Below are 48,338 nucleotides of genomic sequence, written 5' to 3' on the forward strand. Positions count from 1 at the left end.
TCCACCACATACTGAATCGCCGGCTTGTCCACCACCGGCAACATCTCCTTCGGAGTCGCCTTGGTCGCCGGAAGGAACCGCGTGCCGAGCCCGGCGGCAGGAATGACAGCCTTGCTGATCCGGGGGTGTTCCTGAGTCATGCGCAGAACGATATCCGCTGCACACGAGTGGACGATTATGCTCCGGTCAATTGGCTGCCAGGTGGGTGTGATGGATGTGAAGTCGTACGACGTCGGCAGTACCGACAAGGCCGTACTGCGCAGGGAACTGCTGGCGGCGCGGGGTGCGTTGACCGCCGCGCAGGCGGAGGAGGCGGCCGTCGCGCTGGCGCGCGGGGCGCTGGAACTGCCCGAGCTGGGGCAGGCCCGGACGGTCGCCGCCTATGTGTCCGTGGGGCGCGAACCAGGGACCCGAGCACTGCTGGACGCGCTGCGCGGCCGGGGCGTACGTGTCCTGCTGCCGGTCCTGATGGCCGACAACGATCTCGACTGGGGTCTCTACCGGGGGCCCGAGGGCCTGGAGCACGCCGGGCGCGGGCTGCTGGAACCGGACGGGCCGCGGCTCGGCGTGGACGCGGTCCTGGAGGCCGGGGCGGTGCTGCTGCCGGGTCTGGCCGTGGACGAGCGGGGGCTGCGGCTCGGCCGGGGCGGCGGCTCGTACGACAGGGTGCTCGCCCGGATCGAGCGGGCGGGCACGGGCGGGCACGGCACGACCGTCTCCGAGGCGGGCGCGACGAGCGGCGGACCCGCGCTCGTGGTGCTGCTCTACGACCACGAGGTGGTCGCGCGGGTCCCGGAGGAACCGCACGACCACCCCGTTCAGGCGGTGGTGACCCCGTCCGGGGTCACGCGTTTCACGGCTTGAGGACCAGTGTGTCCACCGTGCTGCGGTTGACGCCCTGCTCCTCGTAGGGCCAGCCGAGCAGCTCGCCCTTGGTCCACTTCTCCGTCTGGTCGGTGTAGTGCGCGCTGTAGGCGTGCCCGGACGCACCGGAGAGGTTGATCCACTGGGACTTGTCCCAGTCGCCCACGTTGACGACCATGCGCATCGAGGGGACCCAGGTGACGTCGTAGCCGGCGGCCGCGTTCCATCCGGTGGCGTTGACGGTGGCCTCGCCGCCGCCGACGTTCCACGGACCGCGGTTCAGCATCCACTGCATGAAGCCGGGGCCCTCGGTGCCGAGGGTCTGGTTCTTCAGCGTCAGCTGGTGCAGCCGGCCCCAGCTCCAGGTCGAGGCGTCCTTGCCGAGCTTGGCGGTCAGCTCCCAGCGCGCGTCCTCCATGGCTCGGGCGAACAGCTCGTCGCGGGTCTTCGTGGCCGCGTCGGTGCGGCTGGCCGGCGAGCGCCACCAGGCGTTCTTCTCGTCCTTGAGGATGCCGCGGACCACCTCGAACCAGCGGTCGCCGCCGTCCGGCTGCGCCGATTCGGCGGAGCGTTCGCCGCACTCGCGCACCCGCTCGTTCAGGTCGTCGGCCGGACCGCTGTCGTCGGCGGGGCGCACGCTCAGGCACTGGTCCTCGATGCGCAGCTCCTTGGGGAGCTTGTCGCCGAAGGCGAGCTTGAGGACGTTGCGCCACACCGCGTTGAAGTAGGCGGCGGCACCAGAGTCGGGCTCCTGGGTGTAGTCCCAGCCCTCCAGCAGCTTCTGCGCCTCACGGACGTAGGGGTCGGAGACGTCGATCTTCAGGAGGTAGGGCGTCAGCAGCTTGGCGATCTCGCTGCTGTTGTCCATCTGCATCTTCACCATGTCCTCGGTGGAGATGCGGCCGCCGTCCTTGATCTTCGACTCGATGAGGTCGTTGATCCGCTGGCTGCGCGCTCCGTAGCCCCAGTCCTTGGTGAGCGGGTGCGGGTACGTCGACTCGTCTATCACCGCCTGGTTGGCGGTGACGATGTAGCCCCTCTTCGGGTTCTTCTCGTAGGGCAGCTCCTCGAAGGGGATGTAGCCCTTCCAGTCGTACCGGGAGTCCCAGCCCGGCGCCGGGGTGGTGCCGTCGTGGTTCTTGGCGCGCTTGGGGATGCGGCCCGGGGCCTGGTAGCCGATGGTGCCCTCGACGTCGGCGTAGATCAGGTTCTGGGAGGGGACCTCGAAGTGGCCGGCCGCGCTCCGGAACTGGTCGAAGTTCGTCGCACGGTTCAGTTCGAACACGGCGTCCATGGAGTTGCCCGGCTGGAGGGCGGTCCACTTCAGGGCGATGCCGTAGCCGTCACCGCGGTCCGGGGCGGAGTTGGGCACCGGGGCGTTCTCTCCGACCTTCTCGATCGCGTCGTTGCGGTCGGAGATCAGCGGGCCGTTGTTGGTCTCCCGGACGGTGATCTTCTTGCTCTCGCCGCCGGCGACCTTGATGACCTCGTCGCGGACCGTGAACGGCTGCTCCTTGCCGCCGCGGAGGTAGCCCGTCTCGGTGGTCTTCTCCAGGTAGAGGTCGGTGACGTCGGCGCCGAGGTTGGTGAAGCCCCAGCTGATCTTCTTGTTGTGGCCGATGACCACGCCGGGCATGCCGGAGAAGGTGAAGCCCGCGACGTCGTACCGGCAGTCCGTGGACGCCCCCCGGCAGTGCAGGCCCATCTGGTACCAGAGCGAGGGCAGCTGCGGCGCGAGGTGCGGGTCGTTGGCGAGCAGCGGCTTGCCGGTCGTGGTGTGCTTTCCGGAGACGACCCACGAGTTCGAACCGATGCCGCTGCCGTTCGGGCCGAGCAGCGAGGGGACGGTGTCGAGCGTGTCGGACAGCGCGGCCATGCCGGAGAGCTGTGACCGGACGCCCTGGCCGGTGCCGGTTCCCGTACCTGCGGCCGTACCCGTGCCAGTACCGGTGTTCACGCCCCCGCCGGAGTTCAGGCCCCCGCCGTTGTTCGCACCCGGGCCGGCGCCGGCCGTACCGGTGCCGTCGCCTTCGTCCTCGTCGTTCTTGCGGGGCTCGGCCTCGGGGTCGTACTTGTCGCTGACCCGGTCGATCGCGCCCTCGTGGACGACCGTCTTGTTCCGGTCGTACGGATACGCCGGGTAGAGCTCCTTGATCTGCTTCTCGCTGAGCCGACTGGTCATCAGCGAGCGGTCGATCTCGTCCTGCATGTTGCCGCGCAGGTCCCAGGCCATCGCCTTGAGCCAGGCCACCGAGTCGACGGGGGTCCAGGGCTCGACCTTGTAGTCGTTGGCGAAGGAGAGGGCGGCGTACTCGACGGAGAGGTCCTTGCCCTCACGGCCCTTCAGGTAGGCGTTGACACCCTTGGCGTATGCCTGGAGGTGCTTCTTCGTCTCCGGTGACAGTTTCGAGTCGTACTCCTGCTGCGCCACCCGGCGCCAGCCGAGGGTGCGCAGGAAGGCGTCGGTCTCGACCTGACCCTCGCCGAACATCTCGGCGAGCCGGCCGGAGGTCATATGGCGTCGTACGTCCATCTCCCAGAAACGGTCCTGGGCGTGGACAAACCCTTGCGCCATGAACAAGTCTTCGTCACTGTTGGCGTAAATCTGAGGAATGCCGTAATTGTCACGCTTGACGTCGACCGGACCCGCGAGACCGTCGAGCCTGACCGACCCGGTGCTCTGCGGGAAGGAGGCACGGACCGTGCCGACGCTCCAGAAGGCGCCGTAGCCGACACCCGCAACGAGCGCCAGCACCAGGACGACGACGAGCAGGCGGGCGCGTCGCCCCTTCTTCTTGCCGGAAGAGGCGGATGTGTTGGCGGGCATCGCTGTCCTTCGAGGGGCAGGGTGATCCTGAAGTGCTGGAGCAACCATAGGCGCAGCGCCCGGGCGACCCGGACGCGGTATCAACAAGCACGGTCGTACAAGCCGTCGATCACATCATGATGTGCGTCAAGGGCACGTCAAAGATTAGGTAAGGTAACGAAGTACCTGCCTCCGGAAGCGGGACCTTCCGGAGGCGATCGGAGGGAAGGAACGGCCCCTGACTGTCCACCAGCTCAACGAGCTCCTGCTCCTCAGCTCGCTCGTGCTGCTCATCGCCGTCGCGGCGGTGCGCATCTCCTCCCGCAGCGGGCTCCCCAGCCTGCTCCTCTACATGGGGATCGGGATCGCGGCGGGCGAGGACGGCATCGGCAACGTCGTCTTCGACAACGCCGCCCTGACCCAGGTGATGGGCTATGCCGCACTGGTGGTGATCCTGGCCGAGGGCGGCCTGGGCACCAAGTGGAAGGAGATCAAGCCCGCACTGCCGGCGGCGGTCATGCTGTCGCTCGTCGGTGTCGCGGTGAGCGTGGGAGTCACGGCGGCCGGGGCGCACTATCTCGTCGGCCTCGAATGGCGGCAGGCTCTGATCATCGGCGCGGTCGTGTCGTCGACCGACGCCGCGGCGGTCTTCTCGGTCCTCCGCAAGGTGCCCCTGCCGTCCCGGATCACCGGCGTGCTGGAAGCCGAATCCGGCTTCAACGACGCACCCGTGGTCATCCTGGTCGTCGCGTTCTCGACGGCGGCTCCCGTCCACGACGAGTGGTACGTCCTCATCGGGAGGATCGCCCTGGAGCTGGCCATCGGCGCCGCCGTGGGCCTCGCGGTGGGCTGGCTCGGATCGTTCGGCCTGCGGCACGTCGCCCTTCCGGCCTCCGGTCTCTACCCGATCGCCGTCATGGCCATCGCGGTCTCCGCGTACGCCGTGGGCGCCCTCGCCCACGGCAGCGGATTCCTCGCCGTCTACCTCGCCGCGATGATGCTCGGCAACGCGAAGCTGCCGCACTGGCCCGCCACCCGGGGATTCGCCGACGGACTCGGATGGATCGCCCAGATCGGCATGTTCGTCCTGCTCGGCCTGCTGGTCACACCGCACGAGCTCGCCGCCGACTTCTGGCCCGCCATCGTCGTGGGCCTGGTGCTGACCATGGTCGCCCGGCCGCTGAGCGTGGTGGTCAGCCTGCTGCCCTTCCGCATCCCCTGGCGCGAGCAGGCCCTGATGTCGTGGGCCGGACTGCGCGGCGCCGTCCCCATCATCCTGGCCACCATCCCCATGGTGGCCAGGATCGAGGGCAGCGACCGCATCTTCAACATCGTCTTCGTCCTGGTCGGCGTCTACACCCTCGTCCAGGGACCGACCCTCCCCTGGCTGGCCCGGACACTGCGGCTCGGCGAGACCCCGGAAGCCTCGGACCTCGGCATCGAGTCGGCTCCGCTGGAGCGGCTGCGCGGGCATCTGCTGTCGGTGGCCATCCCCGAGAAGTCCAAGATGCACGGCGTCGAGGTCAGCGAGCTGCGGCTGCCGGCCGGAGCCGCCGTCACCCTGGTCGTCCGCGACGACAAGAGCTTCGTTCCGCTGCCCACGACCGTGCTCCGGCACGGGGACGAACTGCTGGTGGTGGCGACCGACCCGGTGCGGGACGCCGCCGAGCGCCGGCTCCGGGCCGTCGGGCAGGGCGGAAAGCTCGCCGGCTGGCTGGGTACGGGCGGGAACAGCCGCACCGGCTGACGACCGCCGACTGACGACCACAGGCCGGTGGCCCTAGGCCGACAACTGCGTCGTCGACGTATGGCGGGACGGCGTGGGCGAGCAACCCGTGTCCCCCCGGGGGGTGTCCCAGGAGAGGCGCCCCACCGGCCGAATACGAGGCGAACAGACGCCGATGTGATCCATTTCCCAGGCCACAGGGGGCTGGCCCCCTGTATCATCAAGGCACACTGATCGACCAACTCTGCCTGATGCAGGGCTGGCGCGACCGTATGGCGGCCGAGGCACCCCCGTGACGGGAACCCGGTATCTACCGCAGTTCCGCGCATGAGGACAGCTCTCGGCGGCTCCCGGCACCCCAGGGGAGCGCTACCAGGCGGCAGAAAGGCAAGGCCGTGGCATCCACGGTCACCCAGCGTCGCCCTGGATACGGGCAACTCCTGCGCACACCGGGTGCATGGTCGTTCCTGCTGCCCGGGTTCGCCGCACGTCAGCCCTTCGCCATGCTGACGATCTCCATCGTCCTGTTGGTCCAGCACACCACCGGTTCGTACGGCAGCGCGGGCGCCGTGGCCGCCGTCACCGGTGTGTCCATGGCCCTCTTCGCCCCGCAGTCCGGCAAGCTCGCGGACCGGCTCGGCCAGCGTGCCGTGCTGATCCCGGGCGTCCTGGTGCACGCCGTCGCCGGCTCCGTCCTGACCGCGCTCGCCCTCGCGCACGCCCCGCTGTGGGCGCTGTTCGCCGCGGCGGTCCCGACCGGCGCCTCGGTGCCGCAGGTCGGGCCGATGGTCCGGGCGCGCTGGGCCGCCAAGCTGGAACGTTCCCCGCTGCTGGCGACCGCTGCGGCCTTCGAGTCCGTCACGGACGAGTTCACCTTCGTCGTCGGGCCCGTCCTCGCCACCGCGTTGTGCACCGGCGTGCACCCGGCCGCCGGCCTGGTCACCGAGGCCGCGCTCACCCTGGTCGGCGGTCTGCTGTTCGCGGCGCAGCGCCGCACGCAGCCCGCGCACGGGCTCGCCGACGCCACCACTGCCGAACCGCGCACCTCCGCCCTGGCCGTACCCGGCGTGCGGGTCCTCGTCATGGCCTTCCTCGGCATCGGCGCCGTATTCGGCGGCATGCAGGTCTCACTGACCGCGTTCACCGAGGAGATCGGGCAGCCGAGCATGAACGGCCTGCTCTACGGCCTCTTCGCCGCCGGGAACATGCTCGCCGGTATCGCCGTCGGTGCGATCGCCTGGAAGGCCGGGCCGCGCCGCCGGATGGTCTTCGGCTACGCGGCGCTGACCCTGGCGACCTCCGGCCTCTGGGCGGCGCACTCGGTGTACCTGCTCGGCCCGCTCGGCCTGGTCGTCGGCCTGTGCATCGCGCCCGCGCTGATCACCGGCTACACGCTGGTCGAACCGCTGGTCCCGGCGTCCGCCCGGACCGAGGCCTTCACTTGGCTGACCGGCGCCGTCGCGCTGGGCCAGGCCGCCGCGGTCACCGTCGCCGGGCGTCTCGCCGACACGTACGGCTCGACCGCCGGATTCCTGGTGCCGCTGGCCGGTACCACGCTTGCGCTGGTCACTCTGGTGGCCCTGCGCTCGCGGCTCGTTCCACGCCCCGCGACACGCACCGTTGCACGTGGCATCGGTCACCGTGTGCCGGTGACGGTGGACTGATCGAGCGGAATACGTCACTATGGACCGTCGTTAGCACTCATCGAGTGAGAGTGCCAGGAGGAACACGTGCCGACCTACCAGTACCAGTGCACCGCGTGCGGCGAGGGCCTTGAGGCCGTCCAGAAGTTCACGGACGACGCCCTCACGGAGTGCCCCGGCTGCCAGGGACGCCTGAAGAAGGTGTTCTCCGCGGTCGGCATCGTCTTCAAGGGCTCGGGCTTCTACCGGAACGACAGCCGCGGCACCTCGTCGAGCAGCTCGCCCGCGTCGTCGAGCAAGTCGTCCGACTCCTCGTCGTCCTCCTCATCCTCGTCGTCCTCCTCGACGTCGTCGTCCTCCTCGTCCTCGTCCTCGTCGGCGAGCACGTCGGCCGCCTGATCGTCGACGGGCGCTCGGCCGCCTGATCTTCGTACACGACGCCCCCGCCGTTCCCACGAACGGCGGGGGCGTCGTGTTCCGGTGCCGTGGGCGGGCCGGCCGGGCGCAGTGACGCGGTCGGCCGGGCCCGTGGCGTCGCCGCCCGGACCCGTGTCGCGCGGCGCCGGACCAGTGCCGCGGCGGAAGATCCGCTCCGTGCGCGCTGCGATCCGTCCGACGGATACTGTGCTGGTCATGGCGAACGCGAACGCAGAGATCGGCGTGATCGGTGGTTCCGGCTTCTACTCCTTCCTGGAGGACGTGACCGAGGTCCGCGTCGACACCCCCTACGGCAGCCCCAGCGACTCCCTCTTCTTCGGCCGGATAGCGGGCCGCTCGGTGGCCTTCCTGCCCCGGCACGGCCGCCGCCACGACCTCCCGCCGCACCGCATCAACTACCGCGCCAACCTGTGGGCCCTGCGCTCCGTGGGCGTGCGGCAGGTCCTCGGCCCGTGCGCGGTGGGCGGACTGCGCCCGGAATACGGTCCCGGCACCCTGCTCGTACCGGACCAGCTGGTGGACCGCACCAAGGCGCGGGCGGACTCGTACTTCGACGGTCTGCCGCTGCCCGACGGCTCGGTGCCGAAGGTCCTGCACGTGTCGCTGGCCGACCCGTACTGCCCGGCCGGGCGGAATGCGGCACTGGCCGCGGCCCGTGGACGGGAATGGAAGCCGGTGGACGGCGGAACGCTCGTGGTGGTCGAGGGCCCCCGGTTCGGCACCCGCGCCGAATCGCGGTGGCATGCGGCGATGGGCTGGTCCGTGGTCGGTATGACCGGCCACCCGGAGGCGGCGCTCGCCCGCGAGCTGGAGCTCTGCTACACCTCGATCGCCCTGGTCACTGACCTCGACGCGGGCGCGGAGTCCGGCGAAGGCGTCTCGCAGAAGGACGTCATGCAGGTGTTCGCCGCCAACGTGGACCGGCTGCGCGGGGTGCTCTTCGACGCGGTCGCGGCCCTGCCGAAGAACGCGGAGCGGGACTGCCTGTGCACCCGTGCGCTGGGCGGACTCGACACCGGGATCGTCCTCCCGGGCTGAACGGACACCTGGGGGTGAGGGAGTTGTCCACAACCGGGGAGTAGTCCACAGGCTTCAGCGGGATTCCGCGTGGCCGTGGATCGTGAAGGGCGTTCGGGCAACCAGCCGAGTCTCCTCACGACGGACGGTGAACCATGTCCCCTCTCCCTCCCTCATCCGGGTACTCCCCCTCTCCCGCATCCGGGTGCGCTCCCTCTCCCGCGTCCGGGTACTCCCCCTCTCCCGCGCCCACCGGCGCTCACGAGTCCCCTCGCGAGTTCTCGCCCGCATTCGCTCCCGTGTCGTCCCCCTCCGCCACGCCCGTCACGGCGGAGGGAGCGCGCGGGCCTGTCGCGGCGGAGGGAATGCGTGGGCTGCCGCCGGGCTTCGTTCCCGCACCCCGCCCGGTGCCGCTCTTCCCGCCCGTGCGGGTGCGCGGGGCAGGGGGCGCGCTGCGCATCACCAGGGCCGTGCGACGCCGGATGCGGGCGACGGCCGCCGGCCTGGCCCTGACCGCGGCGGCGCTGGCCGCGGCCGGGGCGGGCGGCGGCGGAAGCAGTGCGGGCGCTGCGCGGGCGCACGCGGACCCGGTGACACGGGCATCGCCCTCGGCGCCCAGCAGGGCGGCAGCCCGCGGCGCACCCGCGCGGGGCGGTACGGCAGGTGTCCGGAGCGGATCGGCATGCGGCCGGGTGCCGCACGATGCGGTCGACCCGGGCGGCACGGTCTCGGCTCCCGTGCGGATCGCCGATCCGGACACGGTGCGGCTGCTCAGACCGGGGGACCGGGTCGATGTGATCGCCGCGACCGCCTCGGCGACGGGCGGCGGTGGGCCCCGTCGGCTGGCCGAGGCCGTTCCCGTGGCGTCGGTCCACCCTCCGCGTTCCGTGGACTCTGGCGACGGCGGACTCGCTGTGGGCTCCGGCGACGGCGGGCTCGTCGTGCTGACGGTGCCTCGTCCCCTGGCAGTGTCACTGGTCGGCGCGAGCGCGACGACACGGCTGGCGGTGGCGCTGTGCTGATCCGTGCGGACACCGGGCCGCCTCCTGCGGGCGGACGCTCCCGGGCGCCTCTCGCACGTGTCGTGGCGCGGGTTCAGAGGTGGTGCGGCGGCTTCTCGTCGAGGAAGCGTGCCAGGTCGGCGGCGCTGTCGCCGCTGCCGCGCGGCCGTTCGCCCCAGCCGCGGTCCGTGTCGTCAGCGGACTGCTGGTCGAGAGGATCGTCGAAGACCAGCCCCGGGTGGCCGGTCGGCTGCGAAGGCGATCCGGGCTGCGAGCCGGAGGACTGCGCGTCTCGCGGTCCGTGGGTGGGGACGGGGACGGTACTCATCCCTCCAGGTTACGGGGAGGGCCCGGACGCTCCGTACCGCCGCAGGCGCGTCACGTCCGCGCTCCGCGACCGTGCTCTGTTCTGCTGGAGGCATGACCACGCTGCCCCAGCCCGCGGAGCCGGACCGCCCGGTGCGCCCCCTCGTCGCGCGACGGCGACACGAGGAGCACCGCACGGCGACACCGCTGGAGCTGTTCTTCGACCTCTGTTACGTCGTGGCGGTCGCCCAGGCGGGCCTCGAACTGGTCCATGCGGTCGCGGAGGGCCACGCGGGTTCCGGCGTCGCCGACTACGCCATGGTGTTCTTCGCCATCTGGTGGTCGTGGATGAACTTCAGCTGGTTCGCCTCGGCCTACGACAACGACGACGCGCTGTACCGGGTGGTCACCCTGGTCCAGATCACCGGTGCGTTGATCTTCGCCGCCGGCATCTCCCGGGTGTTCGGGGAGCACGACTTCACGGTCACGTGGTTCGGCTTCCTGGTGATGCGGCTCGCCATGGTGGCCCAGTGGCTGCGTGCGGCCAAGTCGTGCACGGGTGCCGAGCGGCGCGTGGCCCTGCGCTATGCGACGGGAGTGGCGCTGTGCCAGATCGGCTGGGCGCTGCTGCTGTTCGTGCCGGAGTCCGTCCTGCCATGGGTGTTCCTCGCGATGGCGATCGCCGAGCTGTCCGTCCCGGCGGTGGCGGAACGGCCGGCGACGACGAGCTGGCATCCGCACCACATCGCCGAGCGGTACGGCCTGTTCACCATCATCGTGCTGGGCGAGACCATCGCTGCCGCGACCGTGGGAGTGAAGTCCGCGGTGCAGAAGACCGATGCGCTGGCCCCTTTGCTGACGATCGCAGCCGGCGGTCTGCTGATCGTCTTCGCCGCGTGGTGGATCTACTTCGTCGTGCCGATCCACCACCATCTGACCTCCAACAGAAGGGCGTTCCTCTGGGGATACGGCCACTACGTGATCCTCGCGTCGGCCGCTGCGATCGGTGCGGGTATCGAGGTTGCGGTCGAGGAGGCGGTGCACAAGGCGCACATCTCGACGCTCGCCGCCTCCGGCGCGGTCACACTGCCCACGGCGCTGTTTCTGCTGACCGTGTGGGCCCTGCATTCTCGCCACTTCAAAGTGGGCACTGCCCAGCAGCTCATCCTGCCCGTCTCCGCACTGCTGATCATGACGTGCACCTTCGCGGGGCGGTGGGCGGTGCCCCTGGCCGGGCTGGTCGCCGCGCTGACGGTGGCCACGGGGGTGACGCTGGCGGCCCGCAGGTCCCGTCCGGCCGCCGCGCGCCGCCCCGCGGATCCGACCACTTGATCCGGTGCGTCCGGTGCGTCCGGTAAATCCGGCGCACGCGGAGCGTGCGGTGCATGCGGCGCCGATGATGCGTCTGCGCCACCCGTGATCCGTGTCCGTGGCCTCGGGCCGGTGCGACGTGGTACGCATGGGGGCCATGGCCGACAGGATCGACGCGTTGACGGATGTCTCCGGGGTTCGGGTGGGCCATGCGGCCCTGCACGGCAAGGGTGCGCTCAGCGGCACCACCGTCGTGCTCGCCCCCGAGGGGGGTGCGGTGGCCGCAGTGGACGTCCGCGGAGGCGGACCGGGCACGCGGGAGACCGATGCCCTCGACCCGAGCAATGTGGTCGAGCGGATCGACGCGATCGCACTGACGGGCGGCAGCGCGTTCGGGCTGGACGCCGCGTCCGGGGTCGTGTCCTGGCTGGAGGAACAGGGCCGTGGCGTCCGGGTCGGCATGCTCCCCGGGCAGGTCGTGCCGGTCGTCCCGGCGGCGTGCATCTTCGACCTGGGCCGGGGCGGCGACTGGCGGGCGCGCCCGGACGCCGCGCTGGGGCGGGCCGCCGTGGAAGCGGCGGCGGCCACCGGGCCGGGGGCGGTCGTGGCCGAGGGGAACGTGGGCGCCGGTACGGGCGCGGTGGCCGGCGGGCTGAAGGGCGGCGTGGGCACGGCGAGCGTCACCCTGGGGTCCGGTGTCACGGTGGGGGCGCTGGCCGTGGTCAACGCGGCGGGCTCGGTGGTCGATCCGCGCACCGGTGTGCTCTACGGGCGCATGTGGGAGGGCAGGCCGGAATATCCGACGACGGAGGTCCACGAGGCGGCGTGGCGGCGGCTGACCGAGGCACGGAGGACGTCGCCGCTGCCACCGCTCAACACCACCCTGGCCGTCGTCGCCACGGACGCCCCGTTGACGCGTGCGCAGGCGCGCAAGCTCGCCGGGACGGCGCACGACGGTCTGGCGCGCGCCATTCGCCCGGTGCATCTGCTGCATGACGGGGACACGGTGTTCGCGCTGGCGACGGGGACGGCACCGATGCCCGCGGAGGGGCTGAACAAGGTACTGGCCGCCGGGGCGGATGCCGTGGCGAGGGCGATCGTGAAGGCGGTTCTGGCCGCGCGGACCGTCGAGAGCGACGCCGGCCATTTCCCTTCGTACCAGGACCTTTACCGATCGTGACGAATCGTCAGTTCATGCTGTGACGGCCATCACAGTCAAGCTTGGCAACCGAATCACCCACATGGGTGCTCTATGGGCGTACTGGAAGACAACTCGCACAGATGGAGCAGCCCGTGACATCGCCGGAAGCCGCAGCACACGCCGAGCACCGCACCCCGCGCAGCGCGCGCCGTTCGCGGCGCATGGTGGCCGCCGCGGCCGGCCTGCTCGTGGGAGCCCTGACCCTCACCGCTTGCGGCGGTGACGCCACGGCCAAGGACGACGGGAAGGGAACCGACGCCGCGGCCGCCGAGAACGCCGCGGGGGCGAAGATCACCATCTCGGCCAAGGACGGCTCGACCAACGCCAGCATCAACGACACCAACGTCAAGGTCACCGGCGGCAAGCTGACCAAGGTGACCCTGACCGAGGCGACCTCCGGCAAGACGGTCGCCGGCACCCTCGCCGGGGACGGCTCGTCGTGGAAGCCGAACGAGCAGCTGGAGCGCGGCACCCGCTACAAGATCACCGTGGACGCCTCCGACGCCAAGGGCCGGGCGGCCACCGAGAACGCGTCGTTCACCACCGTCTCCAACGCCAACAGCTTCATCGGCACCTACAACCCGGACAACGGCACCACCGTCGGTGTCGGCATGCCCGTGTCCTTCAGGTTCGACAAGGCCATCACCGAGAAGAAGGCCGTCCAGTCGCACATCACCGTCACCTCCAGCAGCGGGCAGAAGGTCGTGGGCCACTGGTTCGGCAACCAGCGGCTCGACTTCCGGCCGGAGGAGTACTGGAAGGCCGGTTCCAAGGTCACGATGAAGATCGCGCTGGACGGGGTCGAGGGCGCGAAGGGCGTCTTCGGCGTGCAGTCGAAGGTCGTCAACTTCACGATCGGCCGCTCGCAGGTCGCCACGGTCGACGTCAAGACCCAGCAGATGACCATCGTCCGGGACGGCCAGACCATCAAGACGATCCCGGTGTCGACCGGCAGCCCCCAGAACCCCACGTACAACGGCCAGATGGTGATCTCCGAGAAGTTCGTGCAGACCCGCATGAACGGCTCGACGGTCGGCTTCGGCGGTGAGTACGACATCAAGGACGTGCCGCACGCGATGCGTCTGTCCACCTCGGGCACCTTCGTTCACGGCAACTACTGGGGCGACCCGTCGGTATTCGGCCGGGTCGGCACCAGCCACGGCTGCGTGGGCCTGCGCGACGCACGGGGCGCCCAGGGCGACACCCCCGGCAAGTGGTTCTACGACAACTCCCTGATCGGCGACCTCGTCGTGGTCAAGGGCTCGCCCGACAAGACCATCCAGCCCGACAACGGCCTGAACGGCTGGAACATGGGATGGTCCGAGTGGCAGGCCGGCAGCGCCGCGTAAGGCGTCTCCACGGGTTTCCGGAATTCTTCCATCCCCCCTGCGGGATCCGCGCCGAACCGCTACGTTGAGCACTCCCCAGGTGACGACGAGCGACGGCCGGGAGAAGTCTTGGTGCCCCACGAACGCGTGAGCGGGACGGCGGACGAACAGTTCGCCACCCTGCTCCGCCGCGCGCTGAACTCGTTCGAGCTGCCCGACGACCTCGTCGAACGGCTGCAGACGGCTCTCGCGCACAGCGTCTCGCTGTACTCCTCGCGGCACAGCTCGGCGGGTCCCCGTCGGCTGAGCCGCGAGACCTACCGGCACTGCTATCTGCTCTCCGACGGGAGCACGGCGACCATGTGGGAGCTGGTCCACAACACCGCCCGCGACGGCGCCCCGCAGCACGAGCTGTACGCCGAGGCCGCGGACGCCCGGCTCGCCTCGTCCCGCCTCCCCGGCCTCGCCGCGGACGAGGACCCGGAGACGGATCTGGAGCTCCTCGGCTCCCTGCTCTCCGTCCGTCCCGTGGTGACGGAACGGAGGTACGTGCCGGACAACTCTCCGGACCACGCGCGTCGTCTGCTGCGCCGTGCCGAGAACCCGGACCGTCCGGGCGAGGACGTCGCCGCCCGGCTGCGCACCGCTCTCGCGCACCAGATCACGCAGGCCTTCGGCAGTCCGTGCCGCAAGGCGGGCGGCGGCGGGTTCACCCTCTACGAGCACGCGTTCCTGCTCGGCGACGACAGCGAGATCTCCCTCTGGGAGGTCGAGCACACCGCGACACCGGACGGCCGCCACATGTGCGAGGTCTACATGACGGAGCGCACCGCCCGCGCGGCGATGGAACACCGCGCGAGGGTGCGCTGAGGACGTCCGGCCGGTCCTGGCCCGGCCGTTCCTGACGTCGAAGACCCTTGCGAGGAGAGCCCTCCGTGGGCGACGCCTCCGGAAAGCCGTCCGTCAGGAGCTGAGTGCCGGCTCCTTCGCGAGCAGGTCACCGGCCGGGGCGTCCACCGCTTCGGCGGAGTCGGTGCCGCCCTCCAGGTGCTGCTTGGAACGGGCGGGCAGCGCGAACATCAGCAGGAAGATGCCGGTCAGGACCGCGACGACCCACCACAGCGAGTGCTGGAACGCCTCCGTGAAGGCCGTGGCGACCCGGCCCGGCAGCAGGTGCTCCTCGTCGATCGTGCCGAAGAAGACGACCGACACCAGGGCGAGGCCCAGGGCGTTGCCCATCTGCTGGGTGGTGTTGATCAGGCCGGACGCCGAGCCGGCGTGCTCGCGCGGCACCTCCGACAGCACCGCGTCAGTCAGCGGCGCCACGATCAGACCCATGCCCGCGCCCATGACGACCAGCGGCAGGGCCATCTGCCAGGACGCGATGGACGCGCCGTACCGGCCGGCCTCCCAGATGTAGAGGAGCAGTCCCGTGGTCATGGTCAGCGCGCCGACCTGGAGCACCTTGCGGCCGAACCGCGGCACCAGCTTCTGCACGGACATCCCGGCGGCCACCGACACCGCCAGTGAGAACGGGATACCGGTGACACCGGCCCGCAGCGCGCTCCACCCGAGCCCGATCTGCATGTAGAGCGTCCAGACCAGGAAGAAGATGCCGCAGGCGAGACCGAAGGCGAGCTGCACCGCGATGCCCCCGGCGAAGCTCTTGACCTTGAACAGCGACAGCTCGACCAGCGGCGAACCGTCCTTGCGGGCCTTGAACCGCTCGTACACGACGAACAGTGCGAGGACGACGACGCCACCCGCCATCATGAAGTGGCCCCACAGCGGCCAGTCGAGCTCGTGGCCACGGGTCAGCGGGTAGATGACCATCAACAGGGCGAGGGTGACCAGCACGACGCCGAAGATGTCGAGGCGGAGCGCCCGCGGCGCCTTGGACTCGGTGATGAACGCACGGCCCAGCAGCAGCCCGGCGACCCCGACCGGCAGGTTGATCAGGAAGATGGGGCGCCATTCGAGACCGAAGAGGTTCCACTGGGTGAGCAGCGCGCCCAGCATCGGACCGGACACCGCGCCCAGGCCGACGACGGCACCGAACAGGCCGAAGACCTTGCCCCGCTCGTGCGGGGGGAAGGTGGCGTGCACGATCGCCAGGACCTGCGGGACCATCAGCGCCGCCGTGGCGCCCTGCAGGATCCGGGACGCGACGAGCATCTCGGGGCCGGCCGCGAAGCCGCAGAGCGCGGAGGCGAGCGTGAAGCCGCCGATGCCGAGGAGGAACACCCGCTTGCGGCCGTGGATGTCGCCGAGCCTGCCGCCCGTGATCAGCCCGGCCGCGAACGCGAGCGCGTAACCCGCAGTGATCCACTGGATCGCGCTGAACGAGGCCCCGGTGTCCTTCTGGATGCTCGGTATCGCGATGTTGACGATGGTCACGTCGACGAGGTCCATGAAGGCCGCGGTCATCACGATCGCGAGGGCGAACCAGCGCCGCCGGTCGCTGGTGGGCTGAGGAGCTGCTGAAGTCATGGCTCGAAGGTACGGGCCATGTAGGACAGGAGATGTCCCACCACGACATCATTCTGGATTCATGACGGACACTCCGGCGCGACTTCTGACTCTCCTCTCGCTCCTCCAGACTCCACGGGAGTGGCCCGGCGGTGAACTCGCCGAGCGGCTCGGCGTGAGCCGGCGCACGATTCGCCGGGACATAGACAGGCTGCGCGAACTGGGCTATCCGGTGCAGGCCACGATGGGGGCGGAGGGCGGATACCGGCTGGTCGCGGGCAAGGCCATGCCTCCGCTGGTGCTCGACGACGAGGAGGCCGTGGCCATCGCGGTGGGCCTGCGGGCGGGTGCCGGGCACGCCGTCGAGGGCGTCGAGGAGGCGTCCGTACGGGCCCTGGCGAAGCTGGAGCAGGTGCTGCCGTCCAGGCTGCGGCACCGGGTCACCACGCTCCAGACGGCCACCGTTCCGCTGACGTGGGGCGGCGACGCGGCGACGGTCGACCCGGAGACGCTGACGGTGATCGCGGCGACGGTCACGGCGCAGGAGCGGCTGCGATTCGGCTACCGCGCGGGGGACGGTACGGAGAGCCGCAGGCAGGTCGAGCCGTACCGGCTGGTGTCCACGGGCCGCCGCTGGTACCTCGTCGCCTACGACCTGGACCGGGCGGACTGGCGTTCGTTCCGGGTGGACCGGGTGTCGGATCCCTTCGCGACCGGGGCGCGGTTCACACCGCGCGAGCTGCCCATGGGGGACGCGGCGCGGTTCGTCGCACGGTCTATGTCGCGGTTGCAGCCGACGCTGGAGCTCGATGTGACCTTCGAGGCGCCGGCGGCGCACGTGGCGTCCCGGCTGCCGGCGTCGATGGGCGCGCCGGAACCCCTCGGGGGGAACCGCTGCCGGGTCCGGGCGCGCGTCTCGGACTCCCTGGAGTGGCTGGGTGTCCGGCTGACCCTGGTCGACTGCGAGTTCCGCGTGGACGCGCCCGAGTCGCTGACGCGCCACCTCCACGCCCTGGGTGCCCGGCTGACCCGAGCGTCGGCCCCGGACCCCGACCGGGCCCCGGACCACGACCCGGCCCCGAAGCACCACCGCGCCCCGGACCACGTCCCGGCCCCGAAGCACCACCGGGCCCCGGACCCGGCATCCTCGGATGCCTCGGAACCGTCCGGGGCCCAGGAACCCTCCCGTGCCCCGGACACCGCCTGAGCCTCCATCGCGCGAGGCCGGTGGGGCGTCAGGACTGACTCCCAGGGCTTCCGGGGGCGCGTCGGGATCGGCCACCGCCCGTCCCGGACGCACGTCCCGATCGGCCCGTCCCTCGCCGTTCGCGGCGTCGGGCACCGGCCCGTCCGTCGGCGCTCCGCGGCGCCCGGCACCGGCGCCCGTCCGTCGCCGCTTCGCGGCAGATGTTGCGGGGCTTTCCGTCTTGTGTCACAGGCGTGCACCCGGTGGCCGCCGCAGCGTGTTCGGCCATCCCCTTCGGCCGTCCGGGCCGCCATGATGGTCGAGCACCGGGCGCCGGGGGAGGCGCCGGACCGGGGTGCCTTCGTGCTCGCTTCTTTGGGGGACTGTCATGACTGCTGCCGTTCGCACGCGCCGCACCGCCGTTTCGCTCGCCGCCGCGGGACTCGCGCTCGCCGCCCTGACCGCCTGTGGGAACCCGTCCGGCGGCACCCAGGCGGAGGGCTCGTCGAACCCCTCGACACCGGCGAGCGGCGCACCCGCCGCGGACCCGACGGCGTCGGGTACCCCCGGCGGCGGCAACGGCGCCTCCACCGGCGGCTCTTCGGGTGGCTCCACCGGCGGTACGGCCGGACAGGCCACCGCCAAGCCGTCCACCGGAACCGGCGGAACCGGCGGAACGGGCGTCCCGGTCTGCCGCACCACCGACCTCGCCTACACCGTCACCAAGGTTCCGCGCCCGCTGAACCACGGTCTGCTGATGGCCACCAACAAGCTCAACGGACCCTGCAAGCTGAAGGGTTCGGCGCCGACCGTGACGTTCGGAGACCTCGACGGACAGGCCGGCCGCCTGGGTCCGGCCGGTTCCGAGATCGTCCTGAAGACGGGTGAGTTCGCCTACGCCGGTCTGCTGTTCTCGCGCGCCGACCAGCCGGCCGACAGGACCGTCACCACGATCGGTGTGGCGCTGGACCCGGGCGAGCACCCGGTGAAGGTGACCATCACGGGTGGTTCCACAGCCATCAACGACGCCCAGGTGACCGTCTTCTACTCCTCCGCGGACGCAGCACTCGCGCACTGACGTGCAGCCCGTCGTGCGCTCCGCCGCAGAAGCGCCGGAGACCGCCGTCGGAAACGACGAACGCATGGAGAGAGCCCCGGCGCCAGGGGGGGTGGGCGCCGGGGCTCGTTTCAGGTGGCGGCGCGGTGCGCGCCGCCACCAGGTCAGGCCGCCGCGTCGAAACCGGTGTCGCGGGCCATCCGCTTCAGTTCGAGCAGGGCGTGCTTCTCGATCTGGCGGATCCGCTCGCGCGTCAGGCCGTGCTCCTTGCCGACCTCGGTGAGGGTGCGCTCGCGGCCGTCCTCGATGCCGTAACGCATCCGGATGATCGAGGCCGTGCGCTGGTCGAGCTTGTCGATCAGGTCGTCCAGCTCCTCACTGCGCAGCAGCGTCAGCACCGACTGCTCGGGGGATACCGCCGATGTGTCCTCCAGCAGGTCGCCGAACTGCGTCTCGCCCTCGTCGTCCACCGACATGTTGAGGCTGACGGGGTCGCGCGCCCAGTCCAGTACGTCGCTCACCCGGTCCGGCGTGGAGCCGAGCTCGGCGGCGATCTCCTCCGGCTCCGGCTCGCGCCCGTGCTCGCGGTTGAACTCGCGCTGCACACGGCGGATCCGTCCGAGCTCCTCCACCAGGTGGACGGGCAGCCGAATCGTCCGGGACTGGTCGGCGATCGAACGCGTGATGGCCTGACGGATCCACCACGTCGCGTACGTCGAGAACTTGAACCCCTTGGTGTAGTCGAACTTCTCGACCGCGCGCACCAGTCCGGCGTTGCCCTCCTGGATCAGGTCGAGCAAGGGCAGCCCGCTGCGCGGATAGCGCCGGGCCACGGCCACGACCAGCCGGAGGTTGGAGCGGATGAACAGGTCCTTGGCGCGCTCGCCGAGGGCGACCAGCGCTTCCAGCTCCTCGCGGGAAGCTCCGGCCACGCCGCTCTCCACTTCGCCGTCGAGGATCTGCCGGGCGTACACCCCGGCCTCGATGGTCTGGGACAGCTCCACCTCTTTTGCGGCATCGAGCAGCGGCGTGCGCGCGATCTCGTCCAGATACATGCCGACCAGGTCGCGGTCGGCGATGTCGCCGCCTGCGGCACGAACGCTGCTTGCCGTCCCACTTCCGCCCTGGGCGGTGGACTGACGACGGGCGACGGCGCGGGTTGCCATGCGTGCTCCCTTGCTGAGTAGGTCGCGACACCCATCCGGGTGCCCTGCATCCGACGGAAACAACGACTGGAATCCGGACAGAATTCCCATGTGCGTCATCGACTTTCGTGATCATGCAGTACCCTGTCGGGCTCTCCGGGAGGGGCGCATGCTGCCGCAACACACAGAAGCGCAGGTCAGGGCGGGCACGGAGGCCGTTCCGACAGCACCGGCGGACGCCTCTCGATCGCTGCATCACGGGTTCCCTCAACCGTCGACGTGACGGATTCACCCCGGAGCAGCACTCCCTTGTTCCCGCCCCCGTCCGCTGTCGTCGCCCCCGTCCGCGGCCCTTGTCCGCGCTCCCACCCGGAAGACGTCGGGCACACCCTGCGGGTTGCTCTACCCCGTCACGCTTCGGAGTGCTCCGCCCGCTTCGGGATCCGCCCGGGCCGCGCGGCGGAGCGGAGCTCCGTGGGCCGCACGACGGACGGGGTTCCGCGGGCACCAAAGGACGGAGCCCGCGGGCACCCACAATGGACGGACCCCCCCCCGCGGGCACGCGCGACGGACGAGGCCCCTCAGCCGAGTTGCAGTGAGCGCTTGGCCAGCCCCATCCAGAAGCCGTCGATCACGCTTCGCCGGCGGTCCCGCTCGCCGCTCCCCAGCGCTTCCTCGGCAGCGCCGAGCGTCACGAACAGCGGGGCGAAGTGCTCGGTCCGGGGGTGGGCCAGCGCACCCGCCGGCGATCTGTGCGCGAAGTCGAGCAGTGCGTCCACGTCGCCGGCGTCCAGGGCCCTGCGCCCCCAGTCGTCGAACTCCGCCGACCAGGCCGGCACCCCGCCCGCGTGGCGCAGTGCCGCCAGGTTGTGGGTGAAGAAGCCGCTGCCGACGATCAGTACGCCCTCGTCGCGCACGGGCGCGAGGCGGCGTCCGATGTCCATCAGCTTCTGCGGGTCGAGCGTCGGCATGGAGATCTGGAGGACGGGGATGTCGGCGTCCGGGTACATCTCGACGAGCGGTACGTAGGCCCCGTGATCGAGGCCGCGGTCGGGGACGTCATGGACGGGCATTCCGGCGCCGCGCAGCATCTTGCGCACCGAGTCCGCCAGGCCGGGGGCACCGGGGGCGTCGTAACGGACCCGGTAGTAGTGCTCGGGGAAGCCCCAGAAGTCGTACACCAGGGGGACCGTCTCGGTCGCGCCGAGCGCCAGCGGGGCCTCCTCCCAGTGCGCCGACACCATGAGGACGGCGCGCGGCCGGGGCAGCCCGGCCGACCAGGCGGACAGCTCGCCCGGCCAGACGGGGTCGTCGGCGAGGGGCGGGGCACCGTGCGAGAGATAGAGGGCGGGCATGCGCTCCTGTGCGGCGGACATGGCTGCACCTCCACGCTTACTTGAAGACTCAATGAATTACAGCACGACATTAACCCGCACTAGTTCAACTTTCAAGGAAGCCTCGTAGAGTAGGTGTATGAGCACTGCACCCCCCGCCGCGCCGGACCAGGACGGACCCCGCTGGCTCACCGACGAGGAACAGTCGGTCTGGCGCGCGTACCTCCATGCGACCACGCTGCTGGAGGACCATCTGGACCGTCAGCTCCAGCGTGACGCGGGGATGCCGCACATCTACTACGGGCTGCTGGTCCAACTGTCCCAGGCCCCGCGGATGCGGATGCGGATGACCGAGCTGGCCAGAGACGCGAAGATCACCCGCTCCCGGCTGTCGCACGCCGTCGCACGCCTGGAGAAGTACGGCTGGGTACGGCGGGAGGACTGCGCCTCGGACAAGCGCGGCCAGCTCGCCTGCCTGACCGAGGAGGGCGTGGAGGTGCTGCGGCAGGCCGCGCCCGGTCATGTCGCCGCCGTACGGCAGGCGATCTTCGACCGGCTCGGTCCCGAGCAGGTGCGGCAGCTGGGCGAGATCATGCGTGTGATGGCCGAAGGGCTCCAGCCCAAGGACGCCGGCGCGGACCTGCCCTGGCTCCGCTGACCGCGGAACCAGGGCAGGGATGAGCCTCGGACCGGCACCGATCCGGCCCCGGTCCCGGCTCCGGCCCGGATGGAAGCGGGCCGGGTCGGGGCCGGTGGCCGTGTGTCAGTGCGCCACGACCGGGATCCGAACCTCACCATCGTCCTGAGCGCCGTCCGCTCCCCCCGCGGCCGGACCCGCCGCAGCCCCCGGCCGTCCCGTGTTGACGAGGAGCACTGCGACAGCCGCGGACAGCACCAGGATGCCGACGGCCCACCAGATGGCGCTGGAGTAGCCGTGCACCATCGCCTGCGCCTGGAGCAGACCTGGATCGGCAGCGGAGTTCCCGCCCCCGGAGCGGGAGGTCAGATACGCAGTGGTGGCCGAGGCGGCGATGGTGTTCAGGAGCGCCGTGCCGATCGCCCCGCCGACCTGCTGCGAGGTGTTGACCATCGCGGAGGCGACGCCCGCGTCACGTGCCTCCACACCGTGCGTCGACAGCGACATGGCCGGCATGAAGGCCGTGCCCATGCCGAGACCCAGCAGGATCTGCGCCGGAAGGATCAGCCCCGCGTACGACGAGTCGGTCTCCAGCTGCGTCAGCATCAGCATGCCGAAGGAGGCGACCAGGAAACCGGGCCCCATCAGCAGGCGCGGCGGAACACGCGTCATCAGCCGGGCGCCGATCTGAGTGGAACCCGTGATCATGCCGGCGATCATCGGCAGGAACGCGAAGCCCGTCCGCACCGGCGAGTACCCCTTGACCACCTGCAGGTAGTACGTGAGGAACAGGAACAGGCCGAACATCGCGATCACGGCGAGGCCGAGCGAGAGGTACACGCCTCCCCGGTTCCGTTCGGTCAGCACCCGCAGCGGCAGCAGCGGCGAACGGACCCGGGACTCCGTGAGCACGAACGCCATGAGGAGCACCGCGGAGGCGACGAACATGCCGATGGTCAGCGGGTCCGACCAGCCGTCGGACTCGGCGCGGGTGAAGCCGTAGACCAGCGCGACCAGGCCGAGGGTCGACAGCAGCACGCCCGGGATGTCCAGCGGGGAGCGGTTGCGGCCGCCGGACGGCTCACGGATCACGAAGTACGCCCCCGCCGCGGCGACCACGGCGAACGGGATGTTGACGAAGAAGGTCCAGCGCCAGTCCAGGTACTCGGTGAGGAATCCGCCGAGGATCAGGCCGACCGCACCGCCGCCGCCCGCGATCGCACCGTAGATGCCGAACGCCTTGGCGCGCTCCGTGGCGTCCGTGAACATGACCGCGAGAAGGGACAGCGCGGCGGGCGCCAGCAGCGCGCCGAACACGCCCTGGAGTGCGCGCGAACCGAGCAGCATGGCCTCACCGGTGGCCGCGCCGCCGATCGCGGAGGCCGCGGCGAAGCCGAGCAGACCGACGACGAAGGTGGGCTTGCGTCCCCACAGGTCGGCTATCCGGCCGCCGAACAGCAGCAGACCGCCGAACGCCAGGGCGTACGCGGTGATGACCCACTGCCGGTTGCCGTCGGAGATGCCCAGGTCCTGCTGGGCGGACGGCAGGGCGATGTTCACGATCGTCGCGTCGAGTACGACCATCAGCTGGGCGAGCGCTATGAAGACCAGCGCCTTCCACCGGCCGGGGTCGGCGGGTGCCGGGCCGGCGGAGGCACGGCCGGCGTCGGCCGGGTCGAATCGTTCGGAAGAGGCGTCGGAAGAGGCGGAGGAATCGGAGGCGTCCGGGGCCTCCGATGAGTCGGGGAGCAGACTGTCGGCGGTTTTCGACATGGGGGTGGCCACCTATGGGGTTGCGGGGTGCGGAACGGTGCGTGGGACTGACCGGAGGAACGGCCGGAAGTAATCGGTCGGTGGTCGAAGGTCGGTGGACGGGCGGGGGTGGGCGTCCGGCGACCGGTCTCGGACGATCGGACGCCGCGTGAACGACCGGACGAACAGCCGCGGTTACGCGTGAACGGCCGGACGAACAGCCTGGAGTGATCGCCGGAATGATTGCCGGGGTGATCGCCCGAAGTGATCGGCCGCGGTGATCGGCCGGGCGGAGTCGGTTGCGGTCGGTCGGAGTCGCTTGCGGCCGGGCGGAGTCGGATGCGGTCGGTCGGAGTCGGATGCGGTCGGTCGGAGTCGCTTGCGGCCGGGCGGAGTCGGCGGGTTGGCGCGGGTGGGAACACCCACGACCGGGGCGTCCCGCCCGGGCGGGGCGGGAGGGGCTGTCGCTGTTCCGGACGGGAGGGGCTATCTCTGTTCGCGCAGGTTCTCGAGAGTCGCCGGGAAGCCCGGGAGCTCCGAGCGGGCCGGCGCCTCCAGCCCGTCGAGGAACAGCTGCAGATGACGGTGGACGAAGCGGTCCATGTTCATGCAGGCCGTGCCGGGCAGCGGCCTGGTGAGCTGGGAGAGCGCGACCATCAGGTCGCCGACGGCCACGTCCGTCCGCAGCCGGCCCGCCTGCCGCGCGCGCTCCATGAGTGTCCCGACGCCCTTGTCGAGTCGCTCGCGCGCGGCGACCAGCTCTTCGTGGTCGTGGTCCAGGTCGAAGTCCTCACCGAGCACCGTGCACAGTGCTCCGATCCGCTCGTCCGCCGCCGCGTGGACGAAGCGCCGCAGCGCGGAGAAGGTGTCGGACTCCTCCGCGGCCGCGGCCTCCGCCTGCCCGGCGACCCGGTCCATGACGGACAGCACGACGTGCCTGACCAGTTCGGACCGGTCGGCGAAATGCCGGTACAGCGTGGCGTTGCCGACCCCCGCCCGGCGGGCGATCTCGTCGAAGGGGAATTCGGCACCGTGCTCGACGAAGGTCTCGCGGGCGGCCTCGACGATCCGCTCCCTGTTGCGCAACGCGTCGGCCCGCGGGCGCGGTGCCTTCTGGGGCGCGCCTGCCGACGCCGCAGGGCCGGCGGCGGGTGCCGCGCAGTCGGCGGCGGGTGCCGCGCAGTCGGCGGCGAGTGCCGCGGGGTCGGCGCCGGGGGTCCTCACGGCTCTCCACTCCTTCTCGTCGAAGCGCTGCTCCTCTCGTCGGAGCCCGTTCACCCGAATCGTCGGGGCCTGATTCACCCGAACCGGGGAACTCCTCCCCGATTCGGTCCGGCACTGCTGCAAACGGGGAGACGTTCCCCGGTTATTTCCCGCACCGAACGTGATCCGCGTCACCCTGCCGCCGTCGACGGAGAACCCTCGAACCGCTCGAACGGCCCGCTCCAGCGCGCGCCTTCCCCGTCCCCGGCAGAGGGTGTTCGAGCAGAGCAGTCCGGACCGGCCGGCTGCGCCGACCACCGGAAGGGCCTATGCAGCAGCCCCGCCCACGGATACGCACCCGCGGCTCCGCGCGGGATGCCCATGACGCCCGGGCTCCCCGCCGCAAGGTCGCCGCAACCGCCCTCGCGACGCTGCTCCTCGGCGCCGTCACCTCGGCGGGTTCCCCCCTCACGGGCAGCCCCCGGACCACGCCGGGCCCGGCCGCGCCCGACGACTCCCTGCTCGGGCCCTGCCGGATAACCGGCACGCTCGGCGTGCAGATGTCCGAGGGGATGCCCACCCCGCCCGGATACACCCGCTCGACCGGCCGGATCGAAGCCCTCACCCTGATGATCGACTTCCCGGACGCCGAGGGCAGCGGACCGGCCCTGGACCGCTTCGACGAGTTCTTCCCGGAGACGTCCGAGTGGTTCGGGACGAGTTCGTACGGCCGGCTCACCTACCGCCCGCACACCCCGATACCGGGCTGGCTGCGGATGCCCGTGCCGTTCGCCGAGTACGGGCTGGAGCGCGGCTCCCCGTACGAACCGGGGTATCGCAAGCTCGTCGAGGACATAGCCGCGGCCGCCGACCCCGAAGTCGACTTCAGCCGCTACGACCTGATCAACGTACTGGTGACGCCCAACGCCGGCCCCTCCGCGCTGGACACCGTGCTCTCCGTCACCTTCTCCGGCAATGCCGAGGCGCCCTACGCGGACGGCGTCCCGCTGTCCAACACGTCCTTCGTCTACAGCCGCCAGGACGACGGCTCGGGCTCGTACCACGAGACCGGCTACCGCGTCCTGCCCCACGAGAACGGCCACGTCTTCGGGCTGCCCGACCTCTACACGGTGGACGGCGGCAGCACCGTCGGGCACTGGGACATCATGAGCGAGGACTGGGGAGCCAACAACGACCTGCTCGGCTGGCACAAGTGGAAGCTCGGCTGGCTGGACAACGACCAGGTCGACTGCGTGTCCGGCCGGGGCAGCAGCGAGCACGCCATAGGCCCGCTCGCCCGGTCCAGCGGCACCAAGATGGCCGTCGTCCCGTTGTCCGCCCAATCCGGGTACGTGGTCGAGGTGCGCACCCAGGCGGGCAACGACGACGCCATCTGCAAGCCGGGTGTCCTGATCTACCACGTCGATGCCGGCGTCGACACCGGCCACGGCCCGATCACCGTCTCGGACAGCGTCCGGGACAGCGGCGGCTGCACCCACCAGCCCAATGTGCACGCCGAACTCTCCGACGCCGCCTACGAGCCGGGGGACACCTTCCGGGACCGCACACACGGCGTGACCATCCGTGTGACCGGCACGGACGACGACGGCAACTACCGCGTACGGATCACCCGTTCGTAACGTCCACTGGCCATCGCGCGCTCGCAGTCACCCATTCGTGGTCGCCCACTCCCCACCGCCCGTTCGTGGTCGCCCTGCCGCGGTCAACGGCCCGCGACCGTCCCGGCGAACGCGGCGACGGCTCCGCGCAGTTCCCGTTTGAGGATCTTCCCCGTGGCGTTCCGGGGCAGGGCCTGCTCGCGGACGAGCACATGGGCCGGCACCTTGAACGCGGCCAGCGTCCCGGCGACATGCACCCGCAGCGCCTCCGGATCGGCCTGGGCGCCGGGGGCGATCTGCACCACCGCGGCGACCTCCTCGCCGAGTTCCGGGTGCGGCACCCCGAGCACCGCGGCGTCCAGTACCGCCGGATGCTCGTGCAGCGCGGCCTCGACCTCGACGCAGTACACGTTCTCACCGCCGCGGACGACCATGTCCTTGATGCGGTCCACGATCCGCACCCGGCCGTCCTCCACGACCGCGAGATCCCCCGTCCTGAACCAGCCGTCCGGGGTGAACGCCTTCGCGGTGGCCTCGGGATCGTTCCAGTAGCCGCGGACGAGCGCCTGGCCGCGCAGCCACAGTTCTCCGACCCGCCCGTCGGGCACCTCCTGACCGTTCGCGGCGCTGATCCGCAGGTCGGTGGCGGGGGTCGGGCGCCCGGCGCCGTCCGGGTGGGCTCGGTACTCGTCGCCGAAGTTCGCGAGGACGCCCCCGCTGGTCTCGGTGAGGCCGTAGCCGTTGCGCGGTTCGATCCGCTCGCCGTACCGGTCCGTCAGCCGGCCGACCAGCCCGGGCGGCACGGACGCCCCTCCGGTGCTGAGGAGGACCAGGGTCTCCAGCCCGTCCCCGGTCCGCTCGGCGGCGGCCAGCAACTGCAGGGCCGTGGTGGGCACGCCGGCGTAGTGCGTGACGCGGTGCCGGCGGATCAGCTCCAGGGCCCGGTCGGCGTCCCACTTGCGCATCAGGACGATCGTGCCGCCCACGGCCATCACCGAATACAGGTTCGTGAACGCCGCGACGTGGAAGAACGGGAACGTCATCAGCGAGACGGGGGCGGGCCCCTGCCCGGGGACCGCGCCGCGCCCCAGGGCGGAGGCGGCGGCGTGGAAGCGGGGGTTCATGACCGCGCCGGCCTGGGCGAGATGGGTGGCCACGGCACCCTTCGGCCGCCCGGTGGTGCCGGACGTGTAGACGATCGTCGCGTCGTCCTCCGGCCGTACCTCGACGTCCGGCGGAGCAGCGGCCGGGTCGGGGGCGGGAAGGTCCTCGTACCGTTCGATGTGCCCGCCGGGAGCGGCCTCAGCCGGGCCGATCGGCCCCTCGTGGTGGAACACCACGGTGCGGACCCGGTGGCGTCCGGCCCAGCGGGCCACCCTCGGAAGCCGTTCGCCGTCGACCAGGAGCACGCGCGGGGTGCAGTCGTCGAGGGCGTACGCGAACTCGTCCTCGGTCCACCAGGCGTTCAACGGCACGGCCACGAGCCCCGCCAGCTGGGCCGCCCAGAAGGCGATCTGCCACTCCGGGTGGTTGCGCATCGCGACGACGGCCCGGTCGCCGGGACGCAGCCCGTACGTGTCTACGAGCCGCCGGGCGAGCGCGGACGCCGCCGCGAGGAACTCGCCGTACGTGTACGTCCGGGCCTCCGCGACCAGGAACGTACGGTCACCGAAGGCCCAGGTCGTCTCGACGAACTCGCGCAGCGTGCGGGGTCCCCCGGCGTACACCGGGATGTCCCGGTCCGTCCGGACGACGGCGAACGGGGCGCCCGGCCCGGCCAGCAGCTCCTTGGCACGCAGCGGATCGAGACCGGCCACGGCTCCCCCCTTCTGAGCGGTCGCTCAGTCCTCGGTGACGCTATGCGCCGCCCCCACCCCCGTCAAGGTGGTTGCAGCGGCCATGGACCGCCGGACCGGGACACGATGACAGACATGATCTCCACCGACCGGCTGACCAATCCCGCGGTCCGCGCCCTGGTCACCGCGCTGAACGCCAACGACCGGGAAGCCTTCCGGGCGGCCCTCACCCCCGACGCGACGATGACGGACGACGGCACACTGCACGACCTCGACCAGTGGGCCGAACGCGAGATCTTCACCTCCCGCGGTCACATGGACGTCGAGTCCGAGACCGACGGCGGGCTGACCCTGACGGCCCGCTACCGCAACGACACCTGGGGCGAGATGCACACCCGGTGGCAGTTCACGGTGACGGAGGACAAGGTCAGCCGCTTCGACACGGGGCAGGCCTGAGGGGGTCCGGCGCCCGGCGGGGCCTGCCGGGCAGTCCGGGCCGGTCCGGCTCGCCCCGGCCCGTCGCCCCGGGTCCGGAGCCCGTCGCCCCGGGTCCGGAGCCCCCGGCCTCACCCGATCGCGCCCGCCATCCTCCGCACCGCCTCCCCGAGGAGTTCCGGCGACGTCGCCATGTTCAGCCGTACGCACCCGGCGCCACCCGTGCCGAACGGGATCCCGGAGGTCAGTGCGACCCGGCCCCGTTCCAGGAAGACCGCCGCCGGGTCGTCGCCCAGCCCGAGCCCCCGGCAGTCCAGCCACGCCAGGTAGGTTCCCTCGCCCGGTACGTACCTCACCCCCGGCAGCTCGCTCGCGACCAGGCCGGCGAGCAGCGCCCGGTTCTCGTCGAGGCCGGCCAGCAGCCCGTCCAGCCACGGGCCGCCGTCGCGCAGGGCGGCCGTGTGCGCGATCACCCCGAGGTGGCTCGGCCCGTGCCCCACCTCCGGCGGTATCCGCGCTAGGTCCGGCGCGGCCTCGGGCCCGGCAAGTGCCAGCGCGGCCTTCAGCCCCGCCAGGTTCCAGGCCTTCGACGCGGACACAAGGGTGAACGCATCCCCGGTCCCCGGCACACTCAGATACGGCACGAAGCGGGCACCGCCGGCCACCAGCGGCGCGTGGATCTCGTCCACGACGACCCGCACCCCGTACCGTCCGGCCAGCTCGGCCACCTGTGCCAGCTCCTCGCGGGTGTGCACGGTCCCCGTAGGGTTGTGCGGGCTGCACAGCAGGAACGCGGCCCGCCGCCCGCCCGCGACCGCCTCGCGGAACGCCGCCTCCAGCCGCTCGGGATCGATCCGCTGGTCCTCCCCCAGCGGGGCCTCCACGACGCGGCGCCCCATATGCCGCACGAACCCGTAGAACGGCGGATACACCGGACAGTTCACGACGACCGCGTCACTGTCGCCCGTGACCAGCCGCAGCATTTCGACGGCGCCCTGCATCACATCGGCGACGACCATGGTCCTGCGGGGATCGACGCCGTCCCACCCCCACCGCTCCCGCGCGAACGCGCCGAACGCCTCCGCGTACGCCCTGCCGCCGTCCCCGCCCGTGTAGCCCGTGTCCCCCAGCTCCACCGCCCCCGTCACGGCCCGCACCACCGCGTCGGCGAGCGGCACGTCCATCTCCGCCACCCACAGCGGCAGCACGTCCTCCGGATACGCCGTCCATTTCACGCTGCTCCGCCGCCGCAATTCGGCCTCCGTGAGCCGCAACGGATTGTCCCCACCCGGTCCCGCGTCACGTATCGCATCCATGTCCCGCACCCTAGAACGCCCCGCCGCGCGCCGCTCCGTCCCGCCGACACCGCGCCGTGGGCCGTACCACCGGCGCGTCGGATCCCCACCGGCGGCCACGGGCACCACCGGTACCTCCGCCACGGGCGCCTCTGAATTTCCGGCACCACCGGCGGCCACGGGCGCCTCCGGTACTTCCAGCGCCACCGGCACCTCCGCACCACCGGCCCACTCCGGCGGGCCGGAGACGGGCCGGGACGGCGATCAGGCCGCGGTCTCCGCGGGGAGCTCCATGCAGAGCGCGTAGCCGCCGTCGACCGTTGGGCCGCAGGTCAGGGTGCCGCCCAGGAGTTCGGCGCGCTGCCGGAGTCCCAGCAGCCCGTGGTGTGCACCGGGGAGGGGGAGAGCGGGCCGGGTGGGCGCGGTGTTGGTGACCTCGACCCGGACCGCGCCGTCGTCGCGACGCAGGCTGATCCGCGCGGTCGCACCGGGAGCGTGCTTACGGGCGTTCGTCAGGGCTTCCTGGACGGTCCGGTAGACCGCGCGCTGGACGGTGGGCGGAAGGTCCCCGGACAGGTCCATCTTCAGCTCGGTCTCGATGCCGCAGCCGTCGACGAGCTGCTTCAGGTCGGTGAGGGCCGGCTGCGGGGTGAGTTCCGTGGGGTGTCCCCCGGAGGCACGCAGGACGCCCACCATGTGACGCAGTTCGTCGAGCGTCCGCACGGCCAGCCGCCGTATCGTCGCCGCCGCCTCCTTGACCTCCGCGTCGTGGCTGCCCACTTGGAGCGCCCCGGCTCGTACCGCGATCAGGCCGACCTGGTGGGAGACCACGTCGTGCATCTCCCGCGCGAGCTGGGCCCGCTCCTTCGCCAGAACGGCCTGGGCCGTCAGCCGCTCCTGGTGGTCACGCGCCTCGGAGATCTCGGTCAGCCGCTGCGAGAGGTCACGGCGGGTCTGAACGAGCTGCCCGAGGAAGACGGGAGCGGCCGCCGTCGCCGCGGTGTAGCCGAGCGTGATCAGTGTCGAGGTGGCCGTCAGATCGAGGGCGGGAGAGGGCAAGGAGGTCATGTCGCTGAACGTGAAGACCAGGGCACAGGCGACCAGGAGCAGGCGGTGGCGGCTGAGGGAGGAGAGCGTGTACAGCGCCACCAGCCCGGCGAAGATCGCGTCCGAGAGCAGTACGGCGGGCAGGGTGAGCAGGAAGACCGGCAGCGGCCAGCGGCGGCGCAGCAGCAGGACGAAGGCGGCGGCGACGCCGCTGGCCATTCGCAGCGGCTCGTCGGAGTCCCAGTGGGCCCAGACGTCGAGGAGGGAGGCACCCACCACCAGGGCGTCCAGCAGGGCGTCCAGGAGCAGCGGGGGCACGCGTCGGGTCACCCTGTCTCCTCTCCGGCGTCTCCTCGTGTCTCCTCTTGCCTCCTCTTGCCTCCTCGTATCTCCTCTTGCCTCCTCGCGTCTTCTTCCGGTCCGCCTCCTCTCGTTTCCTCGGTCCGTCACCCCCTGCCCGGGGCCGGTACTCGGGCGGCCCCGCCGACACCGGTCCCGGGATCGGCCGCCTGCCGACGACCGGGCCGCCGCGCGGCCACGACGCCCGTATCCCGTGCCGGGTTCCCGCTCCACTGCTCCTGAGGGGGCACCTGCTCGCCTTTCATCAGGAACGAGTCGGCGGTGAGCTCCGCATGGTCACCGACCGTGGTGCCGTAGTGGACGAGGGCACCGACGCCGATGGTCACGCCCGCGCCCAGGGCGATCCGGTCGGATTTGAACGCGCCGTCCTCCTGCGAGTGGCACTGGATGGTGGTGCCGGCGTTGAGGGTGCAGCCGTCGCCGATGCTGACGAGGGTCCGCTCGGGCATCGCACAGCCGTCGTCGAAGACCCGGCGGCCGATCCTGACCCCCAGGAGGCGCCACACCAGGGCCTTGAACGGGGTCCCGTTGAAGAGCACCTCGAAGCGGTGGGAGGACAGCTTCCAGAAGCGTTCGTGCCGCCAGAAGGAGGGGTCGTAGATCGAGCAGTAAAGCGGTTTCAGCGGGTTGATCCGGGTCACGACCCGCTCGATCACCGTGAAGTAGACGACGGTGAACGCCAGACTGAGCAGGCCGGCCACGGCGAACACCGCCGCGCCCACGGCAGGGTAGAGGTCGACGGCCGCCATGGCGAGGAAGCCGAGTGCCAGGAGGTGGAACCAGCGGACGAGCAGGAAGAGGCCCGCGGTGAGCGCGTTGTGCTTGTTCTTGGCGGCCAGAAGGCGGCGCCGGTCGTCGCCGCCGGCCAGCTCGTCGAACTGCCGGTCGCGCATCACGGAGCGGGGGATCTCGAAGCTGGGCGAACCCAGCAGGCCCACGCCTTCGCGGACGGGTCCGTCGATGGGGACCATGGCCTTCGTCGCGAGGAGGCAGTTGTCGCCGGTGCGGCCGCGCGGCAGGTAGGCGATGTTGTTGCCGAGGAAGTTGCGCGGCCCGATCGCGGTACGGCGGACACGGAAGGACGTGGACGAGTAGTCGACGTTGATGACCGACAGCCCGTCGGCGACCATCGTTCCGCGGCCGACCCGGGTCAGGGACGGGATGTCGTGCTTGACCAGCGAGCCGAAGTTCGAGCCCGTCTGCTCGACACGGCACAGGTCGTAGCCGAGGGTCCGCAGATAGTGCACGATCGCCGAGCTGTCCCCGAACAGGGTGGTGAAGAAACGGATGTTGGTCATCCGGGTGATCACGCGCAGCACGCCGTAGTGGAAGCCGTACAGGGGATAGATCCTGTCCGGCTTGATGACCAGGCCGAGCAGACGCGGCACGGTATTGATCGTCAGCAGGCCGAGCAGCAGACCGCCGAAGAAGGCGACCAGCGAGGCGATCAGTCCCTCGATGTAGAAGGCGGGGCTCGTGAAGGCCGCCGGTCCCGAGGTGATCACGGCGTTCAGCTGCGGCACGGCGGTGAACACGATGCTCACGCCCGCCACGGTCAGCGGCAGGTACACCAGCAGCATGCCGACGACCTGCCACATGCCGTACAGCGCCCTGCGCAACGTGCCGCACGCCGCCGGCCCGACCGCCCGGAAGTCGGTTTCCGACGGCTGCGCAGGCGTGCCGTGCCACGCCTCGCCGGGCGGCACCGTCTGCCCGGGGTGGAGCGAGGAGGCGTGGCCCAGCTGGGTGTCGTCCGCCATCGACGCGTTGATGTCGACGACGGTCTGCTCACCGATCGTCGCGCCGGCACCGATGGTCACCGGACCCGTCTCGATCCAGCCGTCGTACGCCCGATAGCCGGACAGCAGCACGTCCTTGCGGACGACCGTGCCGTCACCGATGGAGATCAGATCGGCGCAGACCGGAACGGCACGAGCGAGGATCGTGACGCTCTTCCCGATGTGTGCGCCCAGCGCCCTCAGGTAGAGCACGTAGAGCGGTGACCCGATGAAGAGGCGCACCGGGCTGATGCGGATGAGCGTCTTGACGCACCAGAACCGCAGGTAGCCGAGACTCCACACCGGGATCCTGCGAGGGGCGAAGCGGCCTATGAGGATCCACTTCGCCGCCACCGGCAGCGCGCACATGGCCAGGAAGAGCGCCGCGCCGTACACGACCGCCCGCTGGTAGAGCTCCACCGTCCCGGAACCGGCGAGGATCCACTCGTAACCGCGGACGGCGGCGACGGACCCGAGGCAGGAGATGGCGGCGAAGGCCAGCAACTGGACCACACCGCACAGCACGTACTGCGGTGTGCCCGACGAGGAACCGGCCGTCGGCAGGTCGGGCGACTCGTCGGCCGGCACCGAGAGGGGCGAGGCGGACCCCGAAGGCGACGTCTGCTCGGCGGCCGGGGAACTGTCGGTCTGCGCGAGTGCGGCCGCCAGCTCCCGGACGGTCGAGTACCGGTAGATGTCCTTCATCGACGCGGTCGGAAGATCGTCGCGCTTGCGCAACCGCGCGCAGAAGTGCGCCATCACCAACGAGTCCGCACCCAGATCGGTGAAGAAGTGGCTGTCCACCGGCACCTGCTCGGTACGCAGCACCCCGGCCAGCACCTCCGCCAGCGCCTCCTCGGTACGGGCCGCAGTACGGGCCGCACCGGTGCCTTCATCAGGGCTGTTACAGGTCACGGCCATTCCTCCCGAGGGTTCCGGCCCGCAGGTGTCGAGGCGGCCCGCCACGTGTCATGGCCGGTGATCCGGTGACGAATCCAGTCGTGCATGAGTCGTTCACCCAGTACGGCCCGCGGACCGTCGTTCCGAGGGATCTCGGTGCCGGCGTCTCTCATTCCAGTACGCCCGATCTTGCAGCGTATGTCCTGTTTGAAGAGAAAACAGCAGGAGCGGGCCCCACGGCCCGCAACGCGGCCCCGCCCTTGGAATCCCGGGCCCGCAGGAAGCCCTGCATCGGCGTCGGCCGTGCTCACGCCTCCGGATTCCAGCCATATGACCGGGCCGGCCCCCCGCCGACCGGCAGGGGGTGGTCGGCCGCCCGGCCCCCAGGGATCACCACGCCTGGTCGACCGGCCTCGACGGACGGGGCCTGGTCGGGCAGCACGGCAAAGACCGGAGCGGCGGGTGCCTCAGCCATGCGGGCCACAGCACGCATCAGGTCGTCCCCGTGACGGCGGCCACCGCCGTGGGGACCAGGGACACCAGCCGCGCGTTCACTTCACCGGCGGCGCGGCAGGCGCCCACGACCTTCGCGGACACCGCGGGCGGACCGGCACCTCTTCCACACGGTGAGACGTGGCGTGCGCGGCGAGTGGCTTGGACGGGCCTCGCCGGCCCCGGAACGGCGCGCCAACCAGCAACATGCGCGCCGAATCCCGCCCTTACTTCTACACTCCTGTAGATGTAAGGATCCGTTCCGTCAGGCCGGGCCGCCACGCCCGGTTCCGACGCCACACGAGAGTGACGCACATGAGTGTGAGCCTGACCAAAGGCGGCAATGTCTCGCTGACCAAGGAAGCACCGGGCCTGACCGCTGTACTGGTCGGCCTCGGCTGGGACGTCCGCACGACCACCGGCGCCGATTACGACCTGGACGCCAGCGCCCTGCTGCTCGACGAGGCAGGCAGAGTGCCCTCGGACAAGCACTTCGTCTACTACAACAACACGGCCAGCCCGGACGGCTCGGTGCAGCACACCGGCGACAACCTCACCGGCGCCGGCGAGGGAGACGACGAGGTCATCATGGTCGACCTCGCGGCCGTGCCCGCCGACATCACCAAGATTGTTTTCCCTGTCTCCATCCACGATGCCGAGAGCCGCGGTCACAGCTTCGGCCAGGTCCGGAACGCCTTCATCCGCGTGGTCGACAAGGCGAGCAACGCCGAACTGGCTCGCTATGACCTATCCGAGGACGCGGCGACCGAGACCGCCATGGTCTTCGGCGAGCTCTACCGGCACGATGCCGAGTGGAAGTTCCGTGCAGTGGGGCAGGGATACGCCTCCGGCCTCGCCGGCATCGTCCAGGACTTCGGCGTGCACATCTGACACCACACGGGCGGGACGGAGGCTCGAGCGCAGGGCCGCAGCTCCCGCCACCTGGCCGCTGCGCACGGCAGAAAGCACAAAGGAGAAGCCTCATGGGCGTCATGCTGTCCAAAGGCCAGCAGGTCCGCCTCGAGAAGTCCGGCAACAACCCGCTCAGCGTCGTCCGCATGGGACTGGGCTGGCAGACCGCACCCCGCAAGGGATTCCTCGCCCGGCTGACCGCCCGCAAGATCGACCTCGATGCCTCGGCGGTGCTCTTCGCCGGCAGGGAACCCGTGGACGTCGTCTACTTCCAGCACCTGGTCAGCAAGGACGGCTCGGTACGCCACACCGGTGACAACACCTCGGGTGGCGCCGGACAGGGAGCCGACGACGAAGCCATCACCGTGGACCTCGCCCGTCTGCCCGCGGACGTCGACCAGATCGTCTTCACCGTCAACTCCTTCGCGGGCCACACCTTCGCCGAAGTCCAGAACGCGTTCTGCCGGCTCGTCGACGAACGCACCGGTCAGGAACTGGCCCGCTACACGTTGTCCGGCGGCGGCCCCCACACAGCCCTGATCATGACCAAGGTCCAGCGCACGCGTAGCAGCACCTGGCACATGTCGGCACTGGGAGAACCGGCCCACGGCCGCACCTTCCAGGACCTCATGCCCGCCATCGCCACCCACCTGTAGCAGCGCCGCCCCACCACCGGCACAAGCTGCTCCCCCTGCCGAACACCTGAACCGATCCAGGAGATCCCACCATGTCTGTGAATCTGTCCAAAGGCGGCAGCTTCTCCCTCACACGGTCCGAGCCCGGCATCGCCAGCGTCGTCGTCGGTCTGGGATGGACCGTCAACGGCGGCCCCGGCGACAACGACCTCGATGCGAGCGCACTCGTGCTCGGGGCCGACGGCCGCGTGCTCTCGGACCAGCACTTCGTCTTCTTCAACAACCGGGCCACTCCGGAAAAATCCGTCCGCCACACCGGCGACAACAAGACCGGCCAGGGCGACGGCGACGACGAGCAGATCGCCGTCGACTTCAACCTGCTTCCCGCCCATGCAGAGTCGGTCGTGTTCGTCGTGTCGATCCACAGCGAAGGACACCGCGCGGCCGGTGCCTTCGGCAGGGTGCGCGATGCCTACATTCGCGTGGTGCACCAGGCGACCAAGCTGGAGATGTGCCGGTTCGAACTGACCGAAGACGCGCACGACCAGTCCGCGATGGTCTTCGGCAGGCTGTACCGGCGCGAGGGTGAATGGAAGTTCCGTGCCATCGGGCAGGGATACGTCACCGGACTGGCCGGGATCGCGAAGGAGTACGGCGTCAACGTGTAGCACGCAGGGACGGAATTCCTCGGGGAACCGGTGACGCGGGGTGCTGCTGGCAACTGCTCTGGCGGCACCCCACGTCGTCATCTCCGGCCGCTGCGCCGGCCTCGCCGGCGCTACGGCGCGCGGAGAGGCAGCGGGCGCCGGCAGGGCCGGCGCCGGTCTGCGGCTGCGCGCATCACCTCGCCTACCGCGATCCGCGGGAAGGACGCTGTTACGCGGTGGTGAAAGGTGCAAGGTGGAGGGAAGAGAGGAGGGCGGCGCCGAGGAGACGATGCAGCAGTGCCCGTGCCGCCGGTACGCGGGGCCGGAGCCGTTGGCGACGCCCTGCGCGCCTGAACCGTCCACATCCACGGTCGAGCGGCCGCCCTCGAGTCCGGGGAACAGCCCGGGGCGCCGCGGCCTGGCGGGGCCGAGAGCCCTGTGGGGCTGCTGCTCCGCCGACCGGCTCGGTGGGCGGCATGCCGGCGGTTCGCTGCGCCCGTCTACCGGCCGCTCTCGGCCGGCCGGCTGCCGGCCAGCTCCGCGGTCGAGGGGACTTTCTCCGTGACCTTGGCACCTGCGCTTCCGCCTGCGCTCTTGAACCCTGTTACGGCCTTCTCGAACAAGCCGATGTCGGCCTCCTTCACCTGGCCGGTGCGGAGTTTGGGGCCCAGCTTCTTCAGCTCCTCCACACGCACCGTCAGCGGCGCCACGGCTCTGGAAAGCAGCGGGTCACCCTTGGAGTTCTCCGTGGCAGCCTTCAGGCGGTTGTAGGTGAACGTTCCTGCCAGCCCCGCTTTGAACAGGGCCGCCGTGCGGCCCTGAGCACCATCCCTGAACCTTCCCTCTCGATAGGGCTTCACGATCCACTGGTAAGTGGCCCCCGCGGCCAGACCGGCGTTCGCCACGAAGTGCGCCTTGGCGTGCTTCTGCTGCTGCCCCGCGGAACTGGTGCCGGCCTTCGGGGCGACCGGCCGGGCCCCATGACCACTGCCGCACCCGGCGACGGTGAGGAACACGGCGCTGCACAACGACAGTACGCCGGCCCCCCGGCGGACCGAGACGGGAACGTACACGGATTACCTCCTGATGCGAGACGCATGATCTTCACGCCAGGAATACCCGTCCGCGTCCCCCTCGTACGAGGTCCGGACCTTTACCCACCCGCACGGCTGTCAACAACCGGCGAACCGGCACAGAGTGTCAATTCCGGCGGGAGCAGAGGGTGGATGCCGGTGATGCCGTTCGGCACGCGAACGGAGAGGTGACATGTCCGCCCTGGCCCCCGCGCCTGTGGCCTGCTGCCGTCGGGGCGAGGCCTGCCCCGCCGGATCAGTCGTGGGCGTGGCGAGTCTGCTGAGCCTGCGGGGCCGGTTCGGCGGCGGCGCCCTTGATGATCAACGGCTCTACTCGAGAAGGGTCATCGGTCTTCATCGCCTTGGCCTCGTTCTTGAGGATGCGTGCGGCCTTTCCCGCGTTGCGGGCCAGTTCAGGCAGCTTCTTGGCGCCGAAGACGAGCATGACGACGATGAGGAGGATCGCGAGCTCGCTGAGACCGAACATCGTGGCGGTGTCCTTTGCGGAAGGCCGGATCATCTGGCCGTGGTGAACGGAGAACACGGCGAATCTACAGTACTGTAGAAATTTGGGTCCGTGGGAACGTCCCAGTCGGTGGCTACGATGAGCGGCCCCCCGCGGTCGGTGCGGGGCGGTGCGACTGGAAGGAGACGGGGTGAGGGAGCAGGCGGGCCGGGCCCGGCGGGGCCAGGGCGAGTTGGAGGCGCAGATCCTGGGGGTGCTGCGGGAGGCGCCGTGCCCGGTGGGCACGGCCTGGGTGCAGGAGCGGGTCGGCGGCGGCGCGCTGGCGTATACCACCGTGATCACGATCCTGACCCGGCTGCTGGCCAAAGGGGCGGTGACCAGGGAGAAGTCGGGCCGGTCGTTCGTGTGGACGCCGGTGGCGGACGAGGCCGCGCTGGCGGCGCTGCGGATGCGGCGGGTACTGGATCAGGAGCACGACCGGGAGGCGGTGCTGGCGAGCTTCGTGACCTCGCTGCCGCCGGGCGACGAGCGGATGCTGCGGGACCTGCTGGACCGGACCAGGGAGCCGGAGGACTGACGCGGCATGGGAGTCTTCGTCTTCCTGCCGCTGGTGCTGCCCTTAACGGCGTGGCCGCTCGCCCGGCTGGCCGAGCAGCACCTGCATCCCCGCACCGCCACGGTGCTTCTGTCGGCGGCCGCCGGTGTCCTCGCGCTCTGCAGTACGGTCTGCCTGGCCCTGCTGATGGTCGTGGGCACCGCTCAGCTTCCCGGCAATCCTCTCCCCGACGGCTGGTCGGACGAAGAGGTGCGAGACGCGGTTCCCTACGACGAGGTCGCCGGGAAGGCGGCCATCCCCTTGCTCCTGGCGGTGGTGGTGGCGTGCTCGCGCACCTTGTGGGTGCACCACCGGGTACGCGTCCGGGCCGAACAGGCACTGACCGGCCTGCAGACCCGGGTGGTGGTCCTGCCCGACGAGACGCCGTACGCCTATGCGCTGCCTGCAAGGCGGTGGCGGCCCGGGCGGGTGGTGGTGTCCACGGCCATGCTCGCGTGCCTGGAAGGTGCGGAGCGGCGAGCCCTGTTCGCACACGAGCGGGCGCACATTGCCGCACGCCATCACTGCTTCCTCCTGGCCGTTCAATTGGCGGCACGGGCCAATCCGTTCCTGCGCCCGTTGCGTACAGCTGTGGCCTATACGGCCGAGCGGTGGGCGGATGAGCAAGCGGCGGGCGTGGTGGGCAGCCGCAGGGTGATGGCCCGTGCCATCGGAAAGGCGGCGCTGGTCTCCGGCGGTGCCCCCGCGACGACGCTGGCACACTTCGCGGCGCCTGGACCGGTGCCCCGGCGCGTCGCCGCACTGCTGGCCCCGGCGCCGCCGATGCCGACCTGGCCGTCGGTGTTCACCGCGGCGGGGCTGGCGGCCTGGACCGCCGCGGCGGGCACCACCGCCTCGGCGCTGTCGTCGGCGAACTCCGCCATCACCCTGTTCTTCGTGCTGAAGGCGGCCACTCCGCTGTGAGGAGCTGGTGCATCCCGAGGCACGTCGCACCGCCGGCCCGCGCGATGCGTGTTCGCCCCTGTGCGTCCTCCGCTGTCGGTCCGTTTCCCCGGGTCCTGGCTGAGGTGCATGAAGCCAGGTCACCTGGTCCCGTCGATGATTTCTGCGCCTCGCCCGAGGGATGGGATCACCCAGGACCGGCCTCACCGCACTGCGGCAGGCGGACTCGACACGATGGTGTCCGTACCCCATGCGGCATCCCGGGACGGTCAGCGTCATACGGCACCCTGGCCTGGCGGCGGGTGGTGGCTTCCCTGCTTTCGTGTGAGTTCTTGAGCCTCGGTTCATTCGGAAGGACGGCTGAACGTAGACAGCCACAGCTGATTGGCGCATCGGCTGCGATCACGATCGGGGTTGGCCGGCAACGAAGTTCCTTCTGCCTTGGAGACGCCTGATGTCGTTTTCCCTGCCTCCGCGCGGTTCACGTAGCCGGTGGATCAGGTTCCTGCGCGGAGTCCTGCTCATGCGGACGCCCACCGTCGTGCAGCTACGGGGCCGGATCGATCTGCAAAGTGCTCAGCGGACGACGGACAAGCTACTGGGTGCTCTGCGGAGACTTCCGGAGATTCTGGAGGTCGACCTCTCCCACGTCGAGGATCTGGACCGTGACGGCACCATTGCGTTCCTCCTTGCCGCCCGTCAGGCGCAGGCCCAGGGAACGCGCCTCATCGTCGTCAACGGGTCGCCCCAGGTGATCGCCACGCTGCGCGAGGCCGGTTTGCAGCACGTCGTGGGCCCATGAGCGGCCGGGCGGAGGGAACCTCTTGACGTCTCCCGCGCGCATCCCTGGCTTTGCCTCAACAGGATCAGGCGACGAGGGCCTTCATCGCGTCGGCGAGCCGACGGCTGGACAGGGCGGTGCCGTGGAACTGCGTCTGTCCGTTCGTATCGAGGAGGACGTAGGTGTTGTCCTGGGCGACCTTGAACCGCTTGCGCAGGGACTGATCGACGTCCACGACGTGAGGGAAGTTCTGGGTGCCGGTAACGGACAGGAAGTCGATCAGTTCCTGGTGGGTGTCCGGCGTCGTTACCCCCACTACGCGGGCTGCACCGGTGTACTGGTCCGCTCTCAGGGCGATGTCGGCATGGTGAGTGCGGCACTGCTGGCATGACGGACTGTAGAACCACAGAACCACGGGCCTGCCGGCCAGCGTGGAGCCCTCGAAGGACGCGCCGTCCACGGTGGGGGCGGTGAAGCGGAGGCTGTCGGGCACGGTGGTCAGCAGAGCCGTCGGCCTTGCCGTGGTGGCACCTGCGCCGGGAGCCGGCTCTGAGCGGCTGTCGGCCCCGCAGCCGCTCAAAGCGGTGCTGCAGGCGATGACGAAGGCTGCGGCAAGGTGGCGGGTTCGCATGGCCGACTGATCCCTCTGCTCTCCACGACGGGGGTGCCTCGGACACGCAAAATCTACGAGCCTGTAGAAGTCGTCTTGGTGCGACATGCCGGACCGGCTCGGTGTGTCAGCCGAACGCTGACCGCACCCGGGGGCGGAAGCACGCGGCACACACCCCTCGCCTGTTGCCGGCGGAGGGTGAGGCAGAAGTCCGCTGTGGTCGCCTGAGCTGCCGCCCGGCGGGATGCCAGGCGGCACGAGGAGCAGTTTCAGGGGGCGTCGAGGGGCTCGGTGCCGACGACACCGGCGCTGCCGACGCAACGTGGACGGCCGGCTCCATCCAGTCGATGCCCTTGGTGGTGTCGGCGACGCCCAGGCCCGCCCGGTCCGATGGCGGTGCCCACGAGGGCGGCGAGGACGCCGGCCCCGAGGGTCGGCCGCACGCCGGTGTTCCGGCGTCCCGGCAGGACCGCCGACCCAGGGTGCCGATCCGGCGCTGATGAGGGACCCTGCCTCGTGCGGACCGCTGTCTCCTCAACGTCCTTCGCTTGCCTGATGCCCTGCGACACCCGGCCCAGGCCGGGCCTCACGGCGCCAACGGGGTAGCCGGCTACAGGTCGAACTCGTGCGGCGGCAGGTCGAGGGTGTAACAGGCTTCGCGGACGGCGGCCTGCTCGGTCTTGTCGAAGTGGCCGTCGGCGCCGCCGATGACGATCCCTATCTGGATGACGGCACGGGCCTCGGCGGGCTTCTTCTTCGCCTTGGCGATCTCCTGCAGCACGCTGACCTTGCCGAAGTCGAAGTCGGCGGTCAGCTTGGCGAGGTTGCCCTCGAAGCGCCGGCGCAGGTCGTCGGCCTCGAAGTTCTGCAGCACCTCGTTGGTGGCGATCAGCTGCGCCACCCGCTGGCGCTCGGCCGGGTCGATGGTGCCGTCGGCCGCGGCCACGAGCGCGCACATGGCCATGGAGGCGTCGCGGAACGCCCCGCTCTTCAATTCGTTCTTCTTCGCGGTCAGCTGGGTCTGCATCGTCGATGCGGACTCCCGGATGCGGTCCCACAGGGCCATGCCGAGCTCCTTCGTTCACGCGGCCGCCGGCCGGGCGGTGCCCGGCCGGCGCAGGGTTCGTTCAGCTATGCGTCCGACGCCCAGGTCAGCTCTCGTCGCCCTCGTCGTCGCCTTCGAAGAAGTCGCCGACCTCGTCGACGACTTCGGCGGCGACCAGGCCCCCGGCCACGCCGACGGCGAGTCCGGCCGCACCTGCGGCGACAGCGGTGCCCATGCCCGGCCCCGACCGATGGCCGCCGTGGTGATCACCATGGTGGCTGCCGTGATGACCGTGGCCGTGGTGCGCACCGTGCAGGTCGGTGTGTCCGTGCGGGGCGGGGACGCTGTGGTGGCCGTGGCCGGCGACCATCTGGCGGATCCAGGAGTCGATGACGGTGTTCCAGTCGCGGTGGGGGACGCCTTCGTGGCTGACGACGTGCCGGTTGACGACGTCGTGGCCGGAGGAGAAGAACCCGCCGGGCTTGTCGGCCTCGAGCACGACCTCCATGCCGCCGGGGTTGGCCAGGAAGGTGACCTCCAGTTCCCGCATGGCGTGCGCGTACCGGGGGCCCGGGGTGAGCTCGAGCTCCTGGTAGAAGGGCAGCTGCTGGCCGGTGCCATGGATGTGCCCGTATTCGAGGTCGGCGGACTTGAAGCCGAAGCCGAGCTGTCCCAGGGCCTCCAGGACCGCCTCCTGCACCGGCAGCGGGCGCACCGCCAGCGGGTCCAGGTCGCCCTTGTCCTTGGCGCCGGCCACGGCGAGCTCCGTGCGCACACCGAGGACGATGCCCAGCGGCTGCCCGTACAGCTCGGTGATCGGCGTCTCCCACGGCAGGGTGATCGTGAACGGCACGCTGCGGTGCTCGCCCTCGGCGAGCCGGAAGCCGCCGCCGACGGCGAACCGGCCGAAGGTGAGCGCGCCCTCGCTCTCCCCGTGCTCGTGCTCGGCCTCGACCCGGGCGACGAGTTCGAGGGTGATGTGGTCGACGTCGAAGCCGGCGTTGCCGCCCTTGAGGTGGACCTGTCCCGACAGCGTGCCGCCGGGCAGTACCGCGCCGGGGTCGAGGACCGTGTCCACCGTGGGGCCGCCCACACCGAGCGAGCCGAGCAGCTTCTTGAACACCATCGTGGCGTTCACTCCTTCATGTACGTGTCACGTGCGACGCCCGGCGGCGTGGGCTGGGTCTGTGGCCGTGCCGCCGGGCTGATGGGGTTACTTGACGGTGTCGAGAGCAGCCAGGGCCTGGGCCCATCGGACGTACTGCAGCTCGGCGAGCTCGGCGACCGTGGTGACGCCGAAGGCTTCCTTGAGCAGTTCGCCGTCCCGGTCGGAGACCCCCTTCAGGGCGGAGACCGGGGCAGCCAGAATCTCGCTCAGCCCCTTGTCCGCCCACGCCTTGTCCAGCACCTTGTCCAGATCGATCGAAGCCACCTTCGCCCTCCCAGGCCGACGAGTACGGGAAAGTCTCTGCGGGTTCAAGGCCGGACCCCCCGGGCGCACGCGCATCGCCCGTGCGCCGGGAACCGGGCGGGACCGTCATGCGTTCACCAGGCGGACGGGCCAGAAGGCGGCCACCCATCGTGCCGCCTCCCTCCCATGCCAGGTGTGCACCCACAGGAGTCTGGGAATGACCAGACCACTCTCGCGTTCTTTCTACACGACTGTAGAATCATAGAGGCGACCGACACGCACTGAAGGGCATACGGACCGACGGGGCGCAAAGAGTCCGGAAACGCCGCGTGAAGTCACCCTCGGCTTCCGATCACCTTTGCCGTCCCTTTACCATGGGGCCGGGGCTACCGCCTCATCCCGACTTTCACGCGAAGAAGGAGCAGCAGACCCGAAATGGGTGAACCTCCCAGTACCAGCCGTGCCATACCCCGCCCGACGTCGAGCAAGAGTCCGGGGGTGGCACGGTGACCGAGTTCCTGCTGCTTCTCCTCGCCCTGGTCCTGACGCTGGCCTGCGCGGTCTTCGTCGCAGCCGAGTTCTCGTTGACCACCGTCGAGCGCGGTGAACTGCAACGCGCCTCCGAAGCCGGCGAGCGCGGCGCCGCCAGCGCCCTCAAGGCGACCAGACGCCTCACCTTCCAGCTCTCCGGCGCCCAGCTCGGGATCACCGTGACCTCACTGGTCATCGGCATGCTCGCCGAGCCTTCCCTGGCCGCCTTGCTGCGCGGCCCCCTGGAAGCGATCGGCCTGGGACAGGCCGCCTCGTCGGTGGCGACCGTCCTCGGCGTGGCGGTCTCCACGGTGGTGCTGATGGTGGTCGGCGAGCTGGTGCCGAAGAACTGGGCGATCTCCCGCCCCCTTGCGGTGGCCAAGGCCGTCGCCACTCCACAGCGCGGCTTCACCGCGGTCTTCGCGCCGTTCATCCGGCACCTGAACAGCACGGCCAACCGTTTCGTGCGCCGCTTCGGCCTCGAACCCACCGAGGAGCTCGCCCATGCCCGCACCCCGGAGGAGCTGGTGGCGCTCGCCCGGCACTCCGCCGCACAGGGCGCGCTGGAGGAGGACCAGGCCGAGTTGTTCGTGCGCACCTTGCACCTGGGAGAGCTGACCGCCGAGAACGTCATGACCCCGCGCGTGGACATGCAGGCCCTCGAGGCCCACGCCACCGCAGCCGATGCCGCGAACCTCACCCTGGCCACGGGCCTGTCCCGGTTTCCCGTCTACCGCGACAGCCTGGACGAAGTCATCGGCACCGTCCACATCCGGGACGTTCTCGCCCTGGATGAGAACAGGCGGGCCCGCACGCCGGTGACCGACCTGATCACGCCGCCGCTGCTGGTGCCCGACAGTCTGCCCGTCGATACCCTCCTCGCCCGCCTGCGGACCGCCCGCACCATGGCCGTGGTCATCGACGAGTACGGCGGCACCGCGGGCGTCGCCACCGTGGAGGACATCGTCGAAGAGGTCGTCGGCGAGGTCCGCGACGAGCACGACCCCCTCGAAGTCCCCGACCTGCTGGTCGCCCCCGCCGCCGACGACGGCCGCCGCGTATGGGAGGCCGACGGCGGCATCCGCATCGACCAGCTGTCCGGCATCGGCCTCACCGCCCCCCACGGTCCTTACGAGACCCTGGCCGGCCTCATGGCCACCCGCCTGGAACGCATCCCCGAAACCGGAGACACCGTGCACCTCGACGGATGGGACATCACCGTCCTCGACGTCGACCACCACCGCGCCGACCGCCTCACCCTCATCGCTCCCCTCCCGACGCAGAACGAGCAGGTTCAGGAGGCCGTGCGATGACCACCGTGCAGCTCCTCATCGGCGCCCTCACCCTGATCACCAACGCCTTCTTCGTCGGCGCCGAGTTCGCACTGATCTCGGTGCGACGCAGCCAGATCGAACCCCAGGCCCACGCCGGCCACAAGCGCGCCAAGATCACGCTGTGGGGCCTGGAGCACCTGTCGGCGATGATGGCCACCGCCCAGCTCGGCATCACCGTCTCCTCCCTGGTGCTCGGTGCCGTCGCCGAACCGGCCATCGCCCACCTGCTGGAGCCCCCGTTCCAGGCACTGGGCGTGCCGACGGCGCTCATCCACACCATCGCCTTCGTCATCGCCCTGACCCTGGCCACCTACCTCCACATGCTCCTGGGCGAAATGGTGCCCAAGAACATCGCCCTGGCCGCACCGGTCCCGACCGCGCTGCTGCTCGGCCCGCCGCTGGTCGCACTCACCCGCGCCCTCAAGCCGGTGATCTTCGGGATCAACGCCTTCGCCAACGCCCTGCTGCGGCTGCTGAAGGTCGAGCCGAAGAACGAGGTCGCCTCCGTCTTCACCGACCACGAGCTGGCCCGCCTGGTGGCCGACTCCAGCCAGGCCGGCCTGCTCGACCCCGCCGACGGCGACCGTCTGCGCGACGCCCTCGAACTGGGCACCCGGCCCGTCGGCGAAATCCTCGTACCGCTGAACAAGATGGCCACCGTCGACCACACCGTCACCCCCGCGCAGCTGGAGAAGACCGCCACCACCGCGGGCTACTCCCGGATGCCGGTCCTCGGCCCCGAACGCCAGGTACTGGGCTACCTCCACATCAAGGACGCCCTCGGCGTACCCGAACGGCACAAGCCGTTTTCCCGCAGCGCCCTGCACACGGTCACCCGCGTCGAGATCGACACCCCCCTCGACGACACCCTGACCGCCATGCGTGCCGACGGCACCCACCTCGCCGCCGTCACCGGCGACAAGGGCACCGTCATCGGCTTCGTCACCATGGAGGACGTCCTGTCCGAACTCGTCGGCCCCACCTCCTGACGACACCTGTGGGACGACCGCCGGCCCAGCCGCCCACACGGCGGCGGGCCGCCGCCAGTGCCCGCAGCCGTGATCACCTCAGCGCAGTCGCTCTCCCGTCCGCTACTCTGTCCCCGGTACCTCTCCCTGCCAGCGGGAGGGGCCGGGGATGCTCAAGCAACCCCCGGCCCCCGCCTCAGGCCGGGCGCGGGCGCCAATGACGTGCAGCGATCACCGCCAGAAGATCCCGCCGGGATTTTCTGCAGGGATCTCCACACGTACTGCCTTCGTAGCTCAGGGGATAGAGCACCGCTCTCCTAAAGCGGGTGTCGCAGGTTCGAATCCTGCCGGGGGCACAGTGTCTGACCAGCGCGTTTACCTCTCCGGGGTAGGCGCGCTGTTCGTTGTAGCCGTGGCATTAGCCGTCAGTAGGTTCCAGGTCATGACGAACACCCAAGGTCAAGCCCACCCAGCGAGGCCGCATCCGGCGCAACGGATCCGGCTACCAGGCGAGCGTCTGCGTAGGTCTCGACCCCCTCACCCGTACTTCCGTTGCTACCGCAAGATCCGGCATCACCGGCTCTACCTGCGGGAGCGCCCAGCCCCCGCCGTCTTCCGGCACCTTGAAAAGCCGCGCCAGGGGCCGACTGGGGTTCGAAAGCGAGTCACGAAGCCGCACAGAGAAACACCAGGTCAGAGGCCACATGGGCCCTCCGTGGACACCACGGAGGGCCCTTTGTGTGCTCGATGGGAACATCCCGGGAACAGCACGATGGAGGATTTAGGCAGCTTTACGCGATCGGTAGTGCACCGGAACCGCTCAGCCTTCCCAGTCCTCGTCCTCGCCGCCGCGCATGTGACGCCAGCCCTTGAGGTTCACCAGTGCGCTGCGTGCCAGCTCGGCGTACTGTGCCGGGCAGTCCCACAGCTCGCGGGCCGAGAGTTCGGCGGGTACGGGGGTGTCCGGGTGTTCCTCGGGCGCGTACAGGTGGACCACCGCGCGGTACCGGGACTGCACGGTTGCCTCGGCGGCGGACCAGGGGTGACGGGAGTGCTCGCAGGAGACGTCCAGGTCAATGGTGTCGAGGGCCGCGGCCAGATCGCGGGCATACGAGGGCGGAAGCCCCCCGTACGTCTGGGCGATGCCCATCCACATGCACAGGAACAGGCCGAGCCGTTCCTCGTCCCGCACCTGCCCGGACAGCCAGCGGCGGGCGGACCACAAGGCGACTGGGCCGGTGTTGTCCTCCCAGGTACGCCGGATCGACTCCTGCATGGCGACGACGTCCATGCCGCCGCCGTCGCGGATGAACTGCGCGTCGAGGTGGGAGACGTCGATGCCGCCGAAGATCTCCTGGTGTGCCTCGCGTATGTGGGCGGCGGCCTGGTCGGCGAGGCCGGCAAGGAACCCCTCGCAGTCGAACGCGGCCAGTTCCTCGTCATTGAGACCGTAGTCCTCGGCGAATACGGCGCGGCCGGCCTCGGTCAGCATGCTCACCCCGGCTTCGGCACCGTACTCCGAGTCCAGATCCGCAGGGTGGGCTCCGGCCGGGCAGATACAGGACGCCGGGTCGAGCGTGGCGCGGAACCCGTCCAGGACCTCCGTGTACGTCGCGAACAGCGACTTGCTGAAGATGCGTGCCGAGACGTACCCGCAGGTGGCATACAGCAGGATCGTGTACCCGGTCAGCTCCCGGCGTCCTTCCGGAGTGCCGTTGCGGTCGAGCGTCTCCGCCGCGTCACCGGCAAGGACAGCGAGGGTCAGTTCCGGGTCCACATAGGGGTAGTCGCTGATGATCCCGGAAAGGTCGGAGATCAGTTCGCTGTGGTCGGCGGGCAGGGTGGGCGTCACTTCAGTCACATGCGTAACCGACGCCGCGGTGTGCGGGCCGGTTCCCCCGCGTAGCGGCCCCCTTCCCGGTGGAGATCGACCTCGGCCAGGTCCGACCCACGCGCTGCTCAGCAGCCGGCAGCGCGTGAGCGATGCGTGAGCGGACGGTCCGACACAGGGCGGCATGAGCCAGATCAAGCGGCTCGCAGCGCGGCTCTGACCAGTGGAAACAGCACCGCGCGGCAACGTCAGGCACCCCCCGGCAAGGATTCGCTCCCACTCCTAAAGCGGGTGTCGCAGGTTCGAATCCTGCCGGGGGCACAGGTCAGGGGCCATGAAGGCCCTCCGTGGAGATGGTGCTTTCTAGGGGTCGTCGCAACACGTGGTCGTGTTGATCAGGCCGCGAGCAGTTTATGCAGGCGCTCGGCTGGGGTTTCCCAGCCGAGCGTT

42 protein-coding genes and 1 tRNA gene are annotated in these 48,338 nt (G+C 70.6%); 24 read left to right on the top strand and 19 right to left on the bottom strand.

Annotation, left to right across the window (positions count from 1 at the left end; translation table 11 throughout):
- A partial coding sequence (locus ACZ4Z5_RS31705; protein WP_468269518.1) for a sugar phosphate nucleotidyltransferase occupies positions 1–140 on the bottom strand: 140 nt, incomplete at its 3' end.
- Positions 141–210: 70 nt separating this feature from the next.
- On the opposite strand from ACZ4Z5_RS31705, the gene ACZ4Z5_RS31710 reads away from it, so the two are divergent.
- On the top strand, positions 211–864 hold the full coding sequence (locus ACZ4Z5_RS31710) for a 5-formyltetrahydrofolate cyclo-ligase (protein ID WP_468269440.1): 654 nt from the start codon (positions 211–213) through the stop codon (positions 862–864).
- Here the strand turns inward: ACZ4Z5_RS31710 and ACZ4Z5_RS31715 are convergent.
- On the bottom strand, positions 854–3,691 hold the full coding sequence (locus ACZ4Z5_RS31715) for a penicillin acylase family protein (RefSeq protein WP_468269442.1): 2,838 nt from the start codon (positions 3,689–3,691) through the stop codon (positions 854–856). The two genes, ACZ4Z5_RS31710 and ACZ4Z5_RS31715, sit on opposite strands and share 11 nt — an antisense overlap.
- A gap of 196 nt (positions 3,692–3,887) precedes the next feature.
- Here ACZ4Z5_RS31715 and ACZ4Z5_RS31720 point away from each other — a divergent pair, with 196 nt between their 5' ends.
- From ACZ4Z5_RS31720 to ACZ4Z5_RS31740, 5 genes are all read left to right on the top strand, one after another.
- A complete protein-coding gene (locus ACZ4Z5_RS31720; protein WP_468269520.1) occupies positions 3,888–5,417 on the top strand; it encodes a potassium/proton antiporter in 1,530 nt (509 codons plus the stop codon).
- A 374-nt stretch (positions 5,418–5,791) separates the two neighbouring features.
- Positions 5,792–7,060, top strand: a complete 1,269-nt coding sequence (locus ACZ4Z5_RS31725) for an MFS transporter (protein ID WP_468269444.1) — start codon at positions 5,792–5,794, stop codon at positions 7,058–7,060.
- Positions 7,061–7,126: 66 nt separating this feature from the next.
- The gene (locus ACZ4Z5_RS31730; protein ID WP_468269446.1) at positions 7,127–7,438 is read left to right on the top strand and encodes an FmdB family zinc ribbon protein; all 312 of its coding nucleotides are present in this window, start codon (positions 7,127–7,129) and stop codon (positions 7,436–7,438) included.
- A gap of 234 nt (positions 7,439–7,672) precedes the next feature.
- Positions 7,673–8,515, top strand: coding sequence for an S-methyl-5'-thioadenosine phosphorylase (locus ACZ4Z5_RS31735; protein WP_468269448.1), 843 nt, complete (start codon positions 7,673–7,675; stop codon positions 8,513–8,515).
- A gap of 344 nt (positions 8,516–8,859) precedes the next feature.
- Positions 8,860–9,516 carry a hypothetical protein gene (locus ACZ4Z5_RS31740; RefSeq protein WP_468269450.1) on the top strand — a complete coding sequence of 219 codons (657 nt, stop codon included), beginning with the start codon at positions 8,860–8,862 and terminating at the stop codon, positions 9,514–9,516.
- 73 nt (positions 9,517–9,589) lie between these two features.
- On the opposite strand, the gene ACZ4Z5_RS31745 is transcribed toward ACZ4Z5_RS31740, so the two are convergent.
- A complete protein-coding gene (locus ACZ4Z5_RS31745) occupies positions 9,590–9,823 on the bottom strand; it encodes a hypothetical protein (RefSeq protein WP_468269452.1) in 234 nt (77 codons plus the stop codon).
- Between the two features lie 92 nt (positions 9,824–9,915).
- Between ACZ4Z5_RS31745 and ACZ4Z5_RS31750 the strand changes: the two genes are divergently transcribed.
- The 4 genes from ACZ4Z5_RS31750 (at position 9,916) to ACZ4Z5_RS31765 (ending at position 14,511) form a co-directional block, all read left to right on the top strand.
- On the top strand, positions 9,916–11,133 hold the full coding sequence (locus tag ACZ4Z5_RS31750; protein WP_468269454.1) for a low temperature requirement protein A: 1,218 nt from the start codon (positions 9,916–9,918) through the stop codon (positions 11,131–11,133).
- Positions 11,134–11,269: 136 nt separating this feature from the next.
- A complete protein-coding gene (locus tag ACZ4Z5_RS31755; protein WP_468269456.1) occupies positions 11,270–12,292 on the top strand; it encodes a P1 family peptidase in 1,023 nt (340 codons plus the stop codon).
- A gap of 101 nt (positions 12,293–12,393) precedes the next feature.
- Positions 12,394–13,662, top strand: a complete 1,269-nt coding sequence (locus tag ACZ4Z5_RS31760; protein WP_468269458.1) for a L,D-transpeptidase — start codon at positions 12,394–12,396, stop codon at positions 13,660–13,662.
- 111 nt (positions 13,663–13,773) lie between these two features.
- The gene (locus ACZ4Z5_RS31765) at positions 13,774–14,511 is read left to right on the top strand and encodes a DUF6227 family protein (protein WP_468269460.1); all 738 of its coding nucleotides are present in this window, start codon (positions 13,774–13,776) and stop codon (positions 14,509–14,511) included.
- A gap of 93 nt (positions 14,512–14,604) precedes the next feature.
- Here ACZ4Z5_RS31765 and ACZ4Z5_RS31770 read toward each other — a convergent pair whose 3' ends face one another.
- Positions 14,605–16,131 (bottom strand): MFS transporter, encoded by a 1,527-nt coding sequence (locus ACZ4Z5_RS31770; RefSeq protein WP_468269462.1) that lies wholly within the window; start codon positions 16,129–16,131, stop codon positions 14,605–14,607.
- A 61-nt stretch (positions 16,132–16,192) separates the two neighbouring features.
- On the opposite strand from ACZ4Z5_RS31770, the gene ACZ4Z5_RS31775 reads away from it, so the two are divergent.
- Entirely contained in the window at positions 16,193–17,317 is a 1,125-nt protein-coding gene (locus tag ACZ4Z5_RS31775; RefSeq protein WP_468269464.1) for a helix-turn-helix transcriptional regulator, read from the top strand.
- Positions 17,318–17,684: 367 nt separating this feature from the next.
- On the top strand, positions 17,685–18,374 hold the full coding sequence (locus ACZ4Z5_RS31780; RefSeq protein WP_468269466.1) for a DUF4232 domain-containing protein: 690 nt from the start codon (positions 17,685–17,687) through the stop codon (positions 18,372–18,374).
- Between the two features lie 143 nt (positions 18,375–18,517).
- Here the strand turns inward: ACZ4Z5_RS31780 and ACZ4Z5_RS31785 are convergent, their stop codons facing one another.
- Complete coding sequence (locus tag ACZ4Z5_RS31785; protein ID WP_468269468.1) at positions 18,518–19,519, bottom strand: sigma-70 family RNA polymerase sigma factor; 1,002 nt, start codon at positions 19,517–19,519, stop codon at positions 18,518–18,520.
- Between the two features lie 560 nt (positions 19,520–20,079).
- Positions 20,080–20,874: a dioxygenase family protein gene (locus ACZ4Z5_RS31790; protein ID WP_468269470.1), complete on the bottom strand. Its 795-nt coding sequence runs from the start codon at positions 20,872–20,874 to the stop codon at positions 20,080–20,082.
- A 97-nt stretch (positions 20,875–20,971) separates the two neighbouring features.
- On the opposite strand from ACZ4Z5_RS31790, the gene ACZ4Z5_RS31795 reads away from it, so the two are divergent.
- Positions 20,972–21,490: a MarR family winged helix-turn-helix transcriptional regulator gene (locus ACZ4Z5_RS31795; protein WP_468269472.1), complete on the top strand. Its 519-nt coding sequence runs from the start codon at positions 20,972–20,974 to the stop codon at positions 21,488–21,490.
- Positions 21,491–21,595: 105 nt separating this feature from the next.
- On the opposite strand, the gene ACZ4Z5_RS31800 is transcribed toward ACZ4Z5_RS31795, so the two are convergent.
- Both ACZ4Z5_RS31800 and ACZ4Z5_RS31805 read right to left on the bottom strand, forming a co-directional pair.
- Entirely contained in the window at positions 21,596–23,242 is a 1,647-nt protein-coding gene (locus ACZ4Z5_RS31800; protein WP_468269474.1) for an MFS transporter, read from the bottom strand.
- Positions 23,243–23,707: 465 nt separating this feature from the next.
- Positions 23,708–24,307 carry a TetR/AcrR family transcriptional regulator gene (locus tag ACZ4Z5_RS31805; RefSeq protein WP_468269522.1) on the bottom strand — a complete coding sequence of 200 codons (600 nt, stop codon included), beginning with the start codon at positions 24,305–24,307 and terminating at the stop codon, positions 23,708–23,710.
- A gap of 446 nt (positions 24,308–24,753) precedes the next feature.
- On the opposite strand from ACZ4Z5_RS31805, the gene ACZ4Z5_RS31810 reads away from it, so the two are divergent.
- Positions 24,754–26,064 (top strand): M6 family metalloprotease domain-containing protein, encoded by a 1,311-nt coding sequence (locus tag ACZ4Z5_RS31810; RefSeq protein WP_468269476.1) that lies wholly within the window; start codon positions 24,754–24,756, stop codon positions 26,062–26,064.
- Between the two features lie 83 nt (positions 26,065–26,147).
- On the opposite strand, the gene ACZ4Z5_RS31815 is transcribed toward ACZ4Z5_RS31810, so the two are convergent.
- Positions 26,148–27,860: a class I adenylate-forming enzyme family protein gene (locus ACZ4Z5_RS31815; protein WP_468269478.1), complete on the bottom strand. Its 1,713-nt coding sequence runs from the start codon at positions 27,858–27,860 to the stop codon at positions 26,148–26,150.
- A 114-nt stretch (positions 27,861–27,974) separates the two neighbouring features.
- Between ACZ4Z5_RS31815 and ACZ4Z5_RS31820 the strand changes: the two genes are divergently transcribed.
- Positions 27,975–28,295 carry a nuclear transport factor 2 family protein gene (locus ACZ4Z5_RS31820; RefSeq protein ID WP_468269480.1) on the top strand — a complete coding sequence of 107 codons (321 nt, stop codon included), beginning with the start codon at positions 27,975–27,977 and terminating at the stop codon, positions 28,293–28,295.
- Positions 28,296–28,405: 110 nt separating this feature from the next.
- Here the strand turns inward: ACZ4Z5_RS31820 and ACZ4Z5_RS31825 are convergent, their stop codons facing one another.
- From ACZ4Z5_RS31825 to ACZ4Z5_RS31835, 3 genes are all read right to left on the bottom strand, one after another.
- A complete protein-coding gene (locus ACZ4Z5_RS31825) occupies positions 28,406–29,590 on the bottom strand; it encodes a MalY/PatB family protein (RefSeq protein ID WP_468269482.1) in 1,185 nt (394 codons plus the stop codon).
- A 243-nt stretch (positions 29,591–29,833) separates the two neighbouring features.
- Positions 29,834–30,946 carry a sensor histidine kinase gene (locus ACZ4Z5_RS31830; RefSeq protein ID WP_468269484.1) on the bottom strand — a complete coding sequence of 371 codons (1,113 nt, stop codon included), beginning with the start codon at positions 30,944–30,946 and terminating at the stop codon, positions 29,834–29,836.
- 116 nt (positions 30,947–31,062) lie between these two features.
- Positions 31,063–33,675, bottom strand: a complete 2,613-nt coding sequence (locus ACZ4Z5_RS31835; RefSeq protein ID WP_468269486.1) for a Pls/PosA family non-ribosomal peptide synthetase — start codon at positions 33,673–33,675, stop codon at positions 31,063–31,065.
- Positions 33,676–34,461: 786 nt separating this feature from the next.
- Here ACZ4Z5_RS31835 and ACZ4Z5_RS31840 point away from each other — a divergent pair.
- The 3 genes from ACZ4Z5_RS31840 (at position 34,462) to ACZ4Z5_RS31850 (ending at position 36,361) form a co-directional block, all read left to right on the top strand.
- Positions 34,462–35,037 carry a TerD family protein gene (locus ACZ4Z5_RS31840; RefSeq protein ID WP_468269488.1) on the top strand — a complete coding sequence of 192 codons (576 nt, stop codon included), beginning with the start codon at positions 34,462–34,464 and terminating at the stop codon, positions 35,035–35,037.
- 92 nt (positions 35,038–35,129) lie between these two features.
- Positions 35,130–35,714 (top strand): TerD family protein, encoded by a 585-nt coding sequence (locus tag ACZ4Z5_RS31845; protein WP_468269490.1) that lies wholly within the window; start codon positions 35,130–35,132, stop codon positions 35,712–35,714.
- 71 nt (positions 35,715–35,785) lie between these two features.
- The gene (locus ACZ4Z5_RS31850) at positions 35,786–36,361 is read left to right on the top strand and encodes a TerD family protein (protein WP_468269492.1); all 576 of its coding nucleotides are present in this window, start codon (positions 35,786–35,788) and stop codon (positions 36,359–36,361) included.
- 479 nt (positions 36,362–36,840) lie between these two features.
- Here ACZ4Z5_RS31850 and ACZ4Z5_RS31855 read toward each other — a convergent pair whose 3' ends face one another.
- Together ACZ4Z5_RS31855 and tatA are read right to left on the bottom strand one after the other, a co-directional pair.
- Complete coding sequence (locus tag ACZ4Z5_RS31855; protein WP_468269494.1) at positions 36,841–37,413, bottom strand: hypothetical protein; 573 nt, start codon at positions 37,411–37,413, stop codon at positions 36,841–36,843.
- 256 nt (positions 37,414–37,669) lie between these two features.
- The gene (gene tatA, locus ACZ4Z5_RS31860; RefSeq protein WP_468269496.1) at positions 37,670–37,900 is read right to left on the bottom strand and encodes a twin-arginine translocase TatA/TatE family subunit; all 231 of its coding nucleotides are present in this window, start codon (positions 37,898–37,900) and stop codon (positions 37,670–37,672) included.
- A gap of 169 nt (positions 37,901–38,069) precedes the next feature.
- Between tatA and ACZ4Z5_RS31865 the strand changes: the two genes are divergently transcribed.
- The 3 genes from ACZ4Z5_RS31865 (at position 38,070) to ACZ4Z5_RS31875 (ending at position 40,179) form a co-directional block, all read left to right on the top strand.
- Complete coding sequence (locus ACZ4Z5_RS31865) at positions 38,070–38,456, top strand: BlaI/MecI/CopY family transcriptional regulator (protein WP_468269498.1); 387 nt, start codon at positions 38,070–38,072, stop codon at positions 38,454–38,456.
- Between the two features lie 6 nt (positions 38,457–38,462).
- Positions 38,463–39,398, top strand: a complete 936-nt coding sequence (locus ACZ4Z5_RS31870; RefSeq protein ID WP_468269500.1) for a M56 family metallopeptidase — start codon at positions 38,463–38,465, stop codon at positions 39,396–39,398.
- A 502-nt stretch (positions 39,399–39,900) separates the two neighbouring features.
- Positions 39,901–40,179, top strand: a complete 279-nt coding sequence (locus ACZ4Z5_RS31875) for an STAS domain-containing protein (RefSeq protein WP_468269502.1) — start codon at positions 39,901–39,903, stop codon at positions 40,177–40,179.
- A 64-nt stretch (positions 40,180–40,243) separates the two neighbouring features.
- Here ACZ4Z5_RS31875 and ACZ4Z5_RS31880 read toward each other — a convergent pair whose 3' ends face one another.
- The 4 genes from ACZ4Z5_RS31880 to ACZ4Z5_RS31895 form a co-directional block, all read right to left on the bottom strand.
- On the bottom strand, positions 40,244–40,651 hold the full coding sequence (locus ACZ4Z5_RS31880; protein ID WP_468269504.1) for a peroxiredoxin family protein: 408 nt from the start codon (positions 40,649–40,651) through the stop codon (positions 40,244–40,246).
- A 727-nt stretch (positions 40,652–41,378) separates the two neighbouring features.
- Complete coding sequence (locus ACZ4Z5_RS31885) at positions 41,379–41,834, bottom strand: tellurite resistance TerB family protein (protein WP_468269506.1); 456 nt, start codon at positions 41,832–41,834, stop codon at positions 41,379–41,381.
- Between the two features lie 85 nt (positions 41,835–41,919).
- Complete coding sequence (locus tag ACZ4Z5_RS31890; RefSeq protein ID WP_468269508.1) at positions 41,920–42,939, bottom strand: sporulation protein; 1,020 nt, start codon at positions 42,937–42,939, stop codon at positions 41,920–41,922.
- An 87-nt stretch (positions 42,940–43,026) separates the two neighbouring features.
- Positions 43,027–43,245: a hypothetical protein gene (locus ACZ4Z5_RS31895; protein ID WP_468269510.1), complete on the bottom strand. Its 219-nt coding sequence runs from the start codon at positions 43,243–43,245 to the stop codon at positions 43,027–43,029.
- Positions 43,246–43,730: 485 nt separating this feature from the next.
- Between ACZ4Z5_RS31895 and ACZ4Z5_RS31900 the strand changes: the two genes are divergently transcribed.
- The 3 genes from ACZ4Z5_RS31900 to ACZ4Z5_RS31910 all read left to right on the top strand — a co-directional run bounded on the left by ACZ4Z5_RS31900 (position 43,731) and on the right by ACZ4Z5_RS31910 (position 46,413).
- On the top strand, positions 43,731–45,068 hold the full coding sequence (locus tag ACZ4Z5_RS31900; protein WP_468269512.1) for a hemolysin family protein: 1,338 nt from the start codon (positions 43,731–43,733) through the stop codon (positions 45,066–45,068).
- The gene (locus ACZ4Z5_RS31905) at positions 45,065–46,078 is read left to right on the top strand and encodes a hemolysin family protein (RefSeq protein ID WP_468269514.1); all 1,014 of its coding nucleotides are present in this window, start codon (positions 45,065–45,067) and stop codon (positions 46,076–46,078) included. Before ACZ4Z5_RS31900 ends, ACZ4Z5_RS31905 begins: the two co-directional genes overlap by 4 nt.
- 262 nt (positions 46,079–46,340) lie before the next feature.
- A tRNA-Arg gene (locus ACZ4Z5_RS31910) sits at positions 46,341–46,413 on the top strand.
- A 464-nt stretch (positions 46,414–46,877) separates the two neighbouring features.
- Here the strand turns inward: ACZ4Z5_RS31910 and ACZ4Z5_RS31915 are convergent.
- Positions 46,878–47,918 (bottom strand): hypothetical protein, encoded by a 1,041-nt coding sequence (locus ACZ4Z5_RS31915; protein ID WP_468269516.1) that lies wholly within the window; start codon positions 47,916–47,918, stop codon positions 46,878–46,880.
- Between the last annotated feature and the right edge of the window lie 420 nt (positions 47,919–48,338).

This window comes from Streptomyces sp. NPDC030222 (genome assembly GCF_055573115.1).

What these genes read in the sequence shown, in the direction of transcription:
- ACZ4Z5_RS31710 (WP_468269440.1), top strand. Translation starts at nt 211, where the DNA reads ATGGATGTGAAGTCGTACGACGTCGGCAGTACCGACAAGGCCGTACTG.
- ACZ4Z5_RS31715 (WP_468269442.1), bottom strand. Translation starts at nt 3,691, where the DNA reads ATGCCCGCCAACACATCCGCCTCTTCCGGCAAGAAGAAGGGGCGACGC.
- ACZ4Z5_RS31735 (WP_468269448.1), top strand. Translation starts at nt 7,673, where the DNA reads ATGGCGAACGCGAACGCAGAGATCGGCGTGATCGGTGGTTCCGGCTTC.
- ACZ4Z5_RS31740 (WP_468269450.1), top strand. Translation starts at nt 8,860, where the DNA reads ATGCGTGGGCTGCCGCCGGGCTTCGTTCCCGCACCCCGCCCGGTGCCG.
- ACZ4Z5_RS31745 (WP_468269452.1), bottom strand. Translation starts at nt 9,823, where the DNA reads ATGAGTACCGTCCCCGTCCCCACCCACGGACCGCGAGACGCGCAGTCC.
- ACZ4Z5_RS31750 (WP_468269454.1), top strand. Translation starts at nt 9,916, where the DNA reads ATGACCACGCTGCCCCAGCCCGCGGAGCCGGACCGCCCGGTGCGCCCC.
- ACZ4Z5_RS31755 (WP_468269456.1), top strand. Translation starts at nt 11,270, where the DNA reads ATGGCCGACAGGATCGACGCGTTGACGGATGTCTCCGGGGTTCGGGTG.
- ACZ4Z5_RS31760 (WP_468269458.1), top strand. Translation starts at nt 12,394, where the DNA reads ATGGAGCAGCCCGTGACATCGCCGGAAGCCGCAGCACACGCCGAGCAC.
- ACZ4Z5_RS31770 (WP_468269462.1), bottom strand. Translation starts at nt 16,131, where the DNA reads ATGACTTCAGCAGCTCCTCAGCCCACCAGCGACCGGCGGCGCTGGTTC.
- ACZ4Z5_RS31775 (WP_468269464.1), top strand. Translation starts at nt 16,193, where the DNA reads ATGACGGACACTCCGGCGCGACTTCTGACTCTCCTCTCGCTCCTCCAG.
- ACZ4Z5_RS31780 (WP_468269466.1), top strand. Translation starts at nt 17,685, where the DNA reads ATGACTGCTGCCGTTCGCACGCGCCGCACCGCCGTTTCGCTCGCCGCC.
- ACZ4Z5_RS31785 (WP_468269468.1), bottom strand. Translation starts at nt 19,519, where the DNA reads ATGGCAACCCGCGCCGTCGCCCGTCGTCAGTCCACCGCCCAGGGCGGA.
- ACZ4Z5_RS31790 (WP_468269470.1), bottom strand. Translation starts at nt 20,874, where the DNA reads ATGTCCGCCGCACAGGAGCGCATGCCCGCCCTCTATCTCTCGCACGGT.
- ACZ4Z5_RS31795 (WP_468269472.1), top strand. Translation starts at nt 20,972, where the DNA reads ATGAGCACTGCACCCCCCGCCGCGCCGGACCAGGACGGACCCCGCTGG.
- ACZ4Z5_RS31800 (WP_468269474.1), bottom strand. Translation starts at nt 23,242, where the DNA reads ATGTCGAAAACCGCCGACAGTCTGCTCCCCGACTCATCGGAGGCCCCG.
- ACZ4Z5_RS31810 (WP_468269476.1), top strand. Translation starts at nt 24,754, where the DNA reads ATGCAGCAGCCCCGCCCACGGATACGCACCCGCGGCTCCGCGCGGGAT.
- ACZ4Z5_RS31820 (WP_468269480.1), top strand. Translation starts at nt 27,975, where the DNA reads ATGATCTCCACCGACCGGCTGACCAATCCCGCGGTCCGCGCCCTGGTC.
- ACZ4Z5_RS31825 (WP_468269482.1), bottom strand. Translation starts at nt 29,590, where the DNA reads ATGGATGCGATACGTGACGCGGGACCGGGTGGGGACAATCCGTTGCGG.
- ACZ4Z5_RS31835 (WP_468269486.1), bottom strand. Translation starts at nt 33,675, where the DNA reads ATGGCCGTGACCTGTAACAGCCCTGATGAAGGCACCGGTGCGGCCCGT.
- ACZ4Z5_RS31840 (WP_468269488.1), top strand. Translation starts at nt 34,462, where the DNA reads ATGAGTGTGAGCCTGACCAAAGGCGGCAATGTCTCGCTGACCAAGGAA.
- ACZ4Z5_RS31845 (WP_468269490.1), top strand. Translation starts at nt 35,130, where the DNA reads ATGGGCGTCATGCTGTCCAAAGGCCAGCAGGTCCGCCTCGAGAAGTCC.
- ACZ4Z5_RS31850 (WP_468269492.1), top strand. Translation starts at nt 35,786, where the DNA reads ATGTCTGTGAATCTGTCCAAAGGCGGCAGCTTCTCCCTCACACGGTCC.
- tatA (WP_468269496.1), bottom strand. Translation starts at nt 37,900, where the DNA reads ATGTTCGGTCTCAGCGAGCTCGCGATCCTCCTCATCGTCGTCATGCTC.
- ACZ4Z5_RS31870 (WP_468269500.1), top strand. Translation starts at nt 38,463, where the DNA reads ATGGGAGTCTTCGTCTTCCTGCCGCTGGTGCTGCCCTTAACGGCGTGG.
- ACZ4Z5_RS31875 (WP_468269502.1), top strand. Translation starts at nt 39,901, where the DNA reads ATGCGGACGCCCACCGTCGTGCAGCTACGGGGCCGGATCGATCTGCAA.
- ACZ4Z5_RS31885 (WP_468269506.1), bottom strand. Translation starts at nt 41,834, where the DNA reads ATGGCCCTGTGGGACCGCATCCGGGAGTCCGCATCGACGATGCAGACC.
- ACZ4Z5_RS31890 (WP_468269508.1), bottom strand. Translation starts at nt 42,939, where the DNA reads ATGGTGTTCAAGAAGCTGCTCGGCTCGCTCGGTGTGGGCGGCCCCACG.
- ACZ4Z5_RS31905 (WP_468269514.1), top strand. Translation starts at nt 45,065, where the DNA reads ATGACCACCGTGCAGCTCCTCATCGGCGCCCTCACCCTGATCACCAAC.